Below are 57671 nucleotides of genomic sequence, written 5' to 3' on the forward strand. Positions count from 1 at the left end.
TAATACAAAAATCTTATCAATAGAAATAGATTACATCTATACAGAAAAAAGGGGAGGATTCCCCTCGCCCTTTTCTTGTTTTGACCAGTTCCAGCGGCTAAAAACTCGAGAATCATTAACTCCTCAGCAGAAGCAAAAAACACTTCTCGTCCAAGGCTCCAGATTTCGTTTTTGACAAAGCCGCCTTCACTTTTCTTTTCACTCGTTAATTTCTAGATGAATTCGTTTATTATGTCCTGTTCCTGCTGCATAGACAACAGTTCTAATCGCCTTAATAACACGGCCTTGTTTCCCAATTACTTTTCCCATATCTTCTTTATTTACATTTAGTAAATACGTGATATTGCGGTTATCTTCAGTCTCAGTGACTTCGACTTCCTCAGGGTGATCAACAAGTGGCTGTACGATTGTTTTAATTAACTCTTTCATCTGTAGGTTACCCATTACTTACCGTATTTTACGTTATGGAATTTCTCCATAATACCTTGTTTAGAAAACAAGTTACGAACTGTGTCAGATGGTTTAGCTCCATTTTGTAACCATTTTAATGCTAATTCTTCATCAATTTTAACCTCTGCAGGTTGAACAACTGGATTATAAGTTCCTAGTGTTTCAATTTGACGTCCATCACGTGGTGAACGAGAATCAGCTACAACAATACGATAGAAAGGAGATTTTTTTGCTCCCATGCGTTTTAAACGAATTTTTACTGCCATTTTTAATAGCACCTCCGAAAATATTTCAACAAGATATAATATTAACTGTTCCACATCTGTTTGTAAAGTGTTTTTTCTTTACATCAATGAAATGGTTATTATTACTATAATTTTTTAAGTAAAACCAAAGTGCTTTCACTTGTTGTTTTACTTACATAAAAGGAAATTTTAGTCCTTTTTTCTTACCTTTTGTCATGTTCGTCATTTGCTTCATCATTTTCTTCATGTCTTCGAATTGCTTTAAAAGACGGTTGACTTCCTGAACGGTTCGACCGCTACCTTTTGCAATTCTCTTTTTACGACTAGAGTTAATAATCTCAGGTTGTTCTCTTTCAGCTTTGGTCATAGAACGAATAATCGCTTCGACATGACCAATTTGTTTATCATCAACCTGGACATTCTTCAGCCCTTTCATTTTGTTAGCACCTGGGAGCATCCCAAGGATTTCATCAAGTGGACCCATCTTCCGCACCTGTGCTAACTGCTCAAGAAAGTCATCGAATGTGAAGGACATTGACTTAAATTTCTTTTCAAGCTCTTTTGCTTTATCCTCATCAACAGAAGCTTGGGCTTTTTCAATGAGTGAAAGAACATCACCCATCCCTAAAATACGGGAAGCCATTCGTTCCGGATGAAATGCTTCTATTGCATCAAGCTTTTCTCCAAGACCCACAAATTTAATTGGAGTATTTGTTACAGCTTTAACAGATAGTGCTGCCCCCCCACGGGTATCACCATCAAGCTTTGTTAAAACAACACCAGTTAATCCAAGTAAATCATTAAAGCTTTGTGCCACATTGACTGCATCCTGTCCTGTCATTGCGTCAACAACAAGAAAAATCTCATCAGGCTGTGCAACTTCTTTGACTTGCTTTAGCTCATCCATAAGTTCTTCATCGATATGCAGTCGTCCTGCTGTATCAATTAAGACATAATCATGGTGTTCTTCTTTTGCCTTTTCGATTGCTTGTTTAGCAATTTCAACAGGGCTGATCTTGTCTCCTAGAGAAAAAACCGGCATATTAAGCTGTTTTCCCAAAGTTTGTAATTGGTCAATCGCAGCTGGACGATAAATATCTGCAGCAACAAGAAGCGGTTTACGGTTGTGTTTTTTACGTAATAAATTTGCCAGCTTACCGGTAGTTGTTGTTTTACCGGCACCTTGTAAACCAACCATCATAATAACAGTTGGCGGTCTCTTAGCAACCGCAATTTTGCTCTGCTCTCCACCCATAAGTGCGGTTAGCTCCTCCTGAACAACTTTTATAACTTGTTGTCCTGGGGTTAGGCTTTTCATTACTTCTTGTCCAACAGCTCTTTCACTGACACGCTTTACAAAATCTTTGACAACTTTGAAGTTAACGTCTGCTTCAAGTAAGGCAAGACGTACTTCCCGCATCATTTCCTTTACATCGGATTCTGAAACTTTTCCTTTACCGCGAATTTTCTGTAGAGTTCCTTGCAGTCGGTCGGCTAATCCTTCAAATGCCATTTTTGCCGCCCCCTATTCTAATTTCTCAAGCAACTGTATCACATTTTGAAGCTGGGCGCTATCATCATATTCTTGTGCTAGTTTTTTCAGCTCTGTAATCAGTTTTTTTCGCTCTTGAAATTTTTGAAATAGTAACAGTTTTTCCTCGTACTCTTCAAGCATTGTCTCTGTCCTCTTTAGATTGTCATAGACCGCTTGACGACTTATCTCATATTCCTCTGCTATTTCACCAAGGGAAAAGTCATCTAAATAATATAAAGACATATAGTTTCTTTGCTTTGGAGTTAACAACGATTGATAGAAATCAAAGAGATAGTTCATTCTCGTTGTTTTTTCTAGCATAGTATCTCCCCCTTGTTAAGTGAAATACCTTTACAAGTCAATAGTTTACCTATTTACGATTGGGTTGTCAAGCTAATATACTTTACTTAGTTTAAAAGAGCCTGGGCACAGGCTCTTTTAATAGTTGTTTATTCTTCTGTTTTTTCGATTAAGTCTGCAAATAAGCCATACACGTAGTTTTTGGCATCAAATTCTTGAAGGTCGTCAACTTTTTCACCTAGTCCCACAAGCTTAACAGGAATGTTTAGTTCGTTTCGGATTGCAAGAACGATTCCGCCTTTAGCTGTACCATCTAATTTTGTTAACACAATTCCAGTTACATCGGTTGCAGCTGAAAATGTTTTTGCCTGTGTTAAAGCATTTTGACCAGTAGTTGCATCTAGTACAAGTAGAACCTCATGTGGTGCACCTGGTAATTCACGTTCAATAACACGTTTTACTTTCTCAAGTTCTTTCATTAGATTCACTTTATTTTGGAGACGTCCCGCTGTATCACAAATTAACACATCTACATTACGTGATTTAGCTGCTTGAACTGCATCATACATTACAGCAGCAGGATCTGAACCTTCGGATTGTTTAATTACATCAACACCAACACGATCTCCCCAAACTTCAAGTTGCTGAATCGCACCAGCACGGAAGGTATCTCCTGCTGCTAATAGAACCGACTTGCCTTCATTTTTAAGACGATTTGCAATTTTACCAATGGAAGTTGTCTTTCCAACACCATTAACACCGACAACTAAAATGACAGTAAGACCATCCTCTTGAATATTTAGCTTTGGTGATTTTTCTTCACCGCCTTGGTAAATTTGGACGAGTTTTTCTGAAATAACGCTTTGGACCTCTTTTGTGTCCTGAATGTTTCTTCTTTTAACTTCCATCTTTAATTCATCAATTAATTCCATTACGGTCGATACGCCCACATCGGCGGCAATTAGGATTTCTTCAAGTTCTTCAAAAAAGTCCTCATCCACCTTTCGATAGCGAGCAACTAAGTCATTTACTCTTTCAGAGAAGGAATTACGAGTTTTAGATAAGCCATCCTTAAATTTTTCGGTCACTGAATCAGCTTGATTCGAAATCTTTTCTTTGATTTTTTTAAAAAAGCTCATTTAAATCCCCTTTCATTCTACGTTTGCGAAACTAATTCTTTTGATTCCTCTAAACGAACCGAAACAAGTTTGGAAACACCAGACTCCTGCATGGTTACACCATAAAGCACATCTGCTTCTTCCATCGTCCCTTTTCGATGTGTAATGACAATAAACTGTGTTTCATGGCTATATTTCTTTAAATATTGTGCAAATCGGAACACATTTGCTTCATCCAGAGCAGCCTCCACCTCATCGAGGACACAGAATGGAACAGGGCGCACCTTAAGAATTGAAAATAATAGCGCGATTGCGGTTAACGCTCTTTCTCCACCAGATAATAGTCCTAAATTTTGAAGCTTTTTCCCTGGTGGCTGCGCAACAATTTCAACACCCGTATTTAAAAGATCATTAGGATCAGTTAATCGAAGGTCAGCTCGGCCACCTCCAAAAAGGGCTTGAAAAACAGTTTCAAAGTGAGAACGAATACTTGTAAAAGTAGTTTCAAATCTCTTTTTCATTTCGTCATCCATTTCATCAATGACTTGGAACAATGTGCCCTTTGCTTCTTGTAAATCACGTTGTTGTTCGGTTAAGAAAGTATACCTTTCAGACACTCTATCATATTCATCAATAGCCCCAAGGTTCACCGTACCAAGCTCTTCGATTGCAAGCTTTATTAGTTTTACCTTCTTCCTGGCTTCGGAAACTTCTAATTGTAACGGAAATTGTTCCTTTGCAGCTTCATAGGTTAATAAATACTCCTCGCGAAGATGTGTTAAGCAATTTTCAAGTTCAACATCTAAGCGATTCACCTTTACTTCCTCATCTTGTAATATGTCTGTAAGCTGTTTATACTGACGTCTTGATTCTTTCAATTCTCGTTCAAGATCCTCAAGACTAGTTTGGAGACTCATGCGATACTCTCTTTTATTGCTAATCATTTGAATCGTTTCGTTTTTATCATTCGACTTTTGTTTTGCAGCTTCTTCAAGTTCCATTTCTCCAGAATTACTAGACGTCATTTCATTATCAAGAAGTGCTAAATCATCTTTTAAATCGTTTAGTCTTTCTTGCCCAACTGTAACTTCTTCTTCTAAGCGATTCACTTTCTCCTGTTGATGCTCAAGTGCTTGTTTTTTTCTGGCTAAAATAACTTTTTGGTCCGTTATTTCCGTTTGCACTGTTTCACGAGAAGTTTGTTGATCGGATTTTTGTGAGTTAAGTTGAGATATTGTCGTGTCTAATGATTTGAGTTCTTCTTCTAGCATGGCTAGTTCTTGCTTAAGCTCATTTAAACGACTAGTCATTTTTTCCTTATCGACTTGATATTGCTGTTTTTCATCATCATATAATTCCAAATGCTCATTAACATTTTTCTCTTTTACAGCAACTTCACGGTATTCACCTTTAATGGTTTGCTCTTTTAAGCGTAGTGTCTCTCCGCTTTGACGAAGTATCTCAAGCTTTCCTTCTTGTTCTGAAATTTGCTTCTTCTTTTCTTTGACCGTTTTTTCAAGATCAGACGTTTTCGTTTCCATTTCAACTAACTTTTCGGTGATTGCCTCAAGTTCTCGACCACGACTTAGTAATGAATTTGATTTCTTTTTCACCGCTCCCCCTGTCATCGATCCACCTGGGTTTACAACGTCACCATCAAGTGTTACCACTCGATATCGATGACCAACTAGGGAAGCAAGATCATTTGCGCCTTTTAAATCTGTTGTGATCAAAATGGTTCCCAACAAACTAGAGATAACAGAGTGGTATCTACCATCAAAAGTAACTAATTCAGAAGCTACTCCTATGAACGCTGGATGTCCCTTTATTGCGACAAGCTGTGTAGTAGGAATTGAACGTTCCTTAATAACATTCATTGGTAAAAATGTTGCTCTGCCATAGGAATTTTTCTTTAAATATTGGATTGCCGTTCTAGCATTTTTTTCATTGTCCACGACAATATGCTGTGTTGCTGCACCTAACGCAATCTCAATTGCAGTCTCATATTCTTTTGGAACTTGAATTAGCTCTGCAATCGCTCCTTCAATTCCTTCAAGATGCTCATTTCTTGCCTTTAAAACCTCTTTTACTCCTTGGAAGAATCCAGAATAATCATCTTGCATTTCCTCAAGCATTTCTTTTCTTGATTTTGTTTGTTGAAGATATTGATATGCTTGATACAGCATGCTTTCTTGCTTTTGGTAATTTTTCTTATTATTTTCTAGCTTAGCTTGCAGGTCTCTAAATGAAACAATTTGATGGTTGATTTCTTGCTCTATAACAGAGAGCTTTGTTTGAAGTCGTACCTTTTCGTCAAGTATTTCCTTGCGCTCTGTCAAGTATTTTTGATTGGTTTCGTCTAGTCGAGTCACTTTCACTTCCTGTTGCGAAAGCTGATCCTTAATATAGCCCACTTCATTTCGAAATGATGCTTGTTTATTAAGCAACTCAAAATAGTCACTTTTCAAATTCTCAATTTTTTCTTCGATATTTTGATCATAAGTAGCAAGTAACTTTTGTTTTTCTTTCAGCTGTCGCTCAAGATCTTTAACTTCCTCGATCAGTGTTGAAAGCACTTGCTGCTCGATTTGTTTACTTTCGGTCATGCTGTCTAGTCTTTGAGAAAGCTCATATATAGAATTTTGTAGCTGTCCCTTGTTTTTAGTTGCATTTTTTTTACGTTCTTTTAAGACTTCTTTTCGACCTTCCAATTTTTCAAGTTCTTCACTAGTTCGTAAAAGAAGTTGTTGAAGCTCATGAATGGATGAATCTGTTGATTCAATCCCAGTTCGAAGTTCTTCAATTTTTGCTTCCTTGCTTTGAAGCTTTGTATTTAGAGCGAGTTCCTGTTCTTTATGTTCTTCAACAAGTTTTGAAAGCTTTTCCCATTTTTCATGAAGATCTTCGATTTCAAAAACAGTTAAACCGACTTCAATTTTTTCAAGTTCTTCCTTTTTCTCAAGATAATCTTTCGCAATTGAAGACTGGATTTGCAATGGTTCAATTTGCGACTCCAGCTCATGAATAATATCATTTACACGATTTAAATTTTCCTGAGTTTCGGCTAGTTTGTACTCAGCTTTCTTTTTACGAGTTTTGTACTTTAATACGCCTGCGGCTTCCTCAAAAATACTTCTTCTCTCTTCAGCTTTACTACTTAAAATTTCTTCTACTTTCCCCTGACTGATGATAGAGAAAGCTTCACGGCCTAGGCCAGAATCCATAAATAAATCAACAATATCCTTTAGTCGACATGACTGTTTATTTATATAAAATTCACTTTCACCAGAACGATATACACGTCGAGTTACACTGACTTCATGATAATCAATCGGTAAAAAATGATCTTCATTATCCAATGTTAACGTTACTTCAGCCACATTCAATGCTTTGCGGCTGTCACTTCCTGCGAAAATAATATCTTCCATTTTTGATCCACGCAATGATTTTGCCGACTGTTCTCCAAGAACCCAACGGATTCCATCTGTAATATTACTTTTACCACTACCATTCGGTCCAACAACAGCCGTAACTCCCGGTACAAAATCAATTGCAATTCTTTCAGCAAACGATTTAAATCCTACTATATCTAAACGTTTGAGGAACATAAACTTCCCCCTCAATTACAAATTCAAGTCCTACATATTTTATCACAAACTACTGTTTTATTGGATTACTTTTTCTATGGATGTTAGAAATAGACAAAAATATAACCCCACGTAATTGTGGGGTATGCTACTTAATTTTGTTTGTTTTTCAGGTTTTTTAAAGCAATTTCTGCTGCATGTTGTTCAGCTTCTTTTTTCGATTTTCCTGTGCCTGTCCCAAGTTCCTCTCCATTTAAGGATACTCTTGAGACGAATTCACGACTATGAGCTGGTCCTTTCTCTTGAAGCACCCTATACTCTATAAGCCCAATCCCATCACGTTGAACTAACTCTTGTAGCTGACTTTTATAATCCATCACATGAGAAAAAGCACCCGCATTAATTTTTGGTATAACTGTTTTTTCTAAAAACTGGTTAACTACTTCTAAACCTTGGTCAAGATACAGCGCCCCAATAAATGCCTCAAAAACATCCGCAAGCAAGGCTGGCCGCTCTCTTCCCCCAGTCATTTCCTCTCCTTTTCCCAGCAACACAAGTTCCCCGAATTGCAAATCATTTGCAAGTGTTACTAAAGAAGGCTCACACACAATTGCTGCACGCATCTTTGTAAGCTCTCCTTCACTCATAATCGGGTATTTTTTAAAGAGAAACTTGGAAATGGTAAGTTCTAAAACAGCATCTCCTAAAAATTCAAGCCGTTCATTGTCTTCATGTGGCTTTTTTCGATGCTCATTCACATAAGATGAATGTGTAAATGCTTGAATAAGTAGACTTTCATCATGAAAATTGATCCCAAGACGCTCCTGAAAAGCTTTAAATTTTGGAGCGAATTTATTTGTTTTGTCTTTATTAATCCGCTTCACCTTATTGACCTCCAAGGAGAAAGCCCCGTTTACATAACGGGACTTTTTCTTCAAAAAATATTATAGCTGGCTTTTTATGTAATTAACAGCGTCACCAACTGTAGAAATTTTTTCAGCCTCATCATCTGAAATTTCCATGTCAAACTCGTCCTCAAGTTCCATAACTAGTTCAACAACGTCTAGTGAATCCGCACCTAGATCATCTTTAAAAGAAGCCTCTAAAGTTACTGCTGATTCTTCTACACCTAATCGGTCAACTACGATTTTTGTAATTCTTTCAAAAACATCTGCCATTTCCATTCACCTCCCCTCAAAGTATTATATTTGGTTTTACTAGAAAAGCGCAAGCGCCTTTAAATTATTTACATAGTTTTCGCTATCTAGCTCCAGGCACCATTGGCTCTCGGGTCTAAAGCTAATCGCATCGGAAGGTAAAAAGCACCTTCTGTCAGGGCTCGACTTATGCTTGTCGCCGATTGGTGGGTGCCTTACGCTTTTCCTATTACATTACCATTCCACCGTCAATATGCAAGGTTTGGCCTGTCATATAATTGCTATTGTCTGATGCTAGGAATAAAACAGCTCCTGCAATATCCGTTGTTTCACCAAATCTAGCAAGTGGAATTAATTTAAGCATTTCATTTTTCACATCTTCAGGAAGTTTATCAGTCATATCTGTCGTGATGAAACCTGGCGCAACTGCATTAACGTTAATATTTCGGCTCGCTAATTCCTTCGCAGCTGTTTTTGTTAAGCCGATAACACCAGCTTTTGCAGCAACATAGTTAGCTTGTCCAGGATTTCCACTAACACCTACAATAGAAGCGATATTAATAATTTTACCAGAACGCTGCTTCATCATTTGTCTTGTAACAGCTTTGGTACAAAGGAACACACCTTTTAGGTTAATATTAATAACATCGTCCCATTCCTCTTCTTTCATTCTCATTAATAAATTATCTCGTGTAATTCCAGCATTATTAACAAGAATATCGAGACTACCGAAGTTAGCGATAACCTCTTTCACCATATTAGTTACCGAATCTGCTTCTGACACATTTGCTTGAATTGCAAAAGCTTCTTGTCCTAATGCTTTGATTTCATCGACTACTTCATTTGCTTTTTGCTCACTACCAGAATAGTTTACCGCGACCTTCGCACCTGCTCTTGCAAGTTCAATCGCAATTGAGCGTCCGATTCCACGTGATGCACCGGTGACCAACGCTACTTTACCATTTAACATCTTAGTTTCCCTCCTTTAGCGCACGAATTGCTGCTTCCAGTGTCTCTGAATCACTAATTGCATAAGTTGCAACCCTGCGATTTACTTTCTTTATTAATCCAGAGAGTACTTTACCAGGACCAATTTCGATAAAGGTATCTACTCCTTGGTCAAGCATATATTGAACAGAGTTTTCCCACAACACAGGTGAATATAATTGTTTTACAAGATTTTCTTTTATTTGTTCAGCAGATGTCATACTTTGTGCATTCACGTTTGCTACAACCGGAACGGATGCATGATTAATATCAATTTGGTCAAGTACTGAACGGAGTTTTTCAGCAGCTGGCTCCATTAATGAAGAATGGAATGGTCCACTTACCTCTAGCGGAATTGCACGTTTCGCGCCTTTTTCCTTTGCTAATTCACAAGCTTGCTTAACTCCCTCGGCAGCACCTGAAATCACAATTTGTCCAGGACAGTTGATATTTGCAAGTTGAACTGGATGGCCTTCAGCAGAAATTTCATCTGTTACTGCTTGTAAATCCTCACTGCTCATTCCAAGGATTGCTGCCATTGTTCCTTGTCCTGCAGGAACAGCTTCCTCCATAAACTCACCACGTTTTCGAACGGTTCGGACAGCATCTTCGAAACTAAGTGCGCCGGCAGCGACTAATGCTGTGTACTCACCAAGACTATGTCCAGCAACATAATCTGGTTTAATATCTGCTGCTTTGAATGTTTCAAGAATCGCAATGCTTGTTGTTAAAAGTGATGGTTGTGCATTAACTGTTAAGGTAAGTGTTTCCTGTGGACCATTAAAAATAAGCGAAGAAAGCTTCTCACCTAGTGCTTGATCAGCCTTTGTAAATAGTTGGTTAACAACTTCTGAAGAGTCGGCTAATCCTTTTCCCATACCCACAATTTGAGACCCTTGTCCTGGAAAAACGAATGCAATTTTACCCATTCTACCTTCCCCCTATTCGTCTTCTTTTGAATGAATATCTTCTACTGTTTTACTGATTGTCCCTGCAACATCTTTTTCTACCATGTCATAAGTTTGTCGTATTGCACTAAACAAACCGTTTGCATCTGAAGAACCATGCGCTTTAATAACTGGTGCCTTTAATCCAAATAATCCTGCACCGCCATATTCAGAGTAATCTAATGTCTTTTTTAATACCTTTAATTCTGGCATTAAAAGACCAGCCGCGATTTTACTTTTTAAATTACTAGTAAAAGCGGTTTTCAGCATTTTAAACATAGAAAGAGCAGTACCCTCAATTGTCTTTAAGGCTACGTTTCCTGTAAATCCATCTGTCACAACAACATCTGCAACACCGTCTAGCAAATCCCTTGCCTCAACGTTGCCAACGAAATGTAGATTAGTTGCTTTAAGCAATTCAAAAGCGTGTTTCGTTAGGTCATTTCCCTTTTTATCTTCGGTTCCTACATTTAATAAGCCAACTCTAGGGCTTGTAACGCCACGAACCTTTTCTGAGTATATTGATCCCATAACAGCATATTGAAGTAAGTGTTCTGGCTTTGCATCAACATTTGCACCTACATCTAACATTAGGAATCCCTTTTTATCTAACGTTGGTAATGTTGGTGCCAATGCTGGTCGTTCTATCCCTTCAATTCTACCAACGATAAAAAGCCCTGCGGTCATAAGTGCCCCTGTATTTCCTGCTGAAATACATGCATCAGCACGTCCCTCACTAACCTCTTTTGCCATCAAGACCATAGATGAGTTCTTTTTTCTCCTAACAGCCCTTACAGGTTCATCCGTACTCTCAATTACTTCTGTTGTATGTATAATAGATATTCTTTCATCTTCAGTTATGTATTGACGAATTTTTGCTTCATCACCAATAAGTGTAACTTCAAGGTCTTTATAATGTTTCAATGCAGTCATTGTTCCCTTAACAATTTCCTCTGGTGCATGATCTCCGCCCATTGCATCTATTGCGAGTTTCATCTTGTATCATTCCTTTTATCTACATTTAGGAGTTGAAATTATGGTATCGTTCAGTTATTATTAATCAATTTTCACTTGCTTATTAGAACGATACATTATAAATTCTCCAGAAAATACTAGTTCATTCCCAACATAACTATTTACGTCCACCAATGTTCTATCCTTTTCCTGCGAACCTTTCACTTTTGCTTTTGCAACGACCCTTTCCCCTAATTTCACCTGTCTTGTAAAACGAATATTTGCTTTTGCAGTTAAGGCAAGTTCGTCATTTATTACAGCAACTGCTAATGAATTTGCTTGGGCAAAGAGATGGTGGCCCCTAGCGATATGATTCCGTTTAAATACGTGTTCATTCGTTACATCAAAAATCGAAATCGCACTTTGGTCTAATTCGATATCAATAATTTCACCAATGACTTCATCTATTGGCAAAGATTTTACTTCATCATCTAATTTTTTTCAGCAACACTTTTTATTCGTTCACGAAGTTCAGGAATAGATAATTCAAGTCGGTCCAATCGAATTGTTTGGACACTTACCATAAACTTTTCAGCTAACTCTTCATCTGTGACAAATGGGTTGATTGTTATCGTTTCCTGAAGCAATTTTTGCCGCTCTTTTTTATTTCTTCTCATTAAAAATACACCGTCCGCACTCTTATGACTAGGTACTAATAGTAAGTATATAATTAAAAAAAGCAGATTGCAAGAAGAAAAAACCCTCACAATCTGCTAAATGATATATCGATTAATCCAATTTTTCACCATCTAAAATACCTGATTGCAATAAGTCTTCTCGTAAATGTTTATAGGATGGGCTTTTCCAAAAAGCCTCGGAATTTATCAGTTTAGAAGCATCATTTCTTGCCACTTCCAAGGTGCGGTAGTCATGAACCATATCAGCTACCTTAAATTCGGGAACACCACTTTGTTTCCTTCCAAAGAAATCTCCTGGTCCACGAAGCTCCAAGTCTTTTTCCGAAAGGACAAATCCATCATTTGTTTCCGTCATAATCCTCATTCGCTCTTTTCCAACCTCAGATTTTGGATCAGCTAATAAGATGCAATAAGACTGCTCACTACCTCTTCCGACACGTCCACGCAATTGGTGAAGCTGAGATAGACCGAAACGTTCCGCATCGTAAATAACCATCAATGTTGCATTTGGAACGTTCACACCAACTTCAACAACTGTTGTGGAAACAAGAATTTGAACCTCATTTTCACTGAACTGCCTCATCACATGTTCCTTTTCATCTGCAGATAACCTTCCGTGCATTAAGCCGACCTGTGCTTTATTTTGAAAATGATAGGATAACATCGAATGAACATCAATTGCGTTTTGTACATCTAGCTTATCGGATTCCTCAATTAGAGGACAGATTACATATGCTTGCCTACCTTTTGCTATCTCTTTTTCAATAAATACCAGAATCCGCTCAAGTAGCTCATGTTTTACCCAGTAGGTCTCAATTTTCTTTCTTCCAGCAGGCATCTCATCAATTACCGAAACATCCATTTCTCCAAAAACAGTAATTGCAAGAGTTCTTGGAATGGGTGTTGCAGTCATAAATAGAACGTCGGGATTTTCACCTTTTTCCCTTAAAATTCTTCGCTGCTCAACACCAAATCTGTGCTGTTCATCCGTTATAACGAGTCCTAGCTTATGGAAATTCACCTCATCCTGGATAAGTGCATGGGTACCAACCAATATATGAACTTCACCTAATTCAAGCTGTTCTAGGATTTCCCTTCTTCGTTTTCCTTTCACAGAGCTTGTTAATAATTGAATATTTACTCCGTATGCCGAAAACAACTCTATTAATGAGTGTGCATGCTGCTCTGCTAAAATTTCCGTTGGGACCATTAAGGCACCTTGATATCCCGCAAGGATTGCGGCATATAGTGATATGGCTGCAACAACGGTCTTACCGGAACCGACATCTCCTTGAAGCAGGCGATTCATGCTATATGGAGAACGAAGGTCATCAATGATTTCATTCACAACCCGGTTCTGCGCATTTGTTAATGGAAATGGCAATTCATTCATAAATTTTTCTAACTCTTCAATAGAGAAAGTCATTGCTGAACCTGCTGTCTGTTCACGTTCAAACTTCCGTAGAGCCTGCATTTTAAGCTGAAACAATAAAAACTCTTCATATACAAAGCGCCTTCGCGCTTGCTTTAAATCTTGATGGCTTAATGGATGATGCATAATTTTAATGGCTTCTTTCTTAGGTAAAAGACGATAGGTGGCTAATAATTGTTCAGGAAGATTGTCCTCAATTAGATCACCAAACTGCCCAAGAGCTAGCGCAATAAAACGTTTCATACCTTTAACAGTGATTTTCCCTTTTATTGAATACACTGGTTCAATTCGATTATCCTTTGTCATTGGGCCGAAAACAATTTCACTGACCGTAATGGTTTGCCGATGCTGATCCCATTTACCAGAAATCGTAATCGTGTCATTTAACGATATTTTATTTTTATAATAGGGACGATTAAAACAGGTCGCTGTTATTAAATAGCGACCTACTAGGACCCTGAAAGTGAGACGTGAACGTTTCCGATTGTAATAGGTTAAAAGTGGTTCACTGTGAACCTTTCCCTCAATTGTTATTTTTTCTTCGTGTTTAACCTCAGCAAGGTCTCGTAAACTATAATCTTCAAATCGATATGGAAAGTATAAAAGTAGGTCAAGAATGGTAAAGATGTGCATCTCATTAAGCTGTATACCTGTCTCTTCACCGATTCCTTTTATATCCGTGACAGGTTGCTGTAATAGACTACTCACCTTTGTTTAGCGAAATCCCAAAGATCTTTGCTTCTAGTGCACGACCTGTTGGGGTTGCCGCTAGCCCTCCCTGTGCTGTTTCTTTTAGTGCCGTTGGCATTGTTTGACCTATTCTATACATCGCATCTATTACTTCATCGCAAGGAATTCTGCTTGTAACACCTGCTAATGCCATATCAGCTGCAACCATTGCATTTGCTGCTCCCATCGCATTACGCTTTACACAAGGTACCTCAACAAGACCTGCTACCGGATCACAAACAAGCCCAAGCATGTTTTTTAAGGTAATCGCCATAGCTTCTGCAGATTGTTGTGGTGTCCCTCCTGCCATTTCAACAATCGCTGCAGCAGCCATCCCTGCAGCAGATCCCACTTCAGCTTGACAGCCACCTGCAGCTCCTGAGATAGAGGCATTATTTGCTACAACAAATCCAAAAGCTCCTGCTGTAAATAAAAATTGAACCATTTGCTCTTTTGTTGGATGTAATTTCTCTTTCACAGCAAATAAAGTTCCCGGAACAACACCAGCAGAACCAGCAGTTGGAGTCGCACAAATTGTTCCCATCGCAGCATTTACTTCATTTGTTGCAACTGCTTTACTGACAGCATCTAAGACTGTTTTACCAGTTAAAAAGTTTCCTTTTTTTATATATTCTTGAAGTAATACCGCATCACCACCTGTCAAACCTGAGTGGGATGAGACACCAGCTAGTCCTTTTTCAACTGCCCTTTCCATCACTTCAAGATTTCGTTCCATTTGTGCGATGATTTCTTCACGACTTTTCCCTGTTACTTCAACTTCCTGTTCAATCATCACATCAGCAATTTTCATATTTTTAGCAGTAGCAAGCTCTACTAATTCAGCAACATTTCGAAACATAAAAACCCTCCTGTCAAAAAAAGCGCAAGGTGCGCAGCTTTCGGCGACAAGCATAAGACGAGCGCTACGCGAAGGTGCATTTTACCTTCCGAAGCGATTGACCTTAGACCCGAGAGCCGATGGCGCCTAGAGCTAGACATAATTAAATATTGTAAACGTTTTAAAAATGATACTTAGTCAACAATTTTGGTCACTTTTAAAATATTTGGTAAGGTAGATAGTTCGTCTAACACATTCTGATCGATATTTTGATCTACTTCAATTGTCATAAGTGCTTGCATTCCTCTTTCTTTTCTCGCAACTTCCATATGTCCAATATTGATGGCGTATTTTGCAAGTACATTCGCAACACCTGCAATCGCACCAAAACGGTCATTATGGACTACTAGAATGGCAGGATGATTTCCGGACAACCGCAATTGAAAACCGTTTAATTCGGTAATTTCAATTTTTCCGCCACCTATAGAAATACCAACAAGCTCCAATTCCCCATCCTCATCCCCAATTGACACCCGGGCAGTATTGGGATGTTCTGGAATTGCTTCCTCTTCAATGAATTTTATCTGCATACCCGCTTCTTTTGCGATCTCTAATGAAGTTTTAATTCTTTCATCAAATGTATCAAAGTCAAGCAACCCACCGATGATTGCTACATCTGTACCATGCCCTCTATACGTTTCGGCAAAGGAACCATAGAAGGAGATGTTTGCCCACTTTGGTTCACGACCAAACAGACTTCTTGCAACCCTTCCGATACGAGCTGCTCCTGCGGTATGTGAGCTTGATGGACCAATCATAACCGGACCAATAATATCAAAAACACTTCTATATTTCATATATTCTCCTCCCTACTTACTGTATATTGTTATGGAGTAAGGTCAGACTGTGTTCCTACTTATTACTCTATTTGTCTATCACTTTTTTATCTACAGGAAATTGTCCCCAAACATTGAAATAGAAGGGACTAATCCCTTCTATATTATAGCTTTATTCAACTGAAAAAATAAATGCATAAAGTGGCTGGCCACCATTATGTGCTTCAACTTCAATATCTTCAAACTCTTCTTCAAGATACTCTACAATTGCATTTACATCATCCTCTGAAGCGTCTTGACCATAAATAACGGTCACTATTTCATCCTCATCAACAGATATTATTTTTGATAAAAGGTCTTTTGCCGCTATTAGTTTATCTTTGTTCGTTACAACAATTTTCCCTTCAGCGATTCCCATAAAATCATCTTTTGAAATATCGATACCATCAATATTGGTATCCCGGACAGCATAAGTGATTTGACCAGTCTTAACATTTCCTAATGCATCTGTCATAGAAGATTGATTTGCCTCAATTTCACCACTTGGGTTAAATGCAAGTAAAGCGGACATTCCTTGTGGTACTGTTCGTGATGGCACAACTACAACGTTTCCTTCAACGACTGATGCGGCCTGTTCGGCGGCCATAATAATATTTTTGTTATTAGGTAGAAGTATATAATTTTCAGCATGTACTGATTCCATCGCTTTCACAAAATCTTCAGTACTTGGATTCATCGTTTGTCCACCTTCAATAACAAAGTGTGCACCGATGCTCTTGAATAGTTCTGTAATTCCTGACCCCATTGCAACCGTAATTATTGCGTATTTCTCTTTTTCTTTAGGACGTTTTTCTGCAACAGGAGTATGAGCTTCATCTTCATCTAAGATAGCAGTGTGCTGTTCTCGCATATTTTCAATTTTCATGTTGATTAAGCTACCGTAGCGTTGTCCGTATGATAACACATTGCCAGGTTGCTCAGAATGGATATGCACCTTAACGATATCATCATCAGACACAACTAGTAAAGAATCCCCATACTGGCTTAAATCATTACGGAATTTTTCTTCAGAAAATGGATTTTTACTAGTTTTCTCCGTTTCAAACTTTACCATGAATTCTGTACAGTAGCCGAATACGATATCTTCAGTATTTAGATGACTCTGTACACTTTTATGATGTTCAGCTTTTACAAGTTCGTTTATCGACGGGGCAGCAATTGACATATTATCGATTGTTTCACCCTTTAATTCTGAAAGGAAGCCTTCATATACAAGTAACAGCCCTTGACCGCCACTGTCTACAACCCCAACTTCTTTTAAGACCGGTAGGAGATCAGGTGTACGATTCAATGAAGCTTTGGCTTCCTTTACAAGCTCCTCCATCACAACTACGATGTCAGTCTCATTCGTTGCAACAGCAACTGCCCGCTTTGCAGCATCCTTCGCAACTGTTAAAATAGTTCCTTCAACAGGCTTCATAACTGCTTTATAAGCTGTTTCCACACCCATTTCAAATGCGTGGGCAAATTCAGATGCTGTTAAAGTCTCCTTTTGTTCAATCGCTTTAGAAAATCCTCTGAAAAGCTGAGACAGGATAACTCCTGAATTACCTCGAGCCCCCATCAATAACCCGCGCGCTAAAGATGCACCAACTTTACCAATATGTGGGTTAGCATTATTTTTTACTTCCTTTGCACCAGATGTCATGGAAAGATTCATATTCGTTCCGGTATCACCATCTGGCACAGGGAAAACGTTTAGTGCGTCTACCATTTTTGCGTTATTAGATAAATGAGTAGCACCTAATAACACCATTTTTGCAAAACGTTTTCCATCTAATGTAGTAATTGACACTCCATTTTCCTCCTCTTTACGGGTTCGTTACACGAACACCTTGCACGTAAATATTAACCGAGTGGACAGCAAGTCCTACTGTTTGGTCTAATGTATATTTCACCTTTGATTGAACATTGTGGGCAACCTCAGATATTTTCGTGCCATAACTTACAATTATGTACATGTCGATATGAACTTCATCATTTTCTTGACGAACAACAATACCACGGGCAAAATTTTCTTTTCGTAAAAGCTCAGTAATACCATCTTTAATTTGCTTTTTAGAGGCCATTCCAACGATCCCATAACAATCGATAGCAGCTCCCCCAGCAACCGTTGCAATTACATCATTTGATATATCAATTTGTCCGTACTTCGTTTTTAATTCGATGGACATATCAGTTCCCCCTTTAAAATTGTTCACCTTGGCTACAGTCATTTTACTATAACATTTCATTTTTTAAAAGTAATTCATTAAGCTACCATGAGTATTCATTACCTTTTATTATATAGCTTTTTATTATTTCTATGTCTTGACAAGTATTTTTCCTTTAAACCTTGACTTTGAACTATTGCAATATCCCAGTTTGTATGATAAATTATATAAGTATTTCTATAAGAAAGCGATTATGTTTGATTGTTGCTGTGCAAGTAAGGAGGGAAATAGAATGGCACGTAAATGTGTAATTACAGGTAGAAAAACTACTACTGGTAATGCTCGTTCCCATGCAATGAATGCTTCAAAACGCAAATGGGGAGCTAACCTACAAAAAGTTCGTATTTTAGTTGACGGTAAACCAAAACGCGTATACGTTTCTGCAAGAGCATTAAAATCTGGTAAAGTAGAACGCGTGTAATAAACGAAATCCGTAAGGGGCCGCTTATCGGCGAAAGCGCAAGAAAAGCGCTGATAGAAGGCGCTTTTTGCTTTCCGTAGCGATTGGCTTGTGACCTCAAGCCGTTGGCACCTGAAGCTAGACAATAAGAAAAGTCTTTAGCTCTCACATTAGGTAAGAGCTAAAATTTTTGCACAAAAAAAGGCACCCAAGGACGGTGCCTTTTTTATCCCTTTTTAAAAGATCCTAACATCGCACGGACGATACCGCCTAAGAACTTTGGTAACTTAATTGTATAAAATTTCATACTTTCCCTCCTCAATGCAATATCCACGTACTTTCATTGAAATCAGCAGTCTACCTTATAATAATATTCAAATGAAAATAAATAGTACCATAATACATATAAATAAAAGCAATTCCATTTAAACTTTCTTACTCATTCATATGCCTATTTGATTTAAAAAAGTACAATTCAATCTAAGTTCATTACTAAAAAATCGTGTTAACCGAGCTATACTATGCAAAAAAGAGCAGAAATTTCTGCTCTTTTTATACACTACGAATTTTTTCAATCGCTGCTTTGCGGTCTTCTTGATTATAAATAGCTGATCCCGCAACCAAGACATTAGCGCCAGCACGGACACAAAGCCTTGCCGTTTCCTCATTGACGCCTCCGTCCACTTCAATTTCAACATTTAAATTCTTTTCATTCACCATTCCTGCTACTTCCTCGATTTTAGGGAGAACGGAATGAATGAATTTTTGCCCACCAAATCCAGGATTCACTGTCATTAACAACACTAAATCGATATCCTCAATGATGTGCTTAATCGTATCTACTGGAGTAGCTGGATTTAATACTACACCTGCTTTTACACCATGCGCTTTGATTAACTGGATGGTACGGTGAAGATGTGGACATGCCTCAACATGTACCGTTAAAAAATCTGCTCCTGCTTTTGCAAATGCAGGAATGTATTGATCCGGGTTATCAATCATTAAATGAACATCTAATGGTAATTTAGTAATTGGTCGAATCGCATCTACAATTAGCGGACCTATCGTAATATTTGGAACAAAGTGACCATCCATGACATCCACATGAATATAGTCTGCTCCCCCATTTTCAACATCTTTGATCTCTTCTCCAAGCTTTGCAAAATCTGCTGAAAGTATGGATGGTGCAATTTTAATCATTTTTTAGTACCTCGGCTTTCTATCTTTGATTTCTTCATAAAAACTCACATAATGGTCGTAACGGAATTGCTCAATACTTCCATCCTCAACCCCTTGTCTAACAGCACATTTCGGCTCAGAAATATGAGTACAACCTCGAAACTTACAATTTGCTCCTGCGTCATAAATCTCCGGAAAACAATATGAAAGTTCCTCTAATTCGATTGTTAAAAATTCCAACGAACTAAAACCTGGTGTATCTGCGACAAGCCCATTTCCAACCTCAATTAATTCAACATGTCTTGTCGTATGCTTTCCTCTCCCTAAAGATGAGGAAATTTCATTTGTTTTTAATTCTAAATCAGGTCGTAAAGTGTTTAACAATGAAGATTTACCAACTCCAGATTGTCCCGCAAATACGGAAATTTGATTATCCAATAATGGCATCAGTTTATCAAGACCTTCACGTTCCTTTGTTGACGTTAAGATGACTTGGTACCCAATTTCCTTATACATATTTGCGTACTGCTGGATTTCTTTGAATGCATCATCCGAAATTAAATCCGTTTTGCTGATACAAATAATAGGTTTTATATCGTTCGATTCTACTAAAACAAGAAAGCGATCTAACAACAATGGACTGAAATCGGGCTTAATCGCTGAAAAAACTAAAATAGCTTGATCAACATTAGAGATTGGGGGACGAACAAGCTCATTTTTACGTTCCAATACTTCTAAAATATACCCATCCGTTTCATTCTCTGCCTGAAAGACCACGTTATCGCCAACCAAAGGCGTTACCTTGTTTTTCCGAAAAACCCCTCTTCCACGACATTGAATTACTTCCCCATCCTCGTTATGAACATAATAAAAACCACTTAATGCTTTTACGATTTTGCCTTCTGGCATAGTTTCACTCCTTGTTTTATTTCATTCGTCACGACATGCATTAGGTAGTGGAATTACTCCACTACCTAATGCAACCTATTGTTCTTCGTACGGAATTTCCTCACTCTTATAAGGGATTTCATTAATGTACACTCTGTATTCAGCAGATTCACCCGGGTTAATAACAAAGTTTATATCAATTGAGCTATCTTCCTTAATTTCAAACTGTTTATAAACATCCGAAATAGTATGATTGGCATCCTTAATATATATTTTAACCAACTGCGGATTCTGCTCTTCATCCGGCGTATAGTCAATCGTTATTGTTCGCTTCACATTTACGGGCTCTTTTGGTTCAGGGCCTTTTGACATGATTACTTTTACCTTATCACCCTTTTTTAATTCGGCTCCGGCTTCAGGCGACTGAGAAATTGCTTGACCAGAAGGGATATCTTCTGAGTATTTTTCCTCTGCTTGATCAATTATCAAACCAGTACTTTTTGCATATTCAGCAAGTGCATTTCCTGGATATTTAGATAAATCAGCAAGTTTAATAGTTTCAAGCCCCTTACTTACCGTAAAAGTAACTTCTGTTTCTTCTGGAACAACCTCTTCACCTTCATCAATGGATTGGCTTAGAATAGTTCCTCGAGCGCTGTCACTATATTCTTCTTCGGAATATACTGTATACTCTTCTTTGGTTAATTTTTCCCTAACTTCATCATAGTTTTTACCAACATAATCCTTAAATACGACTTTCTTTTTTCCTGTACTTTCATATAAATCAATTGTAGCACGTTCTTTCACTAATTTACCTGCTTCAGGTTTTGTTCGTATGATGTAGCCTTCAGGAATTTCTTGGTCGCTGATTTCGCTCGTTTCACCTATTGTAAAACCTGCTTCCTTCAGTTCATCGACTGCCTGATCATAGGTCATGTTCGAGACATCCGGAACTTCGACATCCTTAGGTAAAAATAAGGCTGGAAAAATTGTAACTGCAGCCACACCAGCAGCAAGAATTAAGAAAAAAATAATTGCAAGACTGACTAACAGCTTATTCTTCTTCTTTTTCTTTTTCTTTGGTTTCGGCTCGTCCTCATTAGACTGATTCGTGTTCTTTTGAGAATCTCTAACCATCGTTTCTTTAGCTAATGGTGTGTTATCCTTAATAATCGGAATTGCTTTAGTCACCTCATCATCCAAATCAGGTATCACAAATTTTGCCTCGTTTAAACGATTTGGAAATAGGGCTGTCTGTAAATCCTCTTCCATATCTTCAACCGAATCATAGCGATGGAATGGGTCTTTGGCAGTGGCTTTTAAAATTATATTTTCCACACTTTGTGGGATAGTCGCATTCCACCTTTTAGGTGAAGGTGTATCGGATTGCAGGTGTTTCAATGCAATTGATACCGCTGATTCACCTTCAAAAGGAACACGCCCAGTTAAAAGTTCAAACATTACAATACCTAAAGAATAAATGTCTGATTTTTTTGTAGACATGCCACCTCTAGCTTGTTCCGGTGATAAATAATGAACTGAACCAAGCACGGAATTTGTTTGTGTAATGGTTGTTGAACTTAATGCAACTGCAATCCCAAAATCCGTTACTTTCACCGTTCCATCATGATCAATTAAGATATTTTGTGGTTTGATATCTCGGTGAACAATTTGATTTTGGTGTGCGTGAGTGATTGCTGAAGTTAGTTGCAACATGATATTGATTGCTTCCTTCGGATGAAGCGGTGCATTACGCTGTATGTATTGTTTCAAGGTTTGGCCTGGGACATATTCCATTACTATGTAATAAATATCCTCTTCTTCTCCAACATCATAAATACTTACAACATTTGGATGTGCCAAACTTGTAGCTGAATGTGCTTCTCGTCTAAAGCGCTTGATAAATTCTTCATCATTTGAAAAATCTAACCGTAGAACTTTAATGGCAACATCTCTCTCTAAAATGACGTCTCGGGCAAGATAGACATTGGCCATCCCACCTCCACCAATGACCTCGAGAATTTTATAACGACCACTTAATCGTCTTCCAATAAGCATAAGATTATTCGCCCTCACTTTCAGACGTGTAGTCGACGATTACTAATGTTATATTATCTTCTCCACCATTATCGTTGGCCAATTGGATAAGTTGTTCGCATCTATTTTCAATACTTTCGTCGCTTTCGAGTATACTTTTTAATTTATCTTCTGGGACTTTGTTAGATAAGCCGTCAGAACAAATTAAGAGCATATCCCCTTCGTCTAAAATAAGTGTTTTAAGGTCTATTTGCACATGTGTTTCGGTTCCTAATGCACGTAAAACAACATTTTTTCGCGGATGATGCTCTGCATCTTCTTTTGAAATATGACCGGACCGAACAAGTTCATTTACAAGGGAATGATCCTCTGTAATTTGTTGGAACCCATGACTATTTAGTACATAACATCTACTATCCCCAATATGTGCAACGGTTGAAAATAAATCTGTACAAATGGATGCAACAACTGTCGTTCCCATACCTTTGCATTCTTCATTTTCCTGTGAATGTTTATATAGGTTTGCATTTATTTTTAAAATATGTTCTTTCAACCATTCTTCTGCAGACTCAGATGTGGAGATTTTCTCAACTTGCTCCCAATAGGACTGTAGCTGTGATGTTGTCATACTACTCGCAACATCACCAGCTAAATGTCCTCCCATTCCATCAGCGACTACAGCTAATAATTGCCCAGCCTTATTTTGATAGACACCACAGCTATCTTCATTGATTTGCCTTACTTTTCCCCGGTTTGTCAAAAAGAACGACTTCATTTGTTTCACCTCGTCTCCTCTTTACGCTCCTTTGCACGTAATTGACCACAGGCAGCATCGATATCATGACCTTGCTCACGACGTATTGTCACATTTACACCATGTTTCTTTAATGTCTTTTCAAATTCAAAGATCTGTTCTCGCGGTGTTCGAACATAATCGCGTTCAGGAACATAATTAACTGGAATTAAATTCACATGACACTTAATTCCTTTTAATAGCTCTGCTAATTCTTCAGCATGTTCAACTTGATCGTTGACTCCGCCAAACAACCCATATTCAAAGCTAATTCTTCTCCCTGTTTTTTCAATATAATAACGTACAGCTTCCATTAAATCAGGTAATTTATATGCTCGATTTATCGGCATTAACCTACTTCTAATTTCTGTATTAGGTGCATGTAAAGAGATTGCAAAATTAATTTGTAATTGTTCATCGGCAAACTTATAGATTTTTGGAATGATTCCACTCGTTGAAACAGTAATATGACGGGCACCAATATTTAAGCCCTTATCATGGTTAATTATTTTTAGGAATGAAAGCATTTGATCATAATTATCAAACGGCTCACCAATCCCCATTATGACAAGATGGCTTACACGTTCACCGACCTCATCTAGTGCTTTTTGAACTTTTACAACTTGGGCAACAATTTCTCCAGCTTCTAAATTACGCTTAAGTCCCCCTAAAGTTGATGCACAGAAGGTACAACCGATGCGGCAACCGACCTGTGTTGTTACACAAATAGAGTTACCGTAGCTATGTCTCATGAGAACTGTTTCAATAGAATAACCATCATGAAGTTCAAATAAAAACTTCATTGTTCCGTCAGCTGAAGTTTGCTGGATGATCGTTTTAAGTGTCGTAATCGTAAAATGTTCAGCAAGCTTTTGTCTTAAATCATTAGATAGGTTGGTCATTTCATCGAATGTTGTAACCCGCTTTGAGTATAGCCATTCAAAAATCTGATTTCCTCGAAATTTCTTTTCTCCGTTTTCAACTAACCAGTTTTCAACTTCGGCTAATTGAAGCGAATAAATGGATGGTTTTGAATTTGGTAGGTTTTGTTTTTTTCTTCTTGTTGTTTGTACTTCTTCCAATTACATTACACCTGCTTTCTTAATCTTGCAATATAAAATCCGTCCGTTCCAAAATAATGTGGATAAAGCTGAAGCTGTCCATTTTTAATATATGGTTTCACTATTTCAGGCAGATAATTTTCAATTGTCTCATCTAATATAAAATCTTTATTCTGTTCTAGGAAGGTTTTGATTACACCTTCATTTTCTTCGTAATCTATTGTACATGTGCTATACACGAGTATACCATCTTTTTTTAATAAAGTTGAAACCTCTGTTAAAATGTCTAATTGTATTTTTGCTAGGCTTGAATTGTCTAGTGCCGATTTTGAATATTTAATATCTGGTTTTCTTCTTATTACTCCAAAGCCCGAACAAGGAGCGTCAACAAGAATTTTATCAAAGCTTTGCACCTCGAAGATTTCCCCTGCTTTTCGACTATCAAAAGCTTTTGTTTCAACATTTTCTAACCCTAATCGAGTTACTGCTTCATCAATTAATTTTATTTTATGTTTATGAAGGTCTAATGAAATTACTTTACCCGTGTTTTGTAAAATTTGCGCAATATGTGTTGTCTTTCCTCCGGGTGCTGCACAGCTATCAAGGACATAGTCATCTTTTTCTACACCGAGTGCTCTTGCAACAAGCATGGAACTTTCATCTTGGATGGTAAAATAACCTTCCTTAAATGCTTTTGTATTTGCAAGATTTCCGCGAATAGCCTTTATCGCATCAATAGAAACGCTACCTACTTCCGTTTCAACTCCATCCTCGTTTAACATGTGAATAAGCTCTTCTCTTGTTGTTTTCATTCCATTAACACGAGCAGTCTGTTCTGGTGGAGTACAATTTACTTCACACATTTTCCGTGTTTCTTCGATTCCTATTTGCTTTACCCAACGCGTTACTAGCCAGTTCGGGTGACTTGTTTCAATGGCTATTCTTTCCACTTCATCTTTAATTTGCTCTAACGAAGGCAAGCCGTTGCGTTGGATTGAACGTAATACTCCATTTACAAGTGAAGCAGTACCTTTATGGCCTCTCTTTTTTGCAATTTCTACTGCCTCAAAAAAGATGGCTCTTTCTGGTACTCTGTCCAAGTAAACCATTTGATAAAGAGAGAGTCTTAATAATACTTTCACCCATAACTCAAGCTTTTTAGTATTTTTTAGGAAAGGTGTTAAATAAAAATCCAAGGTATCACGTTGTTGGATTGTTCCATATACAATCTCTGTTAGCAAACCAACGTCTTTTCCCTTAACCTCGTGTTTTTTAATCATCTGGTTTAAAAGAATATTACTATAAGCCTGATTTTTTTCAATTTGTAGTAATATTTCAAGTGCAACGCTTCGTACATTATTACTTGTCATTGTTGTCTCCTAACTGAGTTCCTACTTGTATGTTCGCCCCCAATAGGAATTGCTCTGCACTCATCTTTTTCTTTCCGGCAAGCTGAAGTTGGGTGATTTTAATAAAAGTAGTATTCCCAGTCGAAACAATAAACCCATCTTTTTCAATTGAGACAATCGTCCCGCATTTTTCAGGAGTGGATGAAGGCACCTTTTGGCCCCACCAAATTTTCATTACTTCACCACTTAACGTGGTGTATGCTACAGGCCATGGATGGAGACCACGAATCTGGTTATAAATATCCTCCCCATTTTTTGCCCAGTCAATTTTTTCTTGTTCACGTTTAATGTTTGATGCGAAGGTTGCCTTAGAATCATCCTGTTTTATCGGTGTAATTTTATTTGCTAAAAGTAGTGGAATTGTCTCTGATAAGAGCTTTGAACCAGCCACACTTAATTTATCATGTAAAGATCCAACATGATCATTTTCTAAAATTGGAATTTCCACTTGAGTTAAAATATCTCCCGCATCTAGCTTTTCAACCATATACATGATGGTGACACCTGTTTTTTTCTTTCCTTGAAGGATAGAAGAATGAATCGGTGCCCCACCTCTTAACTCTGGAAGTAATGATGCGTGAACATTAATACAACCAAATTTAGGAGCTTCCAGTAATTCTTTTGGAAGAATCTGTCCAAATGCAGCAGTTATGATTAAATCAGGTTGATAACTTAAAACTTTTTCAATTTCTTCTTTTTCTCTAATTTTATTTGGCTGCAGGACAGGGATATTATGTTTTAATGCCTCCACCTTAACAGGTGGTGGGGTTAACAATCTTTTTCTTCCAACTGGCCTGTCTGGCTGAGTAACAACAGCTACAACCTCATACCCATCCTCAATGATTTGTCGTAAAACAGGTACTGAAAAGTCAGGGGTACCCATAAATACAATTCGTTCCATATCATTACCTACCCTTCAATTTCTCCTTCTTCATAGAAACGATTCACCTTTGAAGTAAATAAAACACCATGCAGGTGATCGATTTCATGCTGAATCGCACGGGCTAAGAATTCTCTAGCCTCAATTATATACGTTTTCCCTCTGCGGTTTTGCGCTCTTACCTTTACATAATCATTTCGTGTTACTTCACCAAAAAGGCCCGGAAAACTGAGACAGCCTTCTGGACCCACCTGTTCACCCCTGCTCTCTAGTATAACTGGATTAATAAGTTCAATAAGCCCACTCTCGTCTCCTATATCAACGATTGCGATTTGTTTTGCAATTCCAACCTGAGGGGCAGCTAAGCCAACACCGTCCGCCTCGAGCATTGTATCATTCATATCTTTCACTAATTTTGATAGTTTTCGGTCAAATGTTGTCACCTTTTCACATTCAACTTCAAGTATTTCATTTGGATATTTAACAATTGGTAATACTGACAAAGAAGTTCCTCCATGACAAGTTTTTATATATTTCGTTCAAAGTCCACTTTTCGCTTTTCTATCAGTCTCTCTCTTTTTTCGAAACTTTAAACTACATCATAATATATGGGTTTAAGTCAATTGATAAAGTAAGCGAGTTTTGTGAAATTTCTCTTTGATAACGGTCCAATATTCCTTTTAAAAGCTTATTTAAATTTGGCTCATTTTTGTATTTTATCATGCATTGGTATCGATATCTATTATTAATCCTTGCAATTGGTGATGTAACCGGTCCTAAAATGATGGATTGATTTGATAAAGATCTTCGTAAATAGATTGCAATTTTCTCAGCTACATCTACTGTCTTCGTTAACTCAGGATGTGTGACAGTTATTAATGCAAGATAATAAAATGGTGGATACGCATGTGCTTTTCTAATTTTCATTTCATTTTGATAGAAGCCATCAAAGTTATGCCGACTTGCGAGCTCGATACTGTAATGCTCAGGTGTATAGCTTTGAATCACGACTTCACCAGGCAGTTGATGACGTCCAGCTCTTCCACTAACCTGTGTTAGAAGCTGAAATGTTTTTTCTGAAGATCGAAAATCAGGTAAGTTAAGCATTGTGTCTGCCGTTAGAACACCAACTAATGTGACATTAGGAAAATCCAGCCCTTTAGCAATCATTTGTGTTCCTAACAAAATATCTGCCTTTCCCTCACCGAATTCCCTCAATAATTTCTCATGTGCACCTTTTCGACTTGTTGTATCAACGTCCATTCGAATTACCTTAGCCTCCGGTAAAACCTTTGCGAGCTCTTCTTCCACCTTTTGCGTTCCAGTCCCAAAGAAACGAATATGCTCACTTCCACATTCGGTACATGTATTTGGCATAAATGTTTCATATCCACAATAATGGCATTTTAACCGGTGATGTGGTCTGTGATATGTCAAAGAAATATCACAATGTGGGCAATTTGCTACATATCCACAATCCCTGCACATCACAAAGGAAGAGTGGCCACGTTTATTTAAAAATAAAACAGACTGCTCTTTCCGTTCAAGTCGCTCAGTTAACTTTTCAAATAAGGTGCTCGAAAACATCGAGCGATTTCCATTTCGCAATTCCTCACGCATATCAACAATCTCAACTGTTGGTAAAGGTCTGTTATTAACTCGTTCCTTCAATGTTAGTAATTCATAGACATTCTTTGAGGCTCGTGCGAATGATTCGAGGGTAGGTGTAGCACTTCCTAAAATAACTGGAGCGTCATGCAACTGGCCACGAAAAATGGCTACATCTCTCGCATGATATCTCGGATTGTCTTCCTGTTTGTAGCTTGATTCATGTTCTTCATCAATTATAATAATCCCAATGTTCTCAAATGGAGCAAAGATAGCAGATCTTGCACCAACTACTACACTTACTTCCTTACGATAAATTTTTCGCCACTCATCGTATTTCTCACCAATTCCAAGCCCGCTATGCATTACTGCTACTCTGGAACCAAACCGCCCCTTGAATCGACTTACCATTTGTGGGGTGAGCGAAATTTCAGGAACTAAAACAATGGCTTCTTTGCCCTTTTTTAAAACAGCATCAATCGCTTGCATATAAACTTCAGTCTTTCCGCTACCTGTTACACCATACATTAAAAACACCTTATGGATAACATCCTCAATTGAATCAAGAATAGGGGAAATCGCGTTTTGTTGCTCTGTAGTTAAAGGCATTGGTGAAGTTTGTGCAAAATGCCTATCCGCGTATGGATCACGGTAAACCTCAACATTTCGCTCGATTAGCAGACCTTTTTTTACCATTGTTCGAATCGTGCTGTCGGTTACACCTACCTCCTGCAAAAGTTCCTTCAATAGAATTGGTTTATTATCTTCCAGAAAAAATTCAAGCACCTCTTTTTGTTTTTTTGCAGTTGCAGGTAGCTCTTCCATTATTTTCTCTGTTTCTTCTATTGAATGATGAAGATGAACCTGTTTCAAGGTTTTCTTATTGCTACGATTTTTTACAATATAGACAACTTCAAGAAGCCCTTTTTTAATATCCTTTTGGTAAATATTCAACAAATCGTTTTCCACTGCATCTTCCCAGCTAATTACATCGTGTTTTTCAAATGAAGCTTGGATGGCCGGCTCTAATTCACTTCTTTTGGATGGCTCTAGCAGCCGTATTTCTTTTTCATATTTGGCTCGCATTGCTGATGGTAGCATCGCTTGCAATGCAGAAATTGTAAAACAAAGTGTTTTTTCTGTTAACCACTCCCCGATGTGGAGGAGCTCCTCGTTTAGGGCTGGTGTAAGGTCAAGCAAAGAATGGATTTCCTTTAGCTTATTCACTTCGCCCTTTTCCGATAAACTCATAACGAAGCCTTGAACTTTACGAGGACCAAATGGGACAACAACTCTCATTCCTGGTACAACAATGTCACTCCATTTATCAGGAACGATATAATCAAATGGTTTATCAGTTTGCATTGCAGGAACATCGACGATTACGCTTGCGATATTCATTTATTCTCGCCATCCATAATTTGTTTTACTTCTTGAAGTATCGCCTTTGAAACTTCAAACTTTGTCATCATCGGCAAATTTTTATGAGTCCCATCTTTTTTATAAATCGTTACAAGGTTTGTATCTGTACCAAACCCTGCTCCCTGTGTCGTCACATTATTCGCAACAATCATGTCAAGATTTTTCGATGCAAGTTTTTGTTTTGCATATTCATCAATATTGTCCGTTTCAGCAGCAAACCCTATTAAAAATTGATGTTCCTTTTGTTCACCTAATGTTTTTAGTATATCTGTAGTTCGCTCGAGTTCTAGTACGAGTTCGCCTGATTTCTTTTTCATTTTACCTTCATATACCTGTTTTGGACGATAATCGGCAACAGCTGCAGATTTAATTACGATATCACTTTGTTTATAAAACGTCATGACCTGTCTAAACATTTCTTCCGCAGACTCAACAGGAATGAGTTTTACATTTGGAGGTACCGGAAGATTAGTTGGGCCAGAAATCAAAGTTACTTCTGCACCAGCTTTACTCGCAGCTTCTGCAAGTGCATAGCCCATTTTTCCGGTTGAACGATTTGTAAAAAAACGAACAGGATCAAGTTTCTCCCGAGTCGGGCCAGCTGTAATTAAGACTGTTTTGTTATGTAGTAATCTCGGCTCAGTAAAATGACTAGTTATCAAGTCAACAATTTTTTCAGGTTCTTCCAAACGACCTTTGCCTACATAGCCACATGCTAAATATCCCTCAGATGGTTCAATAAATTGATATCCATCCCTTGCTAAAATGTCAATATTGCGTTTTACAGCAGGATGGTCGTACATATGGACATTCATCGCCGGAGCAATCCAAACAGGAGCCGTTGTAGCAAGCAATGTAGTTGTAATCATGTTGTCTGCAATTCCATTTGCAAGTTTTCCAATCGAATTTGCTGTTGCTGGTGCAACAACAACTAAGTCAGCCCAATCAGCTAGATTGATATGTGCAATAACTTCCGGGTTTTTTTCATCGAATGTATCAAAGTACACATCATTACGTGAGAGAGCTTGGAATGTTAATGGATTAACAAATTTCATTGCAGATTCACTCATGATTACTTTCACGTCAGCACCCGCTTGGGTTAGCTTACTAGTTAAAGCAGCAGCTTTGTAAACAGCAATACCACCGCTCACACAAAGCAATATTTTTTTATTAAGCATTTGAATCCCCCTTTATAGAAAAATCAAAGTGCCTCGCTCAGCCTCGACAAGCATTAAACGAACATTTCCTCATAATCCTGACTTCAGAGGATTTTGCTTATGTGATCGAGGGGCTAGGAGCTTTGGCTAGACATTACTTAAAAAAATAACAACCTACATGAGAGGTTGTTATTTTTGGTTATTCATTAGTAGTTGTTGGTGTTGTATCAACATCCGTTTTCTTATCAGTTGAATAATAAAGTAGACCAGCATCTATTTCTTCTAATGCTTTCCCAACTGATTTAAAGGATACAGGCTTCTGTACCATTCCATCATTTTTCTCTTGCATTACTCTTGCTCTTTTCGCAGCAACAGTTACAAGTGTGTATTTTGAATTCAATTTGTTTAATAATGAGTCAATAGATGGATTTAACATTAAAAATCTCCCTCCAGCATTTGTTTGTATCGTCTTGCAACACGGTCACGTCGACAATGCTCAGCAGTGACGATTGCATTAATCCGGTCGCAAGCTAGCTCTACTTGATCATTTTCTACTACATAATCATAAGCGTCCATCATTTCAATTTCTTCTTTTGCAACCTTCATTCTGTTAAGAATTAAATCATCAGTTTCAGTACCCCTCGTAACGATTCTGTTCTTTAATTCCTTCAGACTTGGTGGAGCTAAGAAAATGAATAAACCATCTGGGAACGCATTTCTTACTTGAAGTGCTCCTTGTACTTCGATTTCTAGAAATACATCTTTTCCTTCTTGTAACGTTGATTCTACATAGTCAATTGGGGTTCCATAATAGTTCCCGACATATTCTGCCCATTCAAGAAGTTTGTTTTTTTCAATTAGCTCTTCAAATTCTTCTCTAGATTTAAAAAAGTAGTCAACTCCATCCACTTCTCCTTCGCGAGGTTTCCTCGTTGTCATTGAGATAGAGTATTGAAATTTTGTATTAGGCTGGGAAAAAATTGCTTTTCGGACAGTTCCTTTTCCAACACCAGATGGACCTGATAAAACAATAAGTAATCCTCTTTCTTTCATTCGTTTTAAACCCTACCCTTCGTCTGTTAGCTCATCTTCTTTTGATAGTCTTTGTGCAACCGTCTCTGGCTGGACTGCCGATAAAATAATATGGTCACTATCCATTATCATAACTGCACGTGTCCTTCTGCCATATGTAGCATCAATAAGCATCCCACGGTCACGAGCATCTTGAATAATTCGTTTAATCGGAGCAGATTCGGGACTAACAATTGAAATAATTCTGTTGGCCGAGACAATATTCCCGAATCCGATATTTATTAATTTAATTTGCACTTAATCTCCCCCAATATATACCCCTCTATTTTTGCCGCGAAAATGGCTTTATAATCAAGCTTATTCAATATTTTGAACTTGCTCTTTTATTTTCTCTAGTAAGCTTTTCATTTCAACCACATGCTTTGCTATAGCAGGGTCGTTTGCTTTTGAGCCGATTGTATTGGTTTCCCTATTCATTTCCTGAACGATAAAATCAAGTTTTCTACCAATTGGTTCATTTGCTTGAACAGTTTCCCTAAATTGCCCGATATGGCTTGCGAGTCTAGTTAGTTCTTCACTGATATCAGCTTTTTCCGCAAATAAAGCAACCTCTGTGAGAATTCGATTTTCATCAAATTCATTACCCACATATTCCTTGATTCTTTTTTCGATACGGTCACGATAAAGTGTAACTACTTTCGGTGCATATTTTTTGATTATATGTACGTTTTCTTCAACTTCGTCAAGAAAAAGGAAAATGTCATCAATTAATTTCTTCCCTTCAACTTCCCTCATTTGTTTCAATTGGCGTGCCGCGCTATGAATTACTTCTAGTACGGCTGATTCAATCTCTTTATTTTCCAATTCCTTTTCTTCAATGGAGAGAATATTTTCATTTGAAAGGAGCTGCTGAGTTGTGATTTGATCGGTAAGCTGATACTTTTCTTGGATTTGTTTTGTAGACGCAACAAGACTATCTAATAATTCCCAGTCAATGGAGAGAGTTTTCGAAACAAGTCCTTCGCCTTCAATTGTAAGAAATACTTCAACACGACCTCTTTTTACGTACTCTACTATTGCTTTTTTTATTTTATCCTCAAGAAACAGTAATTGTCTAGGTAATCTTATATTGATTTCACAAAATCGATGGTTTACAGATTTAAGTTCTGCATGAACGTAAGTTGCGTTTGATTCCTTTTCGGCACGTCCAAAACCTGTCATACTTGCTATCATCATATCACTTCCAATCTAACATAACAGGTATATCTATATTATGATTTAAATGGGTAAATGCAATATTTATTTTACCATTGTTTTCTCAAATCGAATAGTTTCCTAATGATTTCATTCCAAAGTAAAAAAGGTAATAGAGTATTTACTCCATTACCTCATCAATTATAACATAGTTTTATATCTAAATTCCAAGTCTTATGCACGAGCTGTGGATCGTTTGTTTGTAAATAAAGCCCCCGCTAAGAGGAATGTTGGAATTGCGGACATTCCAATTACTAAAAGCCAATCTCTTGGTGCAATTGCATATGTTTTGAAAACTGGTTGAAGTGGCGGATAGTAAATAACGATTAACATTAAAAGAATAGATGAGATAACCGCCCAAACTAAATACATATTTTGAAATGGGTTTCGATGAAAAATAGAACGTTCACTTCGGCAATCAAACACATGGATCAACTGAGCCATGACAAGTGTTGCAAACGCGATTGTTTGAGCATAACCTAAATTGTTGGGATCTCGATGATACACAACCATAAAGGCAGCTAAGGTCGCAATACCAATCAAGAATCCACGGCTAATAATTTTCCAACCCAAGCCTCTTGCAAATACGCCTTCTTTCGGATGACGAGGGCCATGCTTCATTAAATTGCCCTCTGGTTGGTCGAGTCCTAATGCCATTGCTGGTAAACCATCTGTTACCAAGTTGACCCAAAGGATTTGAATCGGCACGAGTGGAAGTGGAAGTCCCATTAACATCGCAAAAAGCATTACTAGAATTTCACCGACATTGGATGCCAATAAATAACGGATAAACTTTCTAATATTTTCATAGATGTTTCGACCTTCTTTGATGGCGGCTTTTATTGTTGCAAAGTTGTCATCAAGCAATATTAATGATGATGCTTCTTTCGCTACATCAGTTCCAGTAATTCCCATCGCAATCCCGATATCTGATGCTTTAATTGCTGGAGCATCGTTTACACCATCACCAGTCATCGCAACGATATGCCCCCTACTTTGAAGTGCCTTAACGATTTTCAGCTTGTGTTCAGGTGATACCCTTGCATATACATAAACATCATCGACGATTTCTTCTAGCTCTTCTACATCCATTTTTGAAAGAGCATAACCGTCTAACACTTTACCACCTCGTGGTAAAATACCAAGTTGTGTAGCGATTGCTTTTGCTGTAATGAGATGGTCTCCAGTAATCATGATTGTCTTAATACCCGCATCTTTACATTCTTTAACAGCGTCTTTGACTTCAGGTCTTGGCGGGTCAATCATTCCTTGTATCCCAATAAATGTTAATTCACTTTCTGCTTCACGTTCTGAAACTATCTTTTGATTAGGTCTTAAAGGTTTAAAACCAACCGCAATCGTGCGAAGTGCATCCGAAGCTAAGCCTTCAATTGCATCCTTTATATTATTCTCGTACTCTACTGATAATGGCTGTTGTCTATTATCCCAAAGAACAGATTTACTTACTCCTAGTAACACATCTGGTGCACCTTTTGTAACAACAAACTGATTTCCAGATTGATCTTTTACAATGACACTCATCATTTTTCTTGCAGAATCAAATGGAAACTCTTCTACAATTTCAAATTGCTCTGCCAATAATTCATTTGTAAGTCCTGCTTTAATACCTGCTACAAGAAGAGCGCCTTCTGTTGGATCTCCGTCAAGAACCATTGTCTTATCCTTTTGCTTTAATGATGCATTATTGCATAAAACCCCAAATGTTAATAACTGCTGCAATGTTTTATGATCAGATGGTTTAATTTCTTTTTCACCTGAGAAAAATTTACCCTCTACATCATAGCCCGTACCTGAAACAGACCATGTTTTACCGCCAGACCATAGATGTGTAACTGTCATTTTATTTTGAGTCATTGTTCCTGTTTTATCTGAGCAAATAACCGATGCACAGCCTAGCGTTTCAACAGCAGGTAAACGTCGAACAATCGCATTCTTCTTGATCATCCTTTGAACACCTAGGGAAAGTGCGACTGTAACAATTGCTGGCAGACCTTCTGGTATTGCAGCAACTGCCAATGAAACACCCGCTAGGAACATTTCATATACTTCATGTCCATTTATAACACCTACAACAACAACTAAGAGTGTTAAAAATAGGGCAACTGTTATTAGAACTTTACCCAATTGCTCTAATCTTCTTTGCAAAGGTGTAATCATTGTTTCAGCTGATTGAAGGAGTTCCGCAATTTGGCCCATTGCTGTATTCATTCCAGTTCCTACTACGATTCCAACTCCACTACCTCTCGTCACCATTGTACCCATAAAGCCCATATTTTCTTGGTCACCAAGTGAAACATCATCATCACGAATTGGGTCAATATGCTTAGTAACAGGTACGGATTCACCTGTTAGTGCAGATTCTTCAATCTCTAAGCTTTTTACGTCTATTAAACGTACGTCCGCCCCAATTCGATCGCCACTTGTGAATTTAATAATATCGCCTACAACAAGTTCTTTTGAGAGAATGCGAACCCATTCATTATTTCGATAAACATTCACCTGTGGTGCAGAAAGCTCTTTTAAAGCTTGAAGTGATTTTTCTGCTTTTCGCTCTTGAAAAAAACCTAAAAACCCGTTGATTAAAACAATTGCCATAATTGCAATGGCATCAATGTATTCCCCTAACAACCCGGAAATTAGAGTTGCGGCAAGTAATACAAGGACCATGAAGTCCTTAAATTGGGCTAAAAACAACAAAAGTGCTGAAGGGCGTTCGGCTTCCTTCAATTCATTATATCCAAATTGCTTTTGTCGCTGTTTTACTTCTTGGTCGGAAAGACCACTAGAAAGGCTTGTATTAACTTTTTTTTCGACCTCTTCTGATCTAAGCTCATACCACTTCATCCGTCTTTTACACACCCCTCACAATAAATCTGTTATCTCTATGAAAGCTTATTCAGTCTCGTCCCAAAAAATGCTATACTTTTTCTAAGCTACCTATTTATTGGTACAATAAGATTGAATTGATTTAGAAGACAATTCTCTTCTATAGATATGGAAAAGAGGAAACACGTATGACATTCGATGGAATATTCACGCATGCAATTGCGAATGAATTAAAACAAACACTCGAAAGTGGCAGAATATCAAAGATCTATCAACCATATAAAAATGAATTAATTTTTCAGATTCGTTCAAATGGTAAGAATCACAAACTTTTGCTTTCTGCACATCCTAGTTACGCTCGCATCCATCTGACAAATGAATTATATGATAATCCGCATGAACCACCGATGTTCTGTATGCTACTTCGCAAACATCTTGAGGGAAGTATTATTGAGGCAATTCGTCAGGTTGATAAGGACAGAATCATTATTTTTGATATAAAAGGTCGGAATGAGCTTGGAGATGTCTCTTATAAGCAACTAATCATTGAAATTATGGGTAGACATAGTAACATCATTTTAGTTGATACGGAAAAACAAACGATACTAGACAGCATTAAGCATATTTCACCAGCAGTTAACCGTCATCGCACTGTTTTACCGGGATATATGTATGTTTCACCACCTGCTCAGGATAAGATAGATCCTTTTACTGTTGATGAAGAAACATTCCTGAAAAAAATCGACTTTAATGCCGGTCGATTAGATCAGCAAATCGTAAATAAATTTTCAGGTATCTCCCCTTTATTTGCAAAGGAAGTTGTATATCGGTCTGGAATAGCTAATCGAAAATCGCTACCAGGTCCATTTTTAACAATGATTAATACGGTAATGGAAAATAAAATTACCCCGCAAATTATATCGAAAGGTCAAAAGGATTATTTCTATATCCTCCCTTTACAACATATCGGTGGTGAAAGTAGAGAATTCACCTCTATTAGTGAAATGCTTGATCGTTTCTACTTTGGTAAAGCGGAAAGAGACCGAGTGAAGCAACAAGGAAATGATTTAGAACGATTTATCGTGAATGAGAAAACGAAAAATGAGAAAAAAATTAAAAAGCTCGAAGCAACTTTAGTAGAATCGGAAAAAGCAGAAAAATATAAGTTATTTGGAGAACTTTTAACAGCAAATATGTACGCAATGACCAGAGGAGACAAAGAGATTGAAGTGTTAAATTATTATTCCGATGAAAATGAGAAGCTGAAAATTTCTTTAAATCCACAAAAAACGCCATCTGAAAATGCACAAAGCTACTTTTCAAAGTACCAGAAGGCAAAGAATGCTGTCGCATATGTGGAACATGAAATCGAGAAAGCTAATGAAGAAATTGCCTATTTTGACTCACTACTTCAACAAATCGAGTCTGCTGCGCCAAAGGATTTACAAGAAATTCGCGAAGAGCTCATGGAGGAAGGCTATCTCAAAAACAAGCAGCGTAAAGGGAATAAGAAAATGAAGCCTACGAAACCTTCCATTGAGCGCTATGTAGCAAGTGATGGAACAGAAATCCTTGTCGGTAAAAATAATAAACAAAATGATTATGTAACAAATAAACTAGCTGCAAGAGATGATATTTGGCTCCATACAAAGGACATACCCGGTTCACACGTAATTATTAGGAGCAAACAGCCATCAAGCGAAACAATACTAGAGGCTGCGACTATTGCTGCTTATTTCAGTAAGGCAAAAAACTCATCCTCCGTACCGGTTGATTATACATTGGTGCGTCATGTAAAAAAACCGAATGGTTCAAAGCCTGGCTTTGTCATCTATGACAACCAACAGACTGTATATGTCACACCAGAAGAAGATTTAATAGTAAAACTAAGAAGATAATCACTAAAAAAACCCTAGGAATCCTAGGGTTTTTAACTTTTATGCTTTGGCAGTATCCCATTCAACTGGATTTTTCCTCCAGCTTTGAAGGCTCTCAATATCATTTTCCGTTACAACACTTTTTTCTAAAGCCACTTCAATTAATGTTGGGTAATCCGTTAATGTGTGCGCGGATATATTTGCAGCTTCTAAGCTAGCTGCCGCAGCCGGAAGTTGATAAGAGAAGATTGCCACGATTCCCAATACATCGCATCCTGCTTCACGCAGGGCTTCAACAGCAGTAATCGCACTACCACCTGTTGAAATAAGATCTTCAATCACCACTACTTTTTGTCCCTTTACCACTTTACCTTCAATTTGATTTCCCTTACCATGTGCTTTTGCTTTACTACGCACGTAACACATTGGTAAATGTAAAACATCACTTACCCATGCAGCATGAGGAATACCTGCAGTCGCAGTTCCTGCTATCACCTCTGCTTCAGGATAATGTGTCGTAATTAATTCAGATAATCCCTTCGCAATTTCCGTACGAACCTGTGGGAAAGAAAGTGTCATTCTGTTGTCACAATAAATAGGAGATTTTAATCCTGAAGACCATGTAAATGGATTATTGGGCTGTAAAAATACTGCCCCAATTTCCAATAAATGTCCAGCTATATCTTTACTCATACTCGTACCCCTTCCCATGATGCTTTCATTTGGTTATATGTGTGTAATGGGTTATTCGCTCGTGTGATTGATCGACCAACTACGATTGCGGTTGATCCTAATTCTCGTGCCTTCTCAGGTGTAACAACTCGTGCTTGATCGAAGACATCATCACCCGGCTGACGAATACCTGGTGTTACAGTCATAAATTTATTGCCTACCTTACTGTTGATTACTGGAACTTCAAGAGAGGAGCAGACAACACCATCTAAGCCGCTATTTTTTGTCAATGTTGCATATTCGACTACAACATCAAGTAAATTTCGCTCAATCAGCAATTCCCTTCTCATAACTTCCTCTGTTGTACTCGTAAGCTGTGTTACAGCAATACACTTTGGCCTTGTTTGCCCCATCGCTGTACCTGCCTCCAGTCCCTCACGAGCAGCTACCATCATTTCATATCCACCAGCAGCATGAACATTGACTAAATCAACACCTAGCCCTGCAAGACGTTTCATAGCAGAATAGACAGTGTTAGGAATATCATGAAGTTTTAAATCTAGGAAAATGGAGTGGCCTTGCTCTTTTAAAAAACGTATGACCGATGGACCTTCTTGATAAAATAATTCCATTCCAACCTTTACGAAAAGCTTTTCCCCCGCGAATTCCTTTAGAAAACCTTTAGTATCTAGTAAATTAGGAAAATCTAGAGCAATAATTAGTGGTCGTTGCATTACATCCAGCTCCTTCCTTGGCATTCGGAAATATGCTCAAATCCATATTTATCTAGTAATCTTGGAAGATCATCAATAATTGTAGGACATACATATGGATCAACAAAGTTCGCTGTACCAACTGCAACAGCACTTGCACCAGCATAAAAATATTCGAGTACATCTTCTGCTGTTTGAATTCCTCCCATTCCAATGATAGGAATTGCCACTGCCTGACTTACTTCATGAATCATTCGTATTGCAACAGGCTTAATTGCTGGACCTGATAAACCACCCGTTTTATTCGCTAATATCGGATTTCCAGTTTTCAAATCAATCCGCATTCCAATTAATGTATTGATCATTGTCAAACCATCTGCACCCGCTTCTTCAATTGCTTTCGCCATTTCTACAATATTCGAAACATTCGGAGATAGTTTTACGTATACAGGCACGCTTGAAACCTCTTTTACATATCTCGTAAGCTCTGCTGCAACTTCAGGGATTGTACCGAATGCAATACCGCCTGTTTTAACATTAGGGCAAGAAATATTTAACTCTAGTGCATGAACATTAGGTGCTTTGGAAATTTCCTTCGCTACCTCGACATAATCTTCAATTTGCGAACCAGCGACATTAGCAATAATCGGCACATCGAATTTTTCAAGCCATGGTAGTTCTTCAGATATCACTTTCTTTAATCCAGGATTTTGTAGGCCGATTGCATTCAACATACCGGCACTTGTTTCGGCAACACGTGGAGTTGGGTTACCGAATCTTGGCTTAGCAGTTGTAGCCTTAATCATAATTGCACCTAACTGGCTTAGATCATAAAATTGCGAGTATTCTTTTCCGAAACCAAAACAACCGGATGCTGGCATGATTGGATTTTTAAGTGATAAACCTGGTAATTCAACTTGAAGTCTGTTCATAATACCACCTCTCCAACCTTAAATACAGGGCCATCACTGCAAACCTTTTTATAGGAAGACCCTTCGGGATCATTTTGCAGATGACATACACACGCAAAACATGCTCCAATCCCACAGCCCATTCTTTCTTCTAATGAAATATATACGTTTCGGTTGTGATAAGCATTTTCTATTGCCTTAAGCATCGGTGTTGGTCCACATGAATAAAGCGTATCAAAAGTAATTCCGTAATTTTTAATTACATCTGTTACAAAACCTTGCGTTCCAACTGAACCATCGACTGTTGCAATATACGTTTTGCCTAACTCTTTAAATTTTTCTTCATAAAAAACAGCAGATATTGTTTGAAATCCAAGGACATGTATAACTTTTACACCTTTTGCTACCAGTTGCTTTGATAATTCATATAGCGGCGGGACTCCAATTCCTCCACCAACAAGCAATGCTATTTCCCCGTTACGGACTTCATCTACAGGAAACCCGTTCCCAAGAGGACCTAAGACATCTACTGATTGATCGGTATTTTTTTCAGAAAGGACTCGAGTGCCGAGCCCTTCCTTTCGGTAAATCAGTGTACATTCTCGGTTTTCATGGTTGATATTTGCTATACTGATTGGTCTTCGTAATAATGGATCAATCCCATCACTTACTTTTATATGGACAAATTGTCCTGGCTGACCCATCTTATTAACCAATTCTCCAGTTAATGTAAGTTCAAAAATATCCTCAGCAATGCGAATATGGCTTACAATCTTCATTTGTTCCTTTTTAATCATGAGTGTACCACCTCACGCGTTTGCACGTGAGAACCCATTGATTCGCTTGAGAACGTCATTGATTCCAAAACTTTTACGATTGCTTTAGCTGTGTCTAATGAGGTTAAACATGCAACTCCATTTTCAACTGTTTCACGACGAATTCTGAATCCGTCTCTTGCAGGTTGCTTTCCTTTTGTTAATGTGTTGATAACAAATTGTGCTTTTCCTTGTCGGATAACATCTATAAGATTTGGTGTTTCCGAACCAATTTTATTGACAACCGTCACAGGGATGTTTGCCTTTTGTAAGTAGCTAGCCGTTCCGCTTGTTGCTAGTAGTTGATAGCCAATCATATGGAATCGTTTTGCGATTTCTAGTGCTTCTTCCTTGTCTTTATCGGCTACAGTGAGTAACACTGATCCATATTTTGGTATTGTGATTCCTGAAGCAACAAGACCCTTATACAATGCTTTTTCCAATGTATAGTCTTTGCCCATTACTTCCCCGGTAGATTTCATTTCAGGTCCGAGAGAAATGTCAACATTACGAAGTTTAGCAAACGAGAAGACCGGAACCTTCACATATACGCCTTCACTTACTGGGTGTAATCCTGTTGTATATCCCAACGAAGGTAAAGAGTGTCCAAGAATTACTTTTGTCGCAATATTCGCCATTGGTACACCAGTAATTTTACTTAAAAATGGTACTGTACGACTTGAGCGAGGATTTACCTCGATAACAAATACTTCTTCGTTATAGACAACAAATTGAATGTTTAGTAGACCGATAATGTTTAATCCTTTTGCAAGCGCAATTGTATGGTCAATAATCTGTTGTTTTACATGCTTTGATAAAGTTTGTGGTGGGTATACGGCAATTGAGTCACCTGAGTGAACTCCTGCTCGTTCAATATGCTCCATAATTCCAGGAATATATACTGTTTCTCCATCAGAAATTGCGTCAACTTCAATCTCTTTACCAGTTAAATATCGATCAATAAGAACCGGATGCTGAGGATTTATTTTCACCGCATTTTCCATATAGTGAAGAAGTTCTTCTGTTTGGTAAACAATCTCCATTGCTCTTCCACCTAATACATAAGAAGGTCTTACAAGCACTGGGTACCCAATTGCTTCTGCAATACCGACTGCTTCTTTTACAGATGTTGCAGTTTTCCCTTTTGGCTGTGGAATTCTGAGAGAAAGAACTGTTTGCTCAAATTTATCTCTGTTTTCAGCACGGTCTAAATCTTCTAATGATGTACCTAGAATCTTTACGCCGCGCTCATCTAATGCACTTGCTAAATTGATAGCTGTTTGACCACCAAACTGGACAACTACCCCTTCCGGTTGTTCAAGGTCAATAATATGCATGACATCTTCAATTGTTAGAGGTTCAAAATAAAGCTTATCAGAAATACTGAAATCCGTAGACACTGTTTCAGGGTTGTTGTTAATGATAATAGCTTCGTAGCCTGCTTGTTTGATTGCCCACACTGAATGAACTGTCGCATAATCAAACTCAACTCCCTGTCCAATACGGATTGGACCTGAACCAAGGACGATAACACTCTTACGGTCAGTGACAATTGATTCATTTTCTTCTGCATATGTTCCGTAGTAATAAGGAGTTGCAGACTCAAATTCAGCCGCACATGTATCCACCATTTTATAAACTGGAACAATTCCTGCTTGTTTACGAGTTTCATAAATTTCCATTTCTGTTTTATTCCAAAGCTTTGCTATCATGTCATCAGCAAAGCCTCTTTTTTTGGCAAGCTGTAATGTCTCTATATCACCAATGTTATTGCGTAACTTGTTTTCGAGTGTAATAATATTTTCGAACTTTTGAAGGAAGAATAAATCAATTTCACTCCATTCATGAATTTGTTCGATTGTAATACCCCTTCTAATTGCTTCAGCAAGATAGAATAAACGCTCGTCACCCGCTTTTCGAATTCGTTTTTCAATCGTCTTGTTATCTACATCTTTAGCATCTTGAAGCTCTACATGGTATACACCTGCTTCAAGAGAACGAACAGCTTTCAAGATTGATTCCTCAAAATTTCTACCGATTGCCATGACTTCACCAGTTGCTTTCATTTGTGTTCCAAGTCTTCGATTGGCTGACTCAAACTTATCAAATGGCCAACGTGGAATTTTTGTCACAATGTAATCAAGAGCAGGTTCAAAGGAAGCATACGTTTTTCCTGTAACCGGGTTAATCATTTCATCAAGTGTTAACCCCACTGCTATTTTTGCTGCAAGCTTCGCAATCGGATATCCGGTAGCTTTAGATGCTAATGCCGATGAACGGCTGACACGTGGATTAACCTCGATAATATAGTAGTTGAAACTATGTGGATCCAGAGCCAACTGAACATTACATCCACCTTCAATACCAAGGGCACGAATGATTTTTAAGGATGTATTCCGCAATAACTGATATTCACGGTCACTTAATGTTTGACTTGGTGCAACAACGATTGAATCACCTGTGTGTATTCCAACTGGGTCAATGTTTTCCATGTTACAAACAACAATTGCAGTGTCTGCAGAATCACGCATTACTTCATACTCAATTTCTTTAAACCCGGCTATACTTTTTTCTAATAGACATTGTGTAACAGGACTATTTTTTAAACCACTTGTTACAATTTCAATTAACTCTTCTTCATTGTTACAAATACCACCACCAGTACCTCCTAGTGTGAAGGCTGGTCTTACAATTACAGGATAACCCACTTTTTCAACAAATCCATATGCTTCTTCTAAGTTGTGGATGATATCACTTTCAGGGACAGGTTCATTAAGTTCATTCATTAAACTACGGAATAAATCACGATCTTCCGCTTTTTCAATCGCTGAAAGTGTAGTCCCGAGAATCTTAACGTCACATTCGTCTAATACACCAGATTTAGAAAGCTCTACTGCCATATTCAAACCAGTTTGCCCACCAAGCGTTGGAAGGATGGCATCTGGTCTTTCTTTTCGGATAATTTTACTAACAAATTCTAACGTTAGGGGCTCAATATAAACTTTATCTGCAATTTCAACATCTGTCATAATTGTTGCCGGATTAGAGTTAACCAATATTACCTTATAGCCCTCTTCTCGTAAGGCTAAGCAGGCTTGTGTGCCAGCATAATCAAATTCCGCTGCTTGCCCAATTATGATTGGACCTGATCCGATTACTAGTATGGTGTTGATATCTAAGCGTTTTGGCATAGCTCTTCCCCTTCTTTCTTGAAGTTTTCAATCATCTGTAAAAAGTCGTTAAATAAGCTATTTGCATCCTCTGGTCCAGGGGAAGCTTCTGGATGATATTGAACAGTAAAAGCTGGGTAATCAAGATGGCGAAGTCCTTCTACCGTTCCATCATTAAGTGCTATATGTGTGACTTCTAATCTAGTAGATACTAATGATTCTTCTTTTACTGTATACCCATGGTTTTGAGAAGTAATGGCAACCTTTCCAGATTCTAGATGTTTTACAGGATGGTTGGATCCTCGATGTCCAAATTTCATTTTTTCTGTGTCTGCCCCACCTGCTAAAGCGAATAATTGATGGCCTAAACAAATTCCAAATAGTGGAACCTTACCTAAAATCCCATTTATCATCGCAATCGATTCTGGTACATCCTTTGGATCCCCCGGTCCATTACTTAACATGATTCCATCAGGGTTTAAACGTAGAATTTCTTCAGCAGTCACATTGTATGGAACCACAATTACATCACAGTCACGATTGTTTAATTCTCGTAAAATTCCATGTTTCATTCCGAAATCAACTAATACTACCCGATGACTTCTACCTGGACTTGGGTAAGAGCCTTTTGTTGATACCTGTTTCACTTGGTCAGTAGGTAATGCTTGAGATTTAAGTTTCTGAATAACTTCATTTACATTGACATCCATTCCACAAATGGCACCTTTTAATGTACCGTGTTGGCGGATAATTCTCGTAAGCTTTCTTGTATCAATTCCTGCAAGACCTGGAATGTCTTTTGATTTGAAATAGTCGTGAAGACTAAATTGGCTTCTGAAATTCGATGGATGATTGCACACTTCATTCACAATAAAACCGCTAATAGCTGGGGTGATTGATTCAAAATCATCTCTATTTATGCCATAGTTCCCAATTAAGGGATATGTTAAAGTTACAATTTGACCGCAATAGGATGGGTCAGATAAAATTTCTTGATAACCTGTCATTCCCGTGTTAAAAACAACCTCACCAATTGTTCCTTGTACACTTCCAAATCCTTCACCAACCATAATCGTTCCATCTTCTAAAATTAGCTGTCGCTTCACGCTAAAACACTTCCTTTCTGCCATACAATGCTGCCATTTACGATTGTCATGACTGGCCACCCTTTACATTCCCAGCCAGCAAACGGTGTATTTTTACCTTTTGAAACAAAGTTTTCAATGTTGATTTTTTCTTTTGCATTCAAATCAATTACTGTTAAATCAGCAATTTTCCCAACTTCTAAGCTTCCAGTTGATAACTTAAAAGTGTTTGCTGGCTTGCTAGTTAAGAAATCTACTAATTGTTTTAATGAAATTATATTTGTTTCCACAAAATGTGTATAAAGGAGTGGGAATGCTGTCTCTAACCCAACAATTCCAAATGGTGCTAGTGCCATTCCTTGTTCTTTTTCTTCACTTGCATGTGGAGCGTGATCGGTTGCAATGAAATCGATGGTTCCATCAAGAAGTCCTTCGATAAGTGCGTTTAAATCTTCCTTACCACGTAATGGAGGATTCATTTTATAATTTGTATCTAGTCCTGGAATGTCCTCTTCACATAGTAATAAATGATGTGGAGTAACCTCTGCTGTTACATGGATGCCAGCACGCTTTGCATCTCTGATTACACGAACAGATTCCTTTGTACTTACGTGGCATACATGGTAGTGACAACCTGTAGCTTCAGCTAATAAAACGTCCCGTGCGATATGTACAGACTCGCATACAGAAGGAATTCCATTGATTCCGTGCTTCTTTGAAAACTCACCTTCATGAACAGCACCCTTATTGATAAGTGTATTTTCTTCACAATGGGCAACGATTGGCATATCAATTGCTGCTGCCTTTTTCATTGCTTCAAGCATCATGGCCGCTGATTGGATTCCAACACCGTCATCTGTGAATGCGAATGCTCCTGCTTCCTTTAAACCTTTCATGTCAGTAAGCTCTTGACCAAGCTCACGAATTGAGATGGACGCATAAGGAAGGACATGCACATGAGCTGTATCTTTAATTCTTTGTTGCAGCCAGTTCATTTGATTCACTGTATCTGGGACTGGTCTTGTATTAGGCATTGCACAAATTGTAGTAAATCCACCCTTTGCTGCTGCAAGACTACCAGTTTCGATTGTTTCCTTATGTTCTCCACCTGGCTCACGAAGGTGGACATGGACATCAACGAATCCAGCTGAAACAAACATCCCGTCTACATCAATTACCTCACAATTTATTTGATCTAGATTTTCACCAATCGCTTCAATTATCCCTTCCGCTATTTTAATATCTACAGTTACGAATTCACCTTGTTCATTAAGAATTTTTGCATTTTTAAGCAATGTGCTCATATTAAAATTCCCCCTTCAACCTGCTGTAACACTCTTTTTAGAACTGCCATTCTTACAAACACGCCATTTTCCATCTGTTTAAAAATTCTAGAATTCTGCGCTTCCACTAATTCACTTGCCATTTCAACACCACGATTAATTGGCGCTGGATGCATAATAATGCTTCCTTTTTTCATATTTTTTCCTCGCATTAGGGTGAGGCCATATTGTTCATGGTATTCTTCTTTCGTTAACCCCATCGAGGATTCGTGACGCTCGTGCTGAATTCGAAGGAGCATTACGACATCAGCTTCTTTCAGACCCTGATCAAGGTTTACATATGAACCATATGGATTTAATTTATCCTGCCATTCTAATGGAGCCGAAAATTGAACATTTGCTCCCAGTCTTGTTAATACTTGTGCATTGGATCTTGCTACTCTGCTATGGCGAATGTCGCCGACAATTAGTACATTTAAGTCTTTGAATCTAGAAAACTCTTGTTTAATGGTTAATAAATCAAGGAGAGATTGTGTAGGATGATGACCACATCCATCACCTGCATTAATGATGGGAATAGTAATGCCATCTTTTAGTTCGTTGAAATATTCATCCTTTGGATGGCGAATCACGACCGCATTTGCCCCGATTGATTGAAGCGTCTTTACTGTATCATAAAGGCTTTCTCCTTTTTGAACACTAGAAGTCATAGCCTCTAAGTGCAACACATCTGCACCTAATCTCTTTTCAGCTACCTCAAAGCTAAAGCGTGTACGAGTACTAGGCTCAAAGAAAAGATTCGCAACAAATGTTTGTTTTTCTAGCTTCCACATGCTTCCTTCTGAAAACAGCCTCGCATCAAAAAGAATACGGTCAATATCTTCTATGCTTAATTCGGTCATTGTGAGTAAATGATTCATTTTCTCTCCTCCTAATCGAAAAGCGCAAGGCGACCGCCTTTCGGCGAAAAGCATAAGCTGAGCAATGACAGAAGGTGCATTTCACCTTCCGAAGTGATTAGCTTATGACCTCCAGCCGATGTCGCCTGGTGCTAGACATCAAATTTTTCTTATTGTGAAAAAAAACACCCTTACCTCAATAGGTAAGGGTGTAAGAACAAGATTTTGGTCAAAAAAGAGTACAAGTAAGCTACCCCTTTTTCGCAAAAACTTTACACCCTTGTTAACCTCTCTGGGTTATTTTAAAAGGTGATACATTATGCAACAGAGTTATTATCATCTTCAAGATGATTCTCATATATATCTTCGTCTTCTTTAACTTCTCCACCTGGAAGAATTAAGTTAAGTAATACACCTACAATAGCAGCTAATGCCATGCCGTGTACTTCAAAACCTAATACTCGGATAAATGCTCCACCGATTCCAATCACAAGGATGACTGAGGAAATCACTAGGTTTCTGTTTTCGCCTAGGTCGACCTTGCTATCAACTAGCATTCGCAAACCAGATGAAGCGATGATGCCGAACAAAAGGATTGAGACACCACCCATAACTGGAGTTGGAATCGAACCAATCAAGGCGTTAATTTTTCCGCTAAACCCAAAGACAATGGCGACTACTGCTGCACCACCGATTACATACACACTAAAGATTCGAGTAATAGCTAACACGCCAATATTTTCGCCGTATGTTGTATTTGGTGGGCCACCAAGAAGTGATGCAATCATCGTTGCTACTCCGTCTCCCATAATGGAACGATGTAAACCTGGCTGTTTAATTAAGTCTTTTTGAACAACCTTACTTAACACCATTTGATGTCCAATGTGCTCAGAAAGAGTTACGACTGCAACTGGTACGATTAAGGCAATCATGTCCATTGAAAAATGTGGCGTGTATGAAACAAATGGAATGATAAAATCTGGCCATTCAAAAAATTTTGCTTGTGTTACTGCTGTAAAATCAACTAATCCCATCGCTAATGCATAAACATATCCACCAATGATCCCGATTAGTACTGGAATTAGGTTTAAGAAGCCTTTAAAAAAGATTGTTGCGATGATGACAATCGCCAATGTAACTAAAGCCACTGAGAAATGTTTCAGACTATATGCTCCACTTGGGTCATTCATAGCCATTCCCACTGCTGTACCTGCTAGGCTCAAGCCAATTACAATGATAACAGGTCCCACTACGACTGGTGGTAAAATGCGTACTAACCACCTATGGCCAGTTACTTTAATTAACAAAGCTACAACTCCATATACGAAACCTGCTAGTAAACTCGCCATCATTGCAGCACCAGGGCCGTCAGCGGCGATGGCTGTTTGGAGTGGGATTATAAAAGCAAAGGATGATCCTAAATAAGCAGGGACCTGACCCTTTGTAATAAGTAGAAATGCTAGTGTACCTAACCCACTGGAAATGAGGGCTACACCAGGGCTAATACCGACTAAATATGGTACAAGGATTGTTGCACCGAACATGGCAAATAAGTGCTGCAGGCTTAGGATTGCGAAGAGGCCTGCCGATGGTTTTTCATTTATACCCAAAACAATCTTTTGGCTATTATTACTCATTACTTTTTCCTCCTCATTCTTAAGATACCCTAAAACAAAAAATCTTTGTGTTTTTTACACAAAGAGGTACACAAATCCCTTTCGTTTTGAGAAGGAATGTTTACCCCTTTGTTAGCCTCTCTGGACTACATTAAAGGGTTCTTTATCTACTTTTTATGAATAGTTACTTGATCTAGTTTGTCAATTTCTTCGAGTTCCACTACGATTTTTTCAGAGTTAGCGGTCGGAATATTTTTTCCAACATAATCAGCCCGAATTGGGAACTCACGATGTCCTCTGTCAATTAAGACGGCTAATTGTATCTGTGCAGGACGACCGATGTCAATTAAAGCATCAAGTGCAGCTCTAACTGTTCTTCCAGTGTATAACACATCATCAACAAGGATGATTTTCTTATTTGTAATATCAACAGGTATATCAGAACCTTTCACGATCGGTTCACGATCCTCTGTTTTCGTTGTTAAGTCATCTCGGTATAAGGTAATATCCAGTTCACCGATGGCTATTTTTTTGCCTTCAATTTGTTCAATGCGACTCGCAATGCGTTTTGCCAAGTATATACCCCTTGTCTTGATCCCAACTATCACGCAGTCCTCAATACCTTTGTTCTTTTCAATAATTTCGTGAGCAACTCTCGTTAATGCTCTTCTAATTGCTTGATTGTCAAGAACTACTGCTTTTTCTGATTCAGTCATTTATTGCACCTCACTTGACAATGCTCCCCTTTATTTTACAAAAAAATCCTCTCACCGTAAGTGAGAGGACATAGGTAATTAACACACCAGGGTATAAGTACCCTCATGTGGTTTCCGTTTCCTTCTCAGCCTCACGGGACTGATTTTAAAGGGGCTCATTAAGTTAAGTTAATTCTACGTTGCATATCGAAATTTGTCAATCCTTTTTTCTAATCGAATTTATAAAATTAATGTCGTAATTTTTCAAGTAATTTTTCAAAATAAGCTGGAAGCGGTGCTTCAAATTCAAGATACTCATTCGTACGCGGATGCACAAAGCCCAAGAGCCCTGCATGGAGTGCTTGTCCACCTAAATCTAGTGTTTTCTTTGGACCATACTTTGGATCACCAGCTAATGGATACCCAATATATTTCATATGAACACGAATTTGGTGTGTACGGCCTGTTTCAAGTTGACATTCAATAAAAGTAAATTCCTTGAATCGTTCCAAGACATTAAAATGTGTAACAGCTACTTTACTGTTTTCATCGGTAACTGTCATGCTTTGACGATCCTTTTTATCTCTGCCAATTGGTGCATCAATTGTTCCTTGATCATGCGGAATAACACCATGAACAATCGCTTTATATTTACGAGTGACTGTCTTTTCCACCAACTGATTCACTAGAGATTCATGTGCAACATCATTTTTTGCAACCATTAATAGGCCGGAAGTATCCTTATCAATTCGGTGGACAATTCCTGGACGTAAGACCCCATTTATACCTGATAAGTCCTTGCAATGCGCCATCAGACCATTTACTAGGGTACCAGTAATATGACCTGGGGCAGGATGCACAACCATTCCTTTTGGTTTATTAACAACTAAAACATCTGCATCTTCATAATAAATATCCAAATCGATCTCTTCTGGAACAACATCTAAAGTTTGCGGTTCTGGAATTTCAATTTGAATTTTGTCTCCAATATTCACTTTATAATTGGGTTTTATTCGACTCCCGTTAACCGTAATATTTCCATCCTTAATCCAGAACTGTACTTGAGTTCTTGACCATTCTGAATTAAAGGCAGAGACAATTTTATCAATTCGGTCATTTTGCTGATGTTCTTCAATCTTTAGTTCGAATTGATTCATCTGTTTTCTCCTTTTCTAATTTCCCTTCAAAAAGTGTTAATATCAAAATTAGGCCGACGCCAATGACAAGTGCTGAATCGGCAATATTAAAAATAGGGAAATTATATGTGAAAATGTATGTATCTATAAAGTCGACAACTTCGTTACGAAAGATACGGTCAATAAAATTACCAATCGCACCACCTAGCATAAAAGAAAGTGAAATGCCAAATAGACGCTGATTTGGTTTAAGACGTTGAATGTATAGAACAAGCATAACGACAACGATAATGGTCACAATATAAAAGAACCACATTTGCCCCTGTAAAATCCCCCATGCTGCACCACGATTTCGGTGTGACGTTATGTACAAAAAGTTAGGAATAATTTCAATCGAATCCCCAAGTTCCATATAGCGGACAATAATCCATTTTGTAACCTGATCTAATAAAATCACAAACAAAGCTATTAAATAATAATACACTTAAACGCCCCCATCATTAACAAACTATACCTACTGCATTTTAGCATATGATTGGACGGCTGTACAATGTATTTAGGGAATGAGTTACAGCAGAAGTTTGGCTCACTTCTGCTGTACTAAGTATAGATGGTTTTCTCTATGAAGGGGTATGACATTACTTCTGTCATATAAATCAGTGAAGGAAAATTCAAAAATAGTTCGGGCTGTTGGTAGGATTCTCAGCTTCTCAATCGGAATTTTAGCTCCAGTTTCTTCACAGATGCCAAACATTCCTGACTCCATTTTAGTTAATGCTCTTTCGACATCGCTTAAGTCTTCTTTTATATGATTTATCACAATTTTTTCTTTTTCAGTTTGTTCATTTTGAAATAGTAGTTCTTGACTTACCTCATATTGTGTTGACTGCATCAACCTAGATAAAAGTTCCTTTTTCGTTAACTCTAATTCTGCTTTAATCTCTGCATACTGATCGTTCATTGGAACGCCTCCTTATCATGCTTTTGATTAAATGCTTAAGAACAAACATTTCTATAAGGTAGTAAGGATAGTGTTGCCTGAACCTGCTTTCATTAAAGCCAACAACTTTTTCCTGTCGGATGAAAATGTTTCCTTATGTCTGTTGCTAATTACATAATACGTTGTGCTCATATATTTTTGACTGCTGACAAGATATTTGTTTGTTTACAGTTCTATTAACGAAATATTTCAAGCCATGGATAATTTTGAAAAAAATGCCATGAACCTTTGGGTCCATGGCATTTTAGACTGTTGACAAGCGTTTCTAGGCAGTCTGGGAAAGATATTAATAATTAGATGTTCTTAATAAATTCGTGTAGACAAAGTCAGTATTGACTTTATCCACACTCTGGATTTTATCTAGTTTACTTTTCGTAATTTTCTTTTACAACAGAAGCACAGCGTGTGCATAATGTTGGATGATCTGGGTCTTCGCCAACGGTTGGAGTAACAACCCAACAACGATCACATGTTTCACCTTCTGCAACGCCCACAACAATCTTAACATTTTCGAAAACTTGTGAGTTTTCTGGAGCTTCTTCAAAACTACCGCCAATTTCAAAGCCAGATACGATAAATAACTGCTTTAAGTCCTCTTCAACAGAATCTAAAAGAACCTTTGTTTGATTATTTGGATATAAGATAATGCTAGCAGCTAATGATTTTCCAATAACTTTTTCATTTCTTGCTGTTTCTAAAGCTTTTAGAACATCGTCCCGTAGTTCCATAAATGAATCCCATTTTGCCTCTAATTCATCTGCATTTGGAATTTCAACTGAATTTGGCATGTCAACTAATTGAACACTTTCTTCTTTTACAGAATCGATATGTGACCATACTTCATCTGCTGTATGTGGCAGAATTGGTGTTACCAGTTTTGTTAAGCTTAATAATGCCTCATATAATACAGTTTGAATTGAACGGCGATCATGTTGATTTTCTGCTTCGATATATAAAATATCTTTTGCAAAATCTAAATAGAATGAACTTAACTCGATTGTACAGAAATTATGAACAGAATGATAAACACCTGCAAACTCATAATTTTCATACGATGTTTTCACCTTATCAATTAATTTATTTAATTTTACAAGGATATAACGGTCAACCTCACGTAATTCATTAACAGGTACTGCATCTGTTTCAGGATTAAAGTCATTAAGGTTTCCAAGTAAGAATCTAAATGTATTTCTGATTTTTCTGTAAACCTCTGCAACCTGTTTAAGAATCGCATCAGATACTCTAACATCTGATTGATAGTCAACGGAAGCTACCCAAAGACGTAAAATATCTGCTCCTAGTTGTTTCATAACTTTCGCAGGAACAACAACGTTTCCGATTGACTTACTCATTTTACGACCCTCACCATCAAGAGCAAAACCATGGCTTAGCACACCTTTATACGGTGCTTTACCTGTTACAGCTACGGCTGTTGACAAGGAAGAGTTAAACCAACCACGATATTGGTCAGAACCTTCTAAATAAAGATCTGCTGGACGTTGTAAGTCGTCTCTTTCTAACAGTACTGCTTGGTGAGAAGATCCTGAGTCAAACCACACGTCCATAATGTCAGTTTCTTTTGTGAAAATACCATTTGGACTTGATTCATGTGTAAATCCTTCCGGCAGTAAGTCTTTTGCTTCACGCTCAAACCACACATTTGAACCATATTCTCTAAATAAATCAGAAACATGATTAATTGTTTCATCAGTGATGATTGGCTCTCCATTTTCACCATAGAATACTGGTATAGGAACACCCCATGCACGTTGACGGGAAATACACCAATCTCCTCTATCACGAACCATATTATAGAGTCGAGTTTCACCCCAAGCTGGGACCCACTTCGTTTCTTTAACAGCTTCCATTAGCTCATTTCTAAAGTCTTTGATTGATGCAAACCATTGAGCGGTTGCTCTGAAAATAGTTGGTTTCTTTGTACGCCAATCATGTGGATATGAGTGGGTGATGAAAGAAAGCTTTAAAAGCGCTCCAACTTCATTTAACTTTTCTGTAATTGGCTTATTGGCCTCATCATAGAATAAACCTTCAAAACCTTCTGCCTCTGCAGTCATATATCCTTTTTCATCTACAGGACAAAGAACACCGATACCATATTTTTGTCCAACGATAAAGTCGTCTTCCCCATGACCAGGAGCTGTGTGTACACATCCAGTACCTGCGTCAGTTGTAACATGCTCACCAAGCATTACAAGAGAATCGCGACCATAGATTGGATGAGCAGCTACTACATTTTCCAACTCACGACCTTTAAAGGTCTTTACAATAGTAACATCTTCCCATCCAATTTCTTTTGCAGCAGCTTCTAATAAAGCCGATGCAAGAACATACTTTGTGTCGTCAACCTTTACGACACTGTACTCTAGATCGGGATGCACACTAATACCAAGGTTTGCTGGGATTGTCCATGGTGTTGTGGTCCAGATGATGATTTTTTCGTCACCTTCTAATACACCTTTACCATCCTTTACAGGGAATGCAACGTAGATCGATGCTGAACGCTTATCCTGATATTCAATTTCTGCTTCAGCAAGTGCTGATTCACTTGAAGGAGACCAATAAACAGGCTTAAGACCTTTATAGATATAGCCTTTTTTGGCCATCTCTCCAAATACTTTGATTTGCTGAGCTTCATACTCGGGCTTTAATGTAATATAAGGGTTTTCCCAATCTCCACGAACCCCAAGACGTTTAAATTGTTCTCTTTGGTTATTGATTTGCTCGTATGCATATTCCTCACATAGCTTACGGAATTCCGCTACACTCATCGCTTTTCGATTTACCTTTTTATTTTTGGTAAGAGCTGTTTCAATTGGAAGTCCATGCGTATCCCAACCTGGAACATATGGTGCGCAAAAACCGTTCATTGATTTAAAACGAACAATCATATCCTTTATGATTTTATTTAAGGCATGCCCCATATGAATATCACCATTTGCATATGGAGGTCCATCGTGTAAGACAAATAATGGGCGACCTTTCGTACGTTCTTGAACTTTTTGATAAATATTCATTTGCTCCCACTGTTCTTGAATCTGTGGTTCACGATTGGGGAGATTTCCACGCATTGGAAAATCTGTTTTTGGCATTAATAACGTGTCTTTGTATTCCATTACATTTCCTCCTATTTGTAAATCTAATATTGCAGCTTGTTAATGAGAGTGTGGAGAACCCCGATTTGAATAAAAAAAGACCTTCTCATCCCAAAAGGGACGAGAAGGCCTCTCGCGGTACCACCCTTATAGACGAAGTTACTTATTCGTCCACTCGACATTCGTAACGTGAATGATTCGCGAAATGCTTACTTAGAAATGTTCAAAGAAAAATCTTTAAGCCATTTTTATGTTTTCAGCACCGAACTCCAGGGTGATTTTCATTCTTATCACTTATATCAGGCTTCCACCATCCCTGACTCGCTTTTAGAAGATGTTTAAAAGTCCGGTGGAAATGACACATTGAATTTCTTCGTTGGCTTGTTTTTCCGTGCTCGTATTCACTACATACGCTCCGCTACTCAAAACCGTGCCACCTCGAACTTCTCGGTCCTTTCCATCCTCTTTTAAACACACATTTTTTAATAAGTTTGATAAGAATTACTGTCCCTTTCATAGCTGCTTAATTATTAAAGTTTAGTTGTTTTAAAATTATATGCGTATTAAACAAAAGAGTCAAGTGCAAAGACTAGTTTTCTTCTGATTCAGCGAAAACAGGCTCAACATTATATTCCATAAGATGATCCCAATCATCATTATTAAGTAAATCTAATTGAGCTTCGATTAGCATTTTAAAACGGTTTTTGAAAACTTTAGATTGCTTCTTCAATTCTTCGATTTCTATTGATATCTTTCTAGACTTAGCTAAAGATTCATTGATAATACGATCAGCGTTTTTCTCTGCTTCCTTAATGATTAGCTTTGCTTCTTTTGAAGCGTTGCGTTTCACTTCTTCTGCTGTTTCTTGTGCAATTAGTATAGATTTATTTAATGTTTCTTCGATATTCGTAAAATGACTCAGTCTTTCATTAAGCTCTGAAAGCTTTGATTCAAGTTCTTTTTTCTCACGAATTACCAATTCATAGTCTTTAATAACTTGATCAAGAAACTCATTTACTTCGTCCTCATCATAGCCGCGAAAACCTTTATTAAATTCCTTATTATGAATATCTAATGGCGTTAAGGGCACGAATGCCACCTCCAAAAATTAATAAATTAAAAAAATAGAAATCATTACCTAAATGAATGATACTTTACAATTCGACAAAAAAGAAGAAAATCCTGCATTCTTTTCAATTATTTTTGTCTACCTACAATGATTCTCCATTTTTCTTTTTTCGTTTTACCTTCTATGGAATGAAGTTTACTTCTTCCATAGCCGCGTACTGACAGGACATCATTCTCCTTGCATTCAAATGATGATTGCTCGATTTGTTTCCAATTAACTTTTACAAGCCCATTTTCAATTAATACTTGTACTTTTTGTCTTGAAACATTCAAAATGGAAGACAATACAACATCTAAACGTAAGGATGAAACTGTAATGGTTTGCTCCGTCCATTCTTCAATTACATTAAGCAACTCATACATAGGGATTTCTAACAATGATATAGTCGCTTTTCCAACGGCAGTTAAATTCATACGAACGTAATCCGCTATTTCTTTTGCGACAACAATTTGGATGCGTTCATCTTGGGTAAGAATATCACCAAACTTGGAACGTTTTAAACCAAGAGACATAAGTGAACCAAGTACTTTTCGATGGTCAACGGTAACAAATTTAACTGGATATTTCACTTCAAAAAAGACAAATTGTAGTCTGACTCGGTTGGCTCAAAATAGGCTGGATATAATAAAGCTCGTCTTCGTTCGAGTCCCTCTTTACCACCAAAAAAGTCAACAAGCATATCCCCATTTGTACCGATAACTTGCTTTACAATTTCTTGTTCCCTAGGATCTAAAAAATCGGTTAATTTGGGACTATACTGGTTCTCTACAACCTGCTTCCATTCTAATACTTGATCAATGAACGCATGCTCTTCTTTTCTAAAATGTTGATATAAATTCATATGATATACCTCGTTTATAATAAAGAAAATCTTCATGGCACACATATCCTTAAGGCACTGTATCAACCAAAATGATAACAGATGTGCCTCTTACCTTCCGAAGACTTGCTTAGACCAGATAACCTTGATCCAGGAGCCAGACAAAGTTAAAGAAAATGGACCTTAAATAAGGTCCTTTAGAACATGCTTTGTAATGCATGAATTCCTCTACCAGCGAAATTAAGTACTAAGATTGCTACGATTGGTGAAATGTCAATCATCCCTAACGGTGGGATAAATCTTCGGAAAGGCTCTAGATATGGTTCACATATTCTTGCCAAGAATTGACCAATTCCTGATTCCCGAGCATTTGGAAACCATGACATTAATATATAAATAATCAGCGCATACGAATACAGAACCAGCGCTTGACTTAAGATAGCGAAAATAATACCCATTTTCGACTACCACCCCTTTTCAGCGTATTCTTCGTTAGAAACAATTTCAGAGATATTTCCAGTTACATCGATATTGTCTGGTGTACATAAGAAAATATTTGTTCCTATGCGTTGAATATCTCCACCAATTGCATATACTGTTCCACTTAAAAAGTCAACAATTCGTTTAGCTTGATCATGTTGAACACGTTGAAGATTAACAACTACTGCTCGTCTGTTTTTTAAAT

Annotated in this window: 51 protein-coding genes and 2 pseudogenes (1 of these 53 only partly in view); 2 read left to right on the forward strand and 51 right to left on the reverse strand. The window is 37.8% G+C overall.

Annotated features, from left to right (window positions below):
- Positions 1–198 precede the first annotated feature (198 nt).
- From BTHG_RS03815 to BTHG_RS03895, 17 genes and pseudogenes are all read right to left on the reverse strand, one after another.
- Positions 199–429, reverse strand: a complete 231-nt coding sequence (locus BTHG_RS03815; RefSeq protein ID WP_010282497.1) for a KH domain-containing protein — start codon at positions 427–429, stop codon at positions 199–201.
- Between the two features lie 14 nt (positions 430–443).
- The gene (gene rpsP / locus BTHG_RS03820; protein WP_010282498.1) at positions 444–716 is read right to left on the reverse strand and encodes a 30S ribosomal protein S16; all 273 of its coding nucleotides are present in this window, start codon (positions 714–716) and stop codon (positions 444–446) included.
- A 151-nt stretch (positions 717–867) separates the two neighbouring features.
- Positions 868–2208 carry a signal recognition particle protein gene (ffh, locus tag BTHG_RS03825; RefSeq protein WP_010282499.1) on the reverse strand — a complete coding sequence of 447 codons (1341 nt, stop codon included), beginning with the start codon at positions 2206–2208 and terminating at the stop codon, positions 868–870.
- Between the two features lie 12 nt (positions 2209–2220).
- Positions 2221–2550, reverse strand: coding sequence for a putative DNA-binding protein (locus BTHG_RS03830; RefSeq protein WP_010282502.1), 330 nt, complete (start codon positions 2548–2550; stop codon positions 2221–2223).
- Positions 2551–2678: 128 nt separating this feature from the next.
- Positions 2679–3668, reverse strand: a complete 990-nt coding sequence (gene ftsY, locus BTHG_RS03835) for a signal recognition particle-docking protein FtsY (RefSeq protein ID WP_010282507.1) — start codon at positions 3666–3668, stop codon at positions 2679–2681.
- A gap of 17 nt (positions 3669–3685) precedes the next feature.
- Positions 3686–7255 carry a chromosome segregation protein SMC gene (gene smc, locus BTHG_RS03840; RefSeq protein ID WP_010282509.1) on the reverse strand — a complete coding sequence of 1190 codons (3570 nt, stop codon included), beginning with the start codon at positions 7253–7255 and terminating at the stop codon, positions 3686–3688.
- 131 nt (positions 7256–7386) lie between these two features.
- A complete protein-coding gene (gene rnc, locus BTHG_RS03845; RefSeq protein WP_010282511.1) occupies positions 7387–8118 on the reverse strand; it encodes a ribonuclease III in 732 nt (243 codons plus the stop codon).
- Between the two features lie 60 nt (positions 8119–8178).
- Positions 8179–8412 carry an acyl carrier protein gene (locus BTHG_RS03850; protein ID WP_010282514.1) on the reverse strand — a complete coding sequence of 78 codons (234 nt, stop codon included), beginning with the start codon at positions 8410–8412 and terminating at the stop codon, positions 8179–8181.
- A 208-nt stretch (positions 8413–8620) separates the two neighbouring features.
- Positions 8621–9361 (reverse strand): 3-oxoacyl-[acyl-carrier-protein] reductase, encoded by a 741-nt coding sequence (fabG, locus tag BTHG_RS03855; RefSeq protein WP_010282516.1) that lies wholly within the window; start codon positions 9359–9361, stop codon positions 8621–8623.
- Between the two features lies 1 nt (position 9362).
- Positions 9363–10307: an ACP S-malonyltransferase gene (fabD, locus tag BTHG_RS03860; protein WP_010282518.1), complete on the reverse strand. Its 945-nt coding sequence runs from the start codon at positions 10305–10307 to the stop codon at positions 9363–9365.
- A gap of 12 nt (positions 10308–10319) precedes the next feature.
- Positions 10320–11321: a phosphate acyltransferase PlsX gene (gene plsX / locus BTHG_RS03865; protein ID WP_010282520.1), complete on the reverse strand. Its 1002-nt coding sequence runs from the start codon at positions 11319–11321 to the stop codon at positions 10320–10322.
- A gap of 60 nt (positions 11322–11381) precedes the next feature.
- A pseudogene (gene fapR / locus BTHG_RS24210) lies at positions 11382–11956 on the reverse strand (transcription factor FapR).
- A 112-nt stretch (positions 11957–12068) separates the two neighbouring features.
- On the reverse strand, positions 12069–14117 hold the full coding sequence (gene recG / locus BTHG_RS03875; protein WP_010282524.1) for an ATP-dependent DNA helicase RecG: 2049 nt from the start codon (positions 14115–14117) through the stop codon (positions 12069–12071).
- The gene (gene sdaAA / locus BTHG_RS03880; protein ID WP_010282525.1) at positions 14110–14997 is read right to left on the reverse strand and encodes an L-serine ammonia-lyase, iron-sulfur-dependent, subunit alpha; all 888 of its coding nucleotides are present in this window, start codon (positions 14995–14997) and stop codon (positions 14110–14112) included. Before sdaAA ends, recG begins: the two co-directional genes overlap by 8 nt.
- A gap of 173 nt (positions 14998–15170) precedes the next feature.
- Positions 15171–15833, reverse strand: coding sequence for an L-serine ammonia-lyase, iron-sulfur-dependent subunit beta (gene sdaAB, locus BTHG_RS03885; RefSeq protein WP_010282526.1), 663 nt, complete (start codon positions 15831–15833; stop codon positions 15171–15173).
- A 151-nt stretch (positions 15834–15984) separates the two neighbouring features.
- Positions 15985–17667, reverse strand: a complete 1683-nt coding sequence (locus BTHG_RS03890; RefSeq protein WP_010282527.1) for a DAK2 domain-containing protein — start codon at positions 17665–17667, stop codon at positions 15985–15987.
- Positions 17668–17683: 16 nt separating this feature from the next.
- Positions 17684–18046, reverse strand: coding sequence for an Asp23/Gls24 family envelope stress response protein (locus BTHG_RS03895; RefSeq protein ID WP_010282528.1), 363 nt, complete (start codon positions 18044–18046; stop codon positions 17684–17686).
- Between the two features lie 271 nt (positions 18047–18317).
- On the opposite strand from BTHG_RS03895, the gene rpmB reads away from it, so the two are divergent.
- Complete coding sequence (gene rpmB, locus BTHG_RS03900) at positions 18318–18506, forward strand: 50S ribosomal protein L28 (RefSeq protein ID WP_010282529.1); 189 nt, start codon at positions 18318–18320, stop codon at positions 18504–18506.
- Between the two features lie 205 nt (positions 18507–18711).
- Here rpmB and spoVM read toward each other — a convergent pair whose 3' ends face one another.
- The 16 genes from spoVM to BTHG_RS03980 all read right to left on the reverse strand — a co-directional run bounded on the left by spoVM (position 18712) and on the right by BTHG_RS03980 (position 36070).
- On the reverse strand, positions 18712–18792 hold the full coding sequence (gene spoVM / locus BTHG_RS24215; protein ID WP_010282530.1) for a stage V sporulation protein SpoVM: 81 nt from the start codon (positions 18790–18792) through the stop codon (positions 18712–18714).
- A 245-nt stretch (positions 18793–19037) separates the two neighbouring features.
- A complete protein-coding gene (gene rpe, locus BTHG_RS03910; protein WP_010282533.1) occupies positions 19038–19685 on the reverse strand; it encodes a ribulose-phosphate 3-epimerase in 648 nt (215 codons plus the stop codon).
- Between the two features lie 3 nt (positions 19686–19688).
- Positions 19689–20573, reverse strand: a complete 885-nt coding sequence (gene rsgA, locus BTHG_RS03915; protein WP_010282546.1) for a ribosome small subunit-dependent GTPase A — start codon at positions 20571–20573, stop codon at positions 19689–19691.
- A 75-nt stretch (positions 20574–20648) separates the two neighbouring features.
- Entirely contained in the window at positions 20649–22610 is a 1962-nt protein-coding gene (pknB, locus tag BTHG_RS03920) for a Stk1 family PASTA domain-containing Ser/Thr kinase (protein ID WP_010282548.1), read from the reverse strand.
- A 4-nt stretch (positions 22611–22614) separates the two neighbouring features.
- A complete protein-coding gene (locus tag BTHG_RS03925; RefSeq protein WP_010282563.1) occupies positions 22615–23364 on the reverse strand; it encodes a Stp1/IreP family PP2C-type Ser/Thr phosphatase in 750 nt (249 codons plus the stop codon).
- Between the two features lie 5 nt (positions 23365–23369).
- The gene (gene rlmN, locus BTHG_RS03930; protein WP_010282565.1) at positions 23370–24464 is read right to left on the reverse strand and encodes a 23S rRNA (adenine(2503)-C(2))-methyltransferase RlmN; all 1095 of its coding nucleotides are present in this window, start codon (positions 24462–24464) and stop codon (positions 23370–23372) included.
- Positions 24465–24469: 5 nt separating this feature from the next.
- Positions 24470–25813 carry a 16S rRNA (cytosine(967)-C(5))-methyltransferase RsmB gene (gene rsmB / locus BTHG_RS03935; protein ID WP_010282568.1) on the reverse strand — a complete coding sequence of 448 codons (1344 nt, stop codon included), beginning with the start codon at positions 25811–25813 and terminating at the stop codon, positions 24470–24472.
- Entirely contained in the window at positions 25803–26753 is a 951-nt protein-coding gene (gene fmt, locus BTHG_RS03940) for a methionyl-tRNA formyltransferase (RefSeq protein ID WP_010282570.1), read from the reverse strand. The genes rsmB and fmt overlap by 11 nt, the downstream gene beginning before the upstream one ends.
- 8 nt (positions 26754–26761) lie before the next feature.
- On the reverse strand, positions 26762–27235 hold the full coding sequence (gene def, locus BTHG_RS03945) for a peptide deformylase (RefSeq protein ID WP_010282573.1): 474 nt from the start codon (positions 27233–27235) through the stop codon (positions 26762–26764).
- Between the two features lie 91 nt (positions 27236–27326).
- The gene (priA, locus tag BTHG_RS03950) at positions 27327–29741 is read right to left on the reverse strand and encodes a primosomal protein N' (protein ID WP_010282575.1); all 2415 of its coding nucleotides are present in this window, start codon (positions 29739–29741) and stop codon (positions 27327–27329) included.
- A complete protein-coding gene (coaBC, locus tag BTHG_RS03955; RefSeq protein ID WP_010282576.1) occupies positions 29738–30940 on the reverse strand; it encodes a bifunctional phosphopantothenoylcysteine decarboxylase/phosphopantothenate--cysteine ligase CoaBC in 1203 nt (400 codons plus the stop codon). The genes priA and coaBC overlap by 4 nt, the downstream gene beginning before the upstream one ends.
- 178 nt (positions 30941–31118) lie before the next feature.
- Entirely contained in the window at positions 31119–31355 is a 237-nt protein-coding gene (rpoZ, locus tag BTHG_RS03960) for a DNA-directed RNA polymerase subunit omega (protein WP_010282577.1), read from the reverse strand.
- Entirely contained in the window at positions 31355–31972 is a 618-nt protein-coding gene (gene gmk, locus BTHG_RS03965; protein WP_010282578.1) for a guanylate kinase, read from the reverse strand. The genes rpoZ and gmk overlap by 1 nt, the downstream gene beginning before the upstream one ends.
- A gap of 12 nt (positions 31973–31984) precedes the next feature.
- The gene (gene remA / locus BTHG_RS03970; protein ID WP_010282579.1) at positions 31985–32248 is read right to left on the reverse strand and encodes an extracellular matrix/biofilm regulator RemA; all 264 of its coding nucleotides are present in this window, start codon (positions 32246–32248) and stop codon (positions 31985–31987) included.
- A 60-nt stretch (positions 32249–32308) separates the two neighbouring features.
- On the reverse strand, positions 32309–33184 hold the full coding sequence (locus tag BTHG_RS03975; RefSeq protein WP_010282580.1) for a YicC/YloC family endoribonuclease: 876 nt from the start codon (positions 33182–33184) through the stop codon (positions 32309–32311).
- A gap of 195 nt (positions 33185–33379) precedes the next feature.
- The gene (locus tag BTHG_RS03980; protein WP_010282582.1) at positions 33380–36070 is read right to left on the reverse strand and encodes a calcium-translocating P-type ATPase, SERCA-type; all 2691 of its coding nucleotides are present in this window, start codon (positions 36068–36070) and stop codon (positions 33380–33382) included.
- Between the two features lie 170 nt (positions 36071–36240).
- Between BTHG_RS03980 and BTHG_RS03985 the strand changes: the two genes are divergently transcribed.
- Entirely contained in the window at positions 36241–37950 is a 1710-nt protein-coding gene (locus tag BTHG_RS03985; RefSeq protein ID WP_010282583.1) for an Rqc2 family fibronectin-binding protein, read from the forward strand.
- 39 nt (positions 37951–37989) lie between these two features.
- Here BTHG_RS03985 and pyrE read toward each other — a convergent pair whose 3' ends face one another.
- From pyrE to BTHG_RS04075, 18 genes and pseudogenes are all read right to left on the reverse strand, one after another.
- Positions 37990–38622, reverse strand: coding sequence for an orotate phosphoribosyltransferase (pyrE, locus tag BTHG_RS03990; protein ID WP_010282585.1), 633 nt, complete (start codon positions 38620–38622; stop codon positions 37990–37992).
- Entirely contained in the window at positions 38619–39335 is a 717-nt protein-coding gene (gene pyrF / locus BTHG_RS03995; RefSeq protein WP_010282586.1) for an orotidine-5'-phosphate decarboxylase, read from the reverse strand. Before pyrF ends, pyrE begins: the two co-directional genes overlap by 4 nt.
- Positions 39335–40246, reverse strand: a complete 912-nt coding sequence (locus BTHG_RS04000) for a dihydroorotate dehydrogenase (RefSeq protein WP_010282588.1) — start codon at positions 40244–40246, stop codon at positions 39335–39337. Before BTHG_RS04000 ends, pyrF begins: the two co-directional genes overlap by 1 nt.
- Entirely contained in the window at positions 40243–41022 is a 780-nt protein-coding gene (locus BTHG_RS04005; RefSeq protein ID WP_010282590.1) for a dihydroorotate dehydrogenase electron transfer subunit, read from the reverse strand. The genes BTHG_RS04000 and BTHG_RS04005 overlap by 4 nt, the downstream gene beginning before the upstream one ends.
- Positions 41019–44231: a carbamoyl-phosphate synthase large subunit gene (gene carB / locus BTHG_RS04010; protein ID WP_010282595.1), complete on the reverse strand. Its 3213-nt coding sequence runs from the start codon at positions 44229–44231 to the stop codon at positions 41019–41021. The genes BTHG_RS04005 and carB overlap by 4 nt, the downstream gene beginning before the upstream one ends.
- The gene (locus BTHG_RS04015; RefSeq protein ID WP_010282597.1) at positions 44216–45316 is read right to left on the reverse strand and encodes a carbamoyl phosphate synthase small subunit; all 1101 of its coding nucleotides are present in this window, start codon (positions 45314–45316) and stop codon (positions 44216–44218) included. The genes carB and BTHG_RS04015 overlap by 16 nt, the downstream gene beginning before the upstream one ends.
- Positions 45313–46599, reverse strand: coding sequence for a dihydroorotase (locus BTHG_RS04020; protein WP_010282599.1), 1287 nt, complete (start codon positions 46597–46599; stop codon positions 45313–45315). Before BTHG_RS04020 ends, BTHG_RS04015 begins: the two co-directional genes overlap by 4 nt.
- Positions 46596–47498 carry an aspartate carbamoyltransferase catalytic subunit gene (locus BTHG_RS04025; protein WP_010282602.1) on the reverse strand — a complete coding sequence of 301 codons (903 nt, stop codon included), beginning with the start codon at positions 47496–47498 and terminating at the stop codon, positions 46596–46598. The genes BTHG_RS04020 and BTHG_RS04025 overlap by 4 nt, the downstream gene beginning before the upstream one ends.
- Positions 47499–47794: 296 nt before the next feature.
- Positions 47795–49114, reverse strand: coding sequence for a solute carrier family 23 protein (locus BTHG_RS04030; protein ID WP_010282604.1), 1320 nt, complete (start codon positions 49112–49114; stop codon positions 47795–47797).
- A gap of 146 nt (positions 49115–49260) precedes the next feature.
- Positions 49261–49809, reverse strand: coding sequence for a bifunctional pyr operon transcriptional regulator/uracil phosphoribosyltransferase PyrR (pyrR, locus tag BTHG_RS04035; RefSeq protein WP_010282606.1), 549 nt, complete (start codon positions 49807–49809; stop codon positions 49261–49263).
- A gap of 227 nt (positions 49810–50036) precedes the next feature.
- Positions 50037–50945, reverse strand: a complete 909-nt coding sequence (locus BTHG_RS04040; RefSeq protein WP_010282608.1) for an RluA family pseudouridine synthase — start codon at positions 50943–50945, stop codon at positions 50037–50039.
- On the reverse strand, positions 50920–51408 hold the full coding sequence (gene lspA, locus BTHG_RS04045) for a signal peptidase II (RefSeq protein ID WP_010282610.1): 489 nt from the start codon (positions 51406–51408) through the stop codon (positions 50920–50922). The genes BTHG_RS04040 and lspA overlap by 26 nt, the downstream gene beginning before the upstream one ends.
- 102 nt (positions 51409–51510) lie before the next feature.
- Entirely contained in the window at positions 51511–51885 is a 375-nt protein-coding gene (locus BTHG_RS04050) for a TraR/DksA C4-type zinc finger protein (RefSeq protein ID WP_010282611.1), read from the reverse strand.
- A 404-nt stretch (positions 51886–52289) separates the two neighbouring features.
- A complete protein-coding gene (gene ileS / locus BTHG_RS04055; RefSeq protein WP_010282614.1) occupies positions 52290–55058 on the reverse strand; it encodes an isoleucine--tRNA ligase in 2769 nt (922 codons plus the stop codon).
- A 568-nt stretch (positions 55059–55626) separates the two neighbouring features.
- Positions 55627–56127 carry a DivIVA domain-containing protein gene (locus tag BTHG_RS04060; RefSeq protein WP_010282617.1) on the reverse strand — a complete coding sequence of 167 codons (501 nt, stop codon included), beginning with the start codon at positions 56125–56127 and terminating at the stop codon, positions 55627–55629.
- A 107-nt stretch (positions 56128–56234) separates the two neighbouring features.
- Positions 56235–57007, reverse strand: a pseudogene (locus tag BTHG_RS24220) (YlmH family RNA-binding protein).
- Between the two features lie 176 nt (positions 57008–57183).
- Positions 57184–57444 (reverse strand): YggT family protein, encoded by a 261-nt coding sequence (locus BTHG_RS04070; RefSeq protein WP_010282620.1) that lies wholly within the window; start codon positions 57442–57444, stop codon positions 57184–57186.
- Positions 57445–57450: 6 nt separating this feature from the next.
- On the reverse strand, positions 57451–57671 hold the 3' portion of the coding sequence (locus BTHG_RS04075) for a cell division protein SepF (RefSeq protein ID WP_010282623.1). 214 nt of this gene lie beyond the right edge of the window; only the last 221 of its 435 coding nucleotides appear in the window; its start codon lies off the right edge, out of view; it ends in the stop codon at positions 57451–57453.

This window comes from Bacillus timonensis (assembly GCF_000285535.1).
Taxonomy (GTDB): domain Bacteria; phylum Bacillota; class Bacilli; order Bacillales; family Bacillaceae_L; genus Ferdinandcohnia; species Ferdinandcohnia timonensis.

Excerpts from the sequence above, each read along its gene's own strand:
- BTHG_RS03815 (WP_010282497.1), bottom strand. The coding sequence starts at position 429 with ATGAAAGAGTTAATTAAAACAATCGTACAGCCACTTGTTGATCACCCT.
- rpsP (WP_010282498.1), bottom strand. The coding sequence starts at position 716 with ATGGCAGTAAAAATTCGTTTAAAACGCATGGGAGCAAAAAAATCTCCT.
- ffh (WP_010282499.1), bottom strand. The coding sequence starts at position 2,208 with ATGGCATTTGAAGGATTAGCCGACCGACTGCAAGGAACTCTACAGAAA.
- BTHG_RS03830 (WP_010282502.1), bottom strand. The coding sequence starts at position 2,550 with ATGCTAGAAAAAACAACGAGAATGAACTATCTCTTTGATTTCTATCAA.
- ftsY (WP_010282507.1), bottom strand. The coding sequence starts at position 3,668 with ATGAGCTTTTTTAAAAAAATCAAAGAAAAGATTTCGAATCAAGCTGAT.
- smc (WP_010282509.1), bottom strand. The coding sequence starts at position 7,255 with ATGTTCCTCAAACGTTTAGATATAGTAGGATTTAAATCGTTTGCTGAA.
- BTHG_RS03850 (WP_010282514.1), bottom strand. The coding sequence starts at position 8,412 with ATGGCAGATGTTTTTGAAAGAATTACAAAAATCGTAGTTGACCGATTA.
- fabG (WP_010282516.1), bottom strand. The coding sequence starts at position 9,361 with ATGTTAAATGGTAAAGTAGCGTTGGTCACCGGTGCATCACGTGGAATC.
- fabD (WP_010282518.1), bottom strand. The coding sequence starts at position 10,307 with ATGGGTAAAATTGCATTCGTTTTTCCAGGACAAGGGTCTCAAATTGTG.
- plsX (WP_010282520.1), bottom strand. The coding sequence starts at position 11,321 with ATGAAACTCGCAATAGATGCAATGGGCGGAGATCATGCACCAGAGGAA.
- sdaAA (WP_010282525.1), bottom strand. The coding sequence starts at position 14,997 with ATGTTTCGAAATGTTGCTGAATTAGTAGAGCTTGCTACTGCTAAAAAT.
- sdaAB (WP_010282526.1), bottom strand. The coding sequence starts at position 15,833 with ATGAAATATAGAAGTGTTTTTGATATTATTGGTCCGGTTATGATTGGT.
- BTHG_RS03895 (WP_010282528.1), bottom strand. The coding sequence starts at position 18,046 with ATGTCCATCGAATTAAAAACGAAGTACGGACAAATTGATATATCAAAT.
- rpmB (WP_010282529.1), top strand. The coding sequence starts at position 18,318 with ATGGCACGTAAATGTGTAATTACAGGTAGAAAAACTACTACTGGTAAT.
- spoVM (WP_010282530.1), bottom strand. The coding sequence starts at position 18,792 with ATGAAATTTTATACAATTAAGTTACCAAAGTTCTTAGGCGGTATCGTC.
- rpe (WP_010282533.1), bottom strand. The coding sequence starts at position 19,685 with ATGATTAAAATTGCACCATCCATACTTTCAGCAGATTTTGCAAAGCTT.
- rsgA (WP_010282546.1), bottom strand. The coding sequence starts at position 20,573 with ATGCCAGAAGGCAAAATCGTAAAAGCATTAAGTGGTTTTTATTATGTT.
- pknB (WP_010282548.1), bottom strand. The coding sequence starts at position 22,610 with ATGCTTATTGGAAGACGATTAAGTGGTCGTTATAAAATTCTCGAGGTC.
- BTHG_RS03925 (WP_010282563.1), bottom strand. The coding sequence starts at position 23,364 with ATGAAGTCGTTCTTTTTGACAAACCGGGGAAAAGTAAGGCAAATCAAT.
- rsmB (WP_010282568.1), bottom strand. The coding sequence starts at position 25,813 with ATGACAAGTAATAATGTACGAAGCGTTGCACTTGAAATATTACTACAA.
- fmt (WP_010282570.1), bottom strand. The coding sequence starts at position 26,753 with ATGGAACGAATTGTATTTATGGGTACCCCTGACTTTTCAGTACCTGTT.
- priA (WP_010282575.1), bottom strand. The coding sequence starts at position 29,741 with ATGAATATCGCAAGCGTAATCGTCGATGTTCCTGCAATGCAAACTGAT.
- coaBC (WP_010282576.1), bottom strand. The coding sequence starts at position 30,940 with ATGCTTAATAAAAAAATATTGCTTTGTGTGAGCGGTGGTATTGCTGTT.
- rpoZ (WP_010282577.1), bottom strand. The coding sequence starts at position 31,355 with ATGTTAAATCCATCTATTGACTCATTATTAAACAAATTGAATTCAAAA.
- gmk (WP_010282578.1), bottom strand. The coding sequence starts at position 31,972 with ATGAAAGAAAGAGGATTACTTATTGTTTTATCAGGTCCATCTGGTGTT.
- BTHG_RS03975 (WP_010282580.1), bottom strand. The coding sequence starts at position 33,184 with ATGATAGCAAGTATGACAGGTTTTGGACGTGCCGAAAAGGAATCAAAC.
- BTHG_RS03980 (WP_010282582.1), bottom strand. The coding sequence starts at position 36,070 with ATGAAGTGGTATGAGCTTAGATCAGAAGAGGTCGAAAAAAAAGTTAAT.
- BTHG_RS03985 (WP_010282583.1), top strand. The coding sequence starts at position 36,241 with ATGACATTCGATGGAATATTCACGCATGCAATTGCGAATGAATTAAAA.
- pyrE (WP_010282585.1), bottom strand. The coding sequence starts at position 38,622 with ATGAGTAAAGATATAGCTGGACATTTATTGGAAATTGGGGCAGTATTT.
- pyrF (WP_010282586.1), bottom strand. The coding sequence starts at position 39,335 with ATGCAACGACCACTAATTATTGCTCTAGATTTTCCTAATTTACTAGAT.
- BTHG_RS04000 (WP_010282588.1), bottom strand. The coding sequence starts at position 40,246 with ATGAACAGACTTCAAGTTGAATTACCAGGTTTATCACTTAAAAATCCA.
- BTHG_RS04005 (WP_010282590.1), bottom strand. The coding sequence starts at position 41,022 with ATGATTAAAAAGGAACAAATGAAGATTGTAAGCCATATTCGCATTGCT.
- carB (WP_010282595.1), bottom strand. The coding sequence starts at position 44,231 with ATGCCAAAACGCTTAGATATCAACACCATACTAGTAATCGGATCAGGT.
- BTHG_RS04020 (WP_010282599.1), bottom strand. The coding sequence starts at position 46,599 with ATGAGCACATTGCTTAAAAATGCAAAAATTCTTAATGAACAAGGTGAA.
- BTHG_RS04025 (WP_010282602.1), bottom strand. The coding sequence starts at position 47,498 with ATGAATCATTTACTCACAATGACCGAATTAAGCATAGAAGATATTGAC.
- BTHG_RS04030 (WP_010282604.1), bottom strand. The coding sequence starts at position 49,114 with ATGAGTAATAATAGCCAAAAGATTGTTTTGGGTATAAATGAAAAACCA.
- pyrR (WP_010282606.1), bottom strand. The coding sequence starts at position 49,809 with ATGACTGAATCAGAAAAAGCAGTAGTTCTTGACAATCAAGCAATTAGA.
- BTHG_RS04040 (WP_010282608.1), bottom strand. The coding sequence starts at position 50,945 with ATGAATCAATTCGAACTAAAGATTGAAGAACATCAGCAAAATGACCGA.
- BTHG_RS04050 (WP_010282611.1), bottom strand. The coding sequence starts at position 51,885 with ATGAACGATCAGTATGCAGAGATTAAAGCAGAATTAGAGTTAACGAAA.
- ileS (WP_010282614.1), bottom strand. The coding sequence starts at position 55,058 with ATGGAATACAAAGACACGTTATTAATGCCAAAAACAGATTTTCCAATG.
- BTHG_RS04070 (WP_010282620.1), bottom strand. The coding sequence starts at position 57,444 with ATGGGTATTATTTTCGCTATCTTAAGTCAAGCGCTGGTTCTGTATTCG.